This is a genomic window from Blastococcus sp. SYSU DS1021, from assembly GCF_054050995.1.
In genome coordinates this window covers 1-56,451 of sequence record NZ_JBJHAL010000029.1, presented here as the reverse complement: position 1 = coordinate 56,451, position 56,451 = coordinate 1, and the positions used below count along the sequence as shown (strand labels likewise).

The following is a 56,451-nucleotide window of genomic DNA, read 5'->3' as shown; positions in this document are numbered from 1 at the left end:
TCCGTCTCGAAGGCGAGCTGCGCCCGCTCGCCCATCTCCCACCGGTCGTCGGTGGTGTGCGGCAGCTCGTCGAAGGTGTAGGTCTTGCCGTGCACCGTGAAGGTGGTCCGCGACGGCGGGACGGGCCGGCCGTCGAGCACCAGGTCGACGGCCTCCACCATGGACAGGGCCAGGCCGCGGTAGTACGGCATCCGGACCTCGACGACCCCGCCGGTGCGGCCGTCGTCCAGGGGACGGAAGTTCTCCTCGCAGACGATGTACTGGTCGAACATCAGGAGTCCTCTCCGAGCAGGCGGGCGAACATGGCGTGCTGGCGACGGACCTGCTCGATGCTGTCGACGGGGAAGGCGTCCTGGATGTGCCGGTTGCCCTCGTACTCGCTGGACAGGTAGCCGTCGAAGCCGCCCTCGACGAGCACCGGGACGATCCGGTCGTAGGGGATCGAGTACTCGACCCCCTCGTCGGTCATCTCGTAGAACTTCGCCTGGATGTGCCCGATGAGGGGCATGTGCTCGAGCATCGACTTCGGCTCGGTCCAGATGTAGTGCGTCGCCTGCCGGGCGAGCCCGAAGTCGACCGAGCCGCCGCCGCGGTAGTTGACGATGTCCATCAGCGCATGGGTGTCGCCGTGGTCGTCGTAGGTCGCCACGATCAGGTCGACCAGCTCCGGCTTGGCGCCGTCACGCAGCGCCCGCTCGCTGACCACCCGGGGGAAGCGCTCGACGAACGTGCCCATGTCCGGCATGAGGCCGAGCGCCGGCGAACCGGTGCGGTGCATGACCTCGAGGTGCTGGCGGATCCACGGGTGCTCGTAGTGGAACGGCGCGTGCACCTCCAGCAGCAGCCGGACGCCGGCGTCCTCGGCGTAGGGCGCCGCGGCCTCCATCACCTCGGGCGGGGTGTTGATGATCGCGCGGACCACCCGGGCACCCAACCGGACGGCGATGTCGATGTCGCGGTGGAAGGAGGCGACCTGCTCGTCCAGGGTCAGCCAGCGGTCGGGGTACCGCTTGGTGTCGAGGAAGAGGTCGGTGGCGACCGGCGTCGTCCCGTACTTCTCCATCCAGCTGGACCACGAGTCGACGAACTCGTCGGTGACGTGCGGGTAGCCCGGGATCATCTGCTCGGGGATGATCTCGATCCCCCGGGCACCGAAGGCAGCCGCCTCACGGATGCAGTCCTCGACGGACAGGGCGCGCAGGAAGTACTCCTCCTGGAAGGAGTAGAGGCTGACGCCCCGCTTGATGCTGTGGGCCGGTGGTGTCACGGGGTCCTCTCTCAGACGGTCACCGCGGCAAGCCGCGGTGAGGCCGGGGCGATGGCCTGTCCCGTGGACAGGTCGAAGAAGTGCAGGGCGGCCGGCGGGACGGCGAACTCGGCACGGGTGCGCTCGCGCACGGCGGACGTCCCGGGCAGCCGCGCCTGGAGCACCGATCCGCCGGCGTGGTTGCGGAGGTCGCCCGAGGCGCCGGGGTCCATGTCCTCGGCGATCTCCATGATCGCTTCGGTGATCACGGGGGCGGCGTCGAGCCGCAGGCGGACCAGCTTCTCCGGCGGCAGGTTCTCCACGAGTTCGACGTCGGCGACGAGCCGCAGCGCGTCGGGAGCCGCGCTGGCGGGATCCCGCAGCGCCTCCGGACGCAGGCCCAGGGCGACCGGGGTGGCGTCGGTGCCGGCGAGCTGGGGGTAGGCGTTCAGGAGACCGGCGGGGAGCGGCAGCCGCTGCGAGCCGAGGACGAGCTCGTGGCCGGCCGCGGTGCGGAGCACCATCGCGCTCATGACGTTCATCGGCGGAGAGCCGATGAACTCGGCGACGAACAGGTTGGCCGGTGAGTCGTAGAGCTCGTCGGGCGTGCCGAGCTGCTGGAGCAGCCCCTTGCGGAGCACGGCGATCCGGTCGCCCATCGTCATGGCCTCGACCTGGTCGTGGGTGACGTAGAGCGTGGTGACGCCGTACTGACGCTGCAGGCCGCGGATCTCCGCGCGCATCTGGCCGCGCAGCTTGGCGTCCAGGTTCGACAGCGGCTCGTCCATCAAGAAGGCCTGCGGCTGGCGCACGATCGCGCGTCCCATCGCGACGCGCTGCCGCTGACCGCCCGAGAGCGCCTTGGGCTTGCGGTGCAGCAGGTCGGTCAGCCCGAGCGCCTCCGCGGCCCGCTCGACGCGCGCCTTCGCCTCGGCCTTGCCCACCCCCGAGCACTGCAGCGGGAAGGCGATGTTCTCGCGCACGGTCATGTGCGGATAGAGGGCATAGCTCTGGAAGACCATGGCGATGTCACGCTGGGATGGGTGGACGTCGTTGACGACCCGGTCACCGATCAGGAGCTGGCCGTCGGAAATCTCCTCGAGGCCTGCGGCCATGCGCAGCGCCGTCGTCTTGCCGCAGCCCGAGGGCCCGACGAGGACGAGGAACTCGCCGTCGGCGATGGCGATGTCGAGCTCCGAGACCGCCTGTGTCCCGTCCGGGTACCGCTTGGTGACGTGGTCGAACGTGATCGATGCCATGACTGCTCCTCAGTCGGTGGTGGTTCGGGACGGGCCTGCTGACTGCGTGCGGAAGTCGACCCAGCCGGGCAGCTCCCAGGGCCGGACCAGCGCGGCGCGGAGCGCTGCGGCCAGGTCGGCGGTGTCGGGCAGCGGGGAACCGCGGCCGTCCGGACGGGTGTAAACCCGGCAGGTCAGCGCCGGTGGCGCCGCAGTCGGGAACAGGTCCTGCCCCCCCACCACGAACGTCGGGGAGCCGGGGAACCGCAGCCGCTGCGCCTCTTCCCGGTCACGGACCTCGCGCTCGACCACGGTCACCTCGTCCCGTCCCAGCTCGGCGAGGGTGTCCCGCAGCACCTGGGCGGCCCGCACGCGCGTGGGGCAGCCGGCCCACCAGCGCAACTCCACCCGCCACTTGATCGAGCACCCGGCCGGAGAGGTGACCGGCCTGGCCACCGCGCGCGCGGCGAGCATGTCCTCGAGCGCTTCGCAAACCCAGCCGGCGCGCTGGGCAGGATCGTCGTGGTCGCCGTCCGGCGCGCCGTGGTACCGCACGATGCCGCGCCGGTCGATCACGAAGACCTCCGGGGTGGCCGTCGCGCCGTAGGCGCGGGCGGCGACCTGCTCGACGTCCCGCAGGAACGGCCCGGCCACCTCACCAGCATCGGCCCGCCGCCGCATCGCCTCCGCGGAGTCCTCGGGGTGGTCGGACTCGTCGTTGCTGATGATCTGCAGGACGGCGACGTCCCGCGTGCCGTAGTCCCGGACGACGTCCTGGATGCGGTCGTGCCAGGCCCGCGCGTAGGGGCAGCCGTTGGCCGTGAAGACGACGACCGTCGCGGCATGGTTCGCGGGGTCGAGCCGGACGGTGGCGCCGTCCGTGCCGGGCAGCGCGATCGGTGGAGCGGTGTCTCCGACGGTGAGCCGGCTCATCGGACGGTCCCTTCGATCTGGGCGGTTGCGCGCTGCACGAGCGGCACGCCGGGGGCCTGCTGGATGTAGGGGATCCGCACGGCGAGGGCGAGCCCGACCTGGTGAGTCGCTCCAGGGACACCCGGCGCGTCGAGCGCCACGTCGAGCGCGTCGCGCAGGTCCCACCAGGCGGCGGACCCGCCGGCGTCGGCCACCGGGCCGGTGAAACCGCCGGTCGAGATGGAACGCAGTGGCACCTGGGCACCGTCGACGGCGACCTCGATCGTCTCCAGGCAGGAGAGGGCCAGCGACCGGTACCAGGGCAGGCGGACGGCGAGGTGCAGGCGGCCGTCGCGGGCCGAGACCGCATCGGAGCGCAGGGTGCCCTCGGTCATCGTCATGCGGTCACCGCCGTCCGGGCACCGGTCAGCTCGGCCAGGAGCGCGACGTGCGCCGCCGAGGCGGCCAGCGCATCGGCCTCGCCCTGCTCGAGCAGCTCGTGGCCACCCCACTCGCTGAGGACGGCGCCCTGGTAGCCGGCCGCGGACAGCGCTCGCAACCACGCTTCGTGCGGGTCACGGACGGCCTCGACGTCCGGGTCCCAGAACTTGGCGTGCGCGTGCCGAACGAGCGGCAGGAGTTCCGACCACTCCCCCGGAGCCGTCCGGCCGCATCGGCCGAGCACCCCGGCGATCAGCGGGGTCAGCTCGGCTTCGCGCGGGTGGCCCGCGATCACAGCCAGCGCGGCTGCGATGCGCGGGCCGATCGGTCCGTCCTGCTCCCAGGCCTCGTCGACCGCGGCGACGCCCTGTGCCGCGAGACCCAGCCTGCGCAGCGCCGTGCCGAGCGCTGCGGGCAACGCGGGCGTGGAGAGGCTGGAGTCGATCGTCAACCCGAGGCAGGGACTGCCGGTCCGCTGCTGCAGTTCCGCGAGCTCCACCACGGCGGGGCTGTCGGGTGAGGTGGCGCCCTGCACCTCGAAGGTGAGGACGACCCCCAGCCGCTCCGCCTCCGCCGAGACCCGTTGCAGCAGCGACGGCGCCATCCCGAGCGTCGCGCGCACCATCGGGAAACCGAGCCGTGCGGCGGCCGCCAGTTGGTGGGCGATGTCGTCGAAGGCCTGCTCCACCGTCATCGGCCGCCCCGGGTACCGGAACAGGTCGGTGTAGACGCCGAGCGCGACCGGCACCAGGCCCAGCCGTCCGACGGCGTCGCGGAAGGCACGCTCGTCCTCCGCGGTGACCGCCGGGAAGCCGCGCCAGGCCTGGTGGCCGATGAGCTCGACCGCCGGGCCGCACCCAGCGGCGGCCACCCGCTCCAGCAGTTCGACCACGTCGGCGCCCGCCCGCCACTGCGGCGTCAGCGAGAACAGGGTCATCCCGAGCTGCGGCCTGTCAGGCGCCGACCTCGATCCAGCCACCGGTCCGAGCCGACTCGACGCGGGGGAGGACGCCACCACCCCGGCGGATGGCTCGGCCGTGCACGTGCCGGTGAACCCGCCGCTGGCGGTGCCGGCACGGAGGTTGTCGGCCATGGGAACTCCTCGCGAGGCAGGTGGACGCGGCCACGGGCTGGTGTGGGGACCGCCGGTGGACGAGCGCGACCGGACGGCTGGGGCGGTGCAGGGTGCGGCGCACGCGCGGGAAAGTTGGCGCGGCGGGACCGAGGGACTACTTGATCCCGCCGGCGAAGCCCTGGATGAACCTCTTCTGCGCGAAGAGGTAGAAGGCCAGGATGGGCACCATCGAGATGATCACGATGGCGAAGATCTTGTTCCAGGCGGAGACCAGCGAGCCGACGTAGTAGTACATCGACACCGGCAGCGTCTGGTTGTCCGAGCCGCCGAGGAAGATCAGCGCGGTGAAGAAGTCGTTCCAGACGATGAGGCCGGTGAGGATCGCGACCGTTCCGGTGGCCGGCGCCATCAGCGGCAGCACGACGCGCAAGAACACCCGGCTGGGCCCGGCCCCGTCCAGCGCCGCGGCTTCCTCGTAGTCGCGCGGCAGATTCCGGAAGAACCCGGCGTAGAGGAAGACCGCCAGCGGCATCAGGGTCCCGATGTAGAGCAGCACCATCCCCCACACCGAACCCACCAGGCCGAGCTGCCGGGCGCCGATGTAGAGCGGCACGAGGCCCAGCTGGGTGGGCAGCAGGATGGCGATGAGGAACAGGTAGAAGCTGATGCTGCCCCAGCGGGCGGTGCTGCGGGCCAGCACGTAGGCGGCGAGCGATCCGAAGGCGACCAACCCGGCGATGCTGCCGAGCGTGATCAGGACGCTGTGCAGCAGCGCCATCAGGATGTTGTTGTCCCCGCCGCCGGTGAGCACCTCGGAGAAGTTCTCGAGAGTCGGCCGAGCGGGCGGCTCCGACGTCCCCGTGGTCTGCAGTTCCTCGTCGGGCTTGAGCGCGGTGATGACGAGGAAGTAGAACGGGAGCAGGGTCAGCAGTGCGACGACCCAGACGAACCCTTCGCGCAGGGCCGTCATCTTCGTGTAGCGGAACATGATCCGGGCCCCTTAGGAACGGTCCTTGGTGGCCGCCTGCTGGAGGACGGCGAAGACGAGCATGATCAGGGTCAGCAGGAGGGCCAGGGCAGCGCCGAAACCAAAGTTGCTCAGCGCGAAGGTCTCCTTGTAGACCTGCGTGGCCAGCGTCTCGGTGGCGCCCGCGGGACCCCCACCGGTCAGTGCCATGACCTGGTCGAACACGCGCAGGCCCTGGATGAGCATGAGCGTCGAGGCGATCGCCACGGATGGCCGGATCGACGGCAGGGTGATGTGCCGGAAGCGTCGCCAGGTGCTGGCGCCGTCCAGCGCGGCCGCCTCCTCGATCTCGGCGGGGACGGTGGCCAGGCCGGCGAGGTAGATGACCATGACCATGCCGGTGGTCTGCCAGGCCATGACCACCAGCACCGCCCACAGCGCCAGGGTCGGGTCCGCCAGCCAGAGGCGCGGCTCCATCCCGACCCAGCCCAGCACGCCGTTGAGCGGGCCGTTGTAGTCGAAGATGAACTTCCAGACGTAGGACACCGCCAGCGGGCTGAGCACGACCGGCATGAAGAAGAGCACCCGCAGCAGGTAGCGCGTCCTGAGGGTGCGGTTGAGGGCGAGCGCCAGGAGCAGGCCCACGACGTTCGTGGCGATCAGGAACCCGAACGCCAGGAACAGCGTGTTCTGAATCGACCCGATCATGGACGGGTCGGCGAAGATGCGCCGGAAGTTGTCCAGCCCGATGAAGTCGAAGTCGCCGACCCCGGTCCAGTCGGTGAAGGCGTAGAAGGCACCGCCCGCGGTGGCCGCGTAGTGGATGAGCACCACCATGAGGACGGCGGGGAGCGCCCACCACCACCGGCCGTGGGAGATGAGCGGGCGGGCGCGCCGGGAGCGGGACGATCCCCCGCCCCCGGCGCCTGCCGCCGCGCCCCGGACGACGGGACTGGTGTCCTGCGGAGTGCCCATGGTTGCAGTCATCACTTGTCCTCGACTCGATCCGGAAGCGCAGCTGGTGAGCTCTTACTGGTCGTAGGCCTGGTCCATGGCCTCGAGCACCGACTGGACGTCGCTCTGACCGGTCAGCAATCCCTGGGCTCCGGTGGCGAGGGCGTCGTAGACGCTGGGGTTCGGCCAGCCCTGGTTCGGCAGGGGCGCGTAGCTGCCCGACTCGAGCAGCTCCCGCACCGGCTCGTACGCCGGGTTGAGGTCCTCGCCGGGCCCGGTGATCGGGACACCGCCCTGGATCTCGGTGACGCGCTCGGCGTTCTCCGGGGCTGCCATCCACTCGAGGAAGTCCATGGCTGCCTGCTTCTCGGACTCGTCGGCTGCAGCGTTGACGCTCAGCACGTAGTTGGGGCTGGCGAGCAGGTACGGCTCACCGTCGGCCGGCGGGAAGGCCCGGGTGTCGAGCTCGAGGCCGGGCGTGGCAGTGGAGAGCTCGCTGGCGGCGGTACCGGGCAGGAAGGCGCTCAACGCCGTGCCCTGCGTGATGCCCTGGGTGATGGCGTCGAAGCCGGCACCGGGTGCGCCGGGCTGGAAGCAGCCGGCCTCGTTGAGGTCGACGACCGTCTGCAGCGTCTCCTGCCAGCCCTCGCTCTCGGCGAAGGAGGTCTCCCCGGCGGCCCGCTGGTCGTTCCAGTCAGGGCTCTCCGCGTACACGCGCGTCGCCGAGATGGCCATGGACATCAGGCCGGGGTTCGGCGGCACCGCCCCCGCGATCACCGCCATGGACCTGCCCTCGTCGGCCAGCGTCTGGCAGGCCTCCAGGTAGGCGTCGAAGTCCTCGGGGAACTCGACCCCCGCCTCCTCGGCGGCGCCGGCGTTCCAGGTCACGGCGACCGGGATGAGGCTGGTCGGCTGCGCGTAGATCTCTCCGTCGATCCCGAACTGGGACTCGCTCCCCTCCGGAACGAGCGCGGCGGATTCCTCGCCGAGCGGCTCCAGGTAGCCGGCCTCGGCCAACGGGATCACCGAACTCGACTGGCCTGAGCCGGGGGCGAACATCATGAGCGTCGGTGCGTTCCCACCCTGCAGCTGGGTCCGGATCGTCAGCCCGTAGCTGTCCGGCGGCAGCGGCTGGGTCTCGATCTCGACGCCCGTCTCCTCGGAGTACTCCTCGGCGAGGAGGAGCCACGGGTTCTCGGCGCCACCGCTGGCGTTCTCGAACGCGAACGTGAAGCTGTCGGCGGTACCGCCCGAGCCGGCTGCACCGCCGTCCTCATCGCCGCCGCCGCACGCCGCGAGGGTGAGGACGCTGAGCGTGGGCACGGCGACGAGGGCGCCGAGACGGCGAATCGGACCATGGCCTTGCTGGTTCATGTAGGAGCCTTTCGTGACGCGTCCGGCGGCAGCGCCGGCTCGACGACGGGAAGCCTCGATCGCGGCGCCCGACGGGGGCGGCTGCGCTGTCGGCGTGATGCCAACCACATGCTTCTGTCTATCGCCGGAGGAAGTCAACGGCCCGGGGACCTAAGAGTCCTGATGCGCTCCATCAGCGCTGTCTATGACGCAGGACACGTCCCGGCGCGCCCGGAGCCCCGGTCAGGCTCCGGCGCCGGCCAAGGCGGTTGCGAGCTCCGGATAGGCCGAGGGGCTGTGGAACGGCAGCCACAACGGCAGACGGTGCGGCGCGAAGATCGCATCGAGTGCCAGGTGGACGGCACCGGCCAGCCCGGCGTCCTTGCCCAGACTCGAGTGCTCGATGCGCAGGGTCCGGGTGGCGAGCGGGAGCGACCGGCGATACACCGACTCGCGGATGACCGCGAGGACGTGGTCCCCTGCCTGGACGACGCCGCCGCCCAGGACCACCATCGCGGGGTTGTAGAAGCTGACCAGAGTCGCGAGCGCGCTGCCGACCAGCCGCCCGGCCCTGGCCAGCATCGCCCGCGCCGCCGGGTCCCCCCGGTCCGCGGCCGCCGTGACGTCGGCGGCGCTGACCACCCCTGTTACCGCCAGGATCTCGGCCAGCACCGGGCTCCCGCCGGTCTCCGCCAGGCGCCGGCCGTCGCGTGCCAGTGCCGCACCACCGGCCGCTGCCTCCAGGCAGCCAAGGTTGCCGCACCGGCACACGACGTCCCCGGCCTCGGGTACCACCACGTGCCCGATGTCGCCGGCGCACCCGTTGACGCCGCGGTGCAGGCGGCCGCCCGACACGAGACCTGCACCGATTCCCGTGCCGATCTTCACGTACAGGAGGTCCCCCGCCGCCGCGGCCATCGGGTTGGTGCGCAGCTCTCCCAGTGCCAGCAGGTTCACGTCGTTGTCCACCCACACGGGCGCCGCGAACCGTGCGCCGAGCCGGTCCGGGATGGAGTAGCCGTCCCAGCCGGGCATGATCGGGGGCGCGACGGGCAGCCCCGTGCTGACGTCGACCGGACCGGGAACTCCTACCGCGACGCCCCAAAGCGGACGCGGGGCCGGCTGCGCGCGCAGCAGTTCCTCGACCACCTGCTCGACGCGGGACAGTACGAACTCCGGCCCGTCCGCGACGTCGATGCGCTCCTCGACCTTGCTCAGCACCGTGCCGGCGAGGTCGGCGAGGCCGACGACCATGCCGGTCGCCCCGATGTCGACGCCGGCGACGACGCCGGCCTCCGCGCGGAGGCGCAACCGCCTCGGTGCCCGACCCCCGGTCGACGCGGCCAGCCCGTCGGACACGACCAGACCGGTGTCCTGCAGCTCGGCGACGCGCTGCGCGACGACGCTGCGGCCCAGCCCCACCGCCCGCATCAGCTGCGGCTGGGTGATCCCGCCGCTGGCGCGGATGGCCTCGAGGACGGTGGCCAGGCCATCCATGCGTTCAGCGGGCATCGCGCCGCTCCGCGGCGGGCACGGGGCGAAGTGTCACGTTCCGAGACTAAAGGCTTTCACCGGAAACCGACAGAAGTGGCGCACCATCCCGGCGGAGGACCGTCGAGACGTCAGGCGGAGAGGCCGGCTTCACCGTCTGTCCCCGCCCGTGCGGCCAGCAGCGCGGGCAGGTGCTCCCGGGAGAAGACCTGGTCGAGGGCGAACTGCACCGCTCCGGTGACGCCTGCGATCTCCTCGTCCACGGCAGACAGGTCGACCCGCAGGTCGCGCGTCGCTGCGGGGAGCGCATGCCGGTAGATCGCCTCCCGGATCGCGGCGAGCACGTGGGCGCGGGCCCGTGCGATGCCGCCGCCCACCACGACCAGCTCGGGGTTGTAGGCGCTGACCAGGGTAGCGAGGACACGTCCGATGACCGTGGCCGCTCGGTTTAGCAGCGCCCGGGCCGCCGGATCCCCCTGCTCCGCGGCACGCGTGATGTCGAGCGGGCGGAGTACCCGGGTCTCGGTCAAGATCGCCGCCAGCGCCGGGCTCTGACCCGTCTCGGCGAGCAGCCGGGCGTCGCGGGAGAGCGCAGCCCCACCGACGACGGCCTCGAGGCAGCCGACGTTGCCGCACCGGCACAGCGCCTCCCCGGCCTCAGGAACGGGAACGTGCCCGATTGCGCCGGCCAGCCCTCGCGCGCCCCGGTACAGCCGGCCGTCGACCACCACGGCGGCGCCGATGCCGGTGCCTCCACCCAGGTAGAGCATGTGCGGCGACCGGGCCGCCACGGGATTGACCCGGCGCTCGCCGAGGGCGAGCAGGTTGACCCGGTCGTCCATCCACACCGGGGCCGACCAGGTCGACGTGAGCCGCCGGCGCACGGCAATGCCGTCCCAGGCCGGCATGGTGGGCAGCGCGACGGGCGTTCCGCCGTCGAAGGCCACCGGCTCCGGCATGCCCAGCGCCACGGACCAGACCTTCCCCTGCGCGCCCGCCTCGCCGATCACCGCCCCGGCGATCGCCTCAACGGTCGGAAGGACGGCCTCCCACCCGCGGGTGACGTCGATGTGCTCCTGAGCCGTGGCGCGGATGACCCCGGCGAGATCGGCGACCCCCACGACGAGTTCGTTGGACGCGATGTCGACGCCGAGGACGAACCCGGCCTCCGCGCGGAGCCGCAGCCGGCGCGGCGCACGCCCACCGGTGGACGGGCCGAGCCCGTCGGACGCGACCAGACCCGCAGCCTCCAACTCGGCCACCCGCTCGGCGACCACGCTGCGACCGAGCCCCACCTGCTCGACCAGCGCCGGCTGGGTCGTGCCGGCCGCGGCGCGGAGGGCGTCGAGCACCGCAGCCAGCCCGGTGAAGCGTTCACTCGGCATGGACAGACCTCACTCGACGATCATCCCGGCCGGCGCGCCCGGAGCAACTCCGCGATGGCCGTCCCGAAGCGAGGAGCGTCACCGAGCGCGGGCTGCTAGAGCGGGTGGTCCCAGTCGGGGTGCGTCGCGAAGCCGGCCACGACGCGCTGGTCCAGCCGGAGAGGTCCTCGGCCAAGCAGTCCATCTCCACACCCATCCGACCGGGATCGACGAGCAGCACGCCGCCGGTCCCCGCACGACCACCGTTGTCCTGTAGCAACTCGCTCCGGTGGATCAGCACGTCCTCCGAGACCTCCATCAGCACAGGGGCTCCTTCCGCTCGCGTGCGCGGCAACCGGGGTCGGCACGCGCACCGGCGCATCACCTTTCCAGCGTCCGACGGCGGTGGGGAGTCGGTAGCTGCACGGCACCGAAACCCAGGCCGATGCGGTCCAGGTGGAAGACGTCCTTCGCGAAGAGGCTTCTCACCGGCGGCTGCCGCACACCTCGCGGAAGCTAGTCGCATTTTCCAGCGGTAGGGCGGGGCATGAGTGCCACACGGTGGTGTCCATCCACCTCGGGGAAGCCGTCAGGGGCCGATTCGGACGCTTCGAAACCGCCTCTGACCTTCTCTGTTGTGCTGACATAATCTGAACCTCCTGCGACCCCTGGCCCCTGGGGCCTGCGGGGGGGCGTCAGTGGCCGCGCTTGACGGCACCTCCGTAGTCAACGCGTCACCCTGTCCGCCGACGTCCAAGCCGCGTTACTGAACCGATCGAAGGGGCGCCTCACTGCGACACGAGGAGGCTTCACCGCGTCACCGTCGGCCGACAAATGCGTGATCAAGCACGGGCAGCCGTATCCATCTGCGCCAGTCGGTATTGCGCATATAGCCCCGAAGATGAATGGCATGCAAACCACCGACCGCCGCGACTGGGATCAAATAGCACACGAGCGAACCGTCGATGATGAAGAAGTCGTCGATCTCGTCAGGGTCGTACGTTCTTCGTTCCCGGCGAGAGGTTGAGAGATAGACCTTCCAGGTGCCCCCGGCCCGCGCCGTAGTGGTCTTCACCTGGACACGGCGGATCCCCTCATCGGTGCGGACCAGCAGGTCGTAACGGCTGGCTTCGAGCGGCCAGGAGACTTCGTGACCGCACAGGGTGAACCAGGACGCAGCGAGGAGCGAGCCAGCGCGACCGAGATGGGCGATGTCCGGACGGATGCTGCGTTCCTCCGAAGTCGGCTGCCCCGTCAGGTGCTCGCAACTCGCCTTCAGCCGAGCCGCGTGCCCCTTCAACGCTGCGATACCGGAGACGTTGTCAACTTCCAAGTGTTCGGCCACCTCCGACCACGTGCTGGCGGCGTCTATAGCCGCGCGGAGTTCGCCTTCGGTCCACCGTCGCTGCCCCGTGAAGTGGCTGTAATCGGCGCCGAGACGATCGGCGTGCGAACGAACGGAGCGCATGGCTCCAGCAGATGTCGCGACCAGGCCAAGCTGCCGCAGCAATCCTCGCCAAGAGTTCGAGTTGGCGATCGCGTGACGAAGCTGTTCGTCGGAGTAGGACCGGTTGTGCGCCACGCCCGGACCATACGGTTGATCACTGACACTGCTGTTGCTGTACCGCGCCCGCCTCACCGATGCCTGGGCGAGGAACGTGTCGGTCCCGGGAACGCCCGGGAAGGCGGTGAAGGTCGTCCCCGACGATGGAGCGATCAGCTCACCAGCGGTCGATCACTGTCGATACAGGTCGCCAGACCCCCAGCGGCCCATGAGCAACGCCGGCCGCACCGCTCGCGCCTGGAGCGTCTCGGCTGTCACCCCGCCCGAGGTCACGCCGTGGCGGACGGCCGGCGGGGCGCACCCACCCCAATCCGCACCGACCGCGTCGACCAGCTACCGCCGCCGTAAGCGGAGCCACACGACTTGCCGGTCTACAGCCTCGGCGCCCCAAGCAGCGGACTGTCCGCGAGCCAACCATCGACTCGAGTCGGGACTACCAGCCCACCGGCCGCCCACCCGGCCCAGCCCCGCGGAAGCACTAGCCCGGACCCAAGAATCGTGGGTCCGGGCTATGCCGATGTCCGGAGACATCACACTGTCGGGCTGACAGGATTTGAACCTGCGACCCCCTGACCCCCAGTCAGGTGCGCTACCAAGCTGCGCTACAGCCCGCGTGCCGCCCGCCTCCCGGGAGGTCCCGGGCCGCGCGACGACCGCCCGAGAAGGTTACCGCACACCCCTCCGGCGACCTGACGGTGGTCAGCCGCGCTTGCCGTCCTTGTCCCGGCCCTCGCGCACCTTGACCGAGATCTCGATGGGCGTGCCGTGGAAGCCGAACTGCTCACGCAGCTTGCGCTCCAGGAACCGGCGGTAGCCGGCCTCCAGGAAGCCGGTGGAGAAGACGACGAACCGCGGGGGCCGGATGTCGGCCTGCGTGACGTACTTGATCTTGGGCGCCCGGCCGCCGCGCGCCGGCGGCGGGGTCTCCTGCACCAGCGCCCGCACGAAAGTGTTGAGCTCGGCCGTGGGCACCCGGGTCTCCCAGGAGGCCAGGGCGGCCCGCAGGTGGTCGGCGAGCTTGCTGACGCCGCGGCCGGTGGCTGCGGAGATGTTGACCCGCGTGGCCCACTTGACCCGGGCGAGCTCGCGCTCGATCTCGCGCTCCAGCTGGTAGTGCCGGTCCTCGTCGAGGGTGTCCCACTTGTTGATCGCGATGACCAGCGCCCGGCCGGCCTCGACGACCTGGCTGATCACCCGCTGGTCCTGCTCGCTGATCACCTCGTCGGCGGCGAGCAGCACGACGGCGACCTCGGCCGCCTGGATCGCCGCCTCGGTGCGGAGGCTGGCGTAGTACTCCATGCCGCTGGCGGTGTTGACCTTCCGGCGCAGCCCCGCGGTGTCGACGAACCGCCACTCCTCGCCACCGAGCGTGACGATCGAGTCGACCGGGTCGACCGTGGTCCCGGCGACGGAGTCGACGACCGAGCGCTCCTCCTTGGCCAGTCGGTTGATCAGGCTGGACTTGCCGACGTTGGGCCGGCCGACCAGCGCCACGCGGCGCGGCCCGCCCTCCTCGTCCTGCTCGCGCGGCGCCTCGGGCAGCGCGTCGAGGATCAGGTCGAGCAGGTCGCCGCTGGCCCGGCCGTGCAGCGCGCTGACCGCCTGCGGCTCCCCCACGCCCAGGCTCCACAGCTCGGCGGCGTTGGCCTCGCTGCGCTCGTCGTCGACCTTGTTCGCCACCAGGATCACCGGGCGGTCGCTGCGCCGGAGCACGCGGGCGGCCGCCAGGTCGGTCTCGGTGGCGCCCACCTGGCTGTCGACCACGAGGACGATGACGTCGGCGGTCCTCATGGCGTACTCGGCCTGCCGGGTGATCGAGGCCCCCAGGCCGGCGGCCTTCGGATCCCAGCCACCGGTGTCCACCACGGTGAACCGCTTGCCGTTCCACAGCGCCTCGTAGGCGATGCGGTCCCGGGTCACGCCCGGGGTGTCCTGCACGACGGCGGCGCGCCGGCCGAGGACCCGGTTGACCAGCGTCGACTTGCCCACGTTGGGCCGGCCGACGATGGCCACCACCGGGAGCGGCGCGCCCTGCTGCTCGGTCACGACCGCTGCCCCACGGCGACAGCGGACTCGGCCAGCGCCACGATGCGGTCGACGACCTGGGCCTGGGAGAGCTCGCTGCTGTCGACGACGACGGCGTCGGCCGCCGGGCGCAGCGGGCTGTCGGCCCGGCTGCTGTCGTACTCGTCGCGGCGGCGCAGGTCGGCGGCGAGCGCCGCGATCTCCGCCGGGTCGGTGACGCCCAGCTGCCCCGCGCGCCGCTGCGCGCGCACCTCGGGTGCGGCCGTCAGGTAGATCTTCAGCGTGGCGTCGGGCAGGACGACGGTGCCGATGTCGCGGCCCTCGACCACCACGGCGTCGGCCCCGGCCACCAGTGCCCGCTGCTGGTCGACCAGCTGCCGGCGGACGGCGGGCACGGCGGAGACCGCCGACACCGTCCGGGTCACCTCGGCGCCGCGGATGCGCGCGGCGACGTCGGCACCGCCGACCTCGACCCGCTCCGTCCCGGCTTCGGTGCCGACGACGATCCGCGCCTCGGCGACGGTGCGGGCCACGGCCTCGGCGTCGTCGGGATCGATCCCGGCGTCGAGCACGGCGACGGTGGCCGCGCGGTACATCGCGCCGGTGTCGAGGTAGGCAGCGCCCAGCCGGGCGGCGACGCCACGGGCGACGCTGGACTTGCCGGTCCCCGACGGGCCGTCGAGGGTCACCGACCCGCGGAAGGGGGTCTGGGGGGTGGTCATGTGCTCCTGCTCGGTCATGGGGCCTGCTCGTGCATGGGATCGCGGTCGCCGGGCCCGCTCACTGCGCGATGTCCCGCCGCAGCGCCACGGCGCCGCGCAGGTAGACGTGCTGGATCTCCGCCCGCGGCTTCGGCGTCTCGACGTGCGCCATGAGACGGAGCACGCGTGGCAGGGCGTGGGGCACGGCGATCTCGGTGGCGCACATGAGCGGCACGCCCCCCATGCCGAGCTCGCGGGCAGCCAGCGCCGGGAACTCCGAGACGAGGTCGGGGGTGGCGGTGAACAGGATGCTGATCACGTCTTCGTGCTCGAGCTCGTTGCGGTCGAGGACGGCGGCCACCAGCTCGCGGGTCGCCTCGAGCACCTGCTCCCGGTCGTCGGCCTCGACCTGGGTCGCGCCCCGGATGGCTCGGACGGCCATGCACTCTCCTCGCTCGCGTTCCCCCGCCTCCCGGGGACCCCACGAGTCTAGGGAGCGCCCGCCACCCCTTCTCCCCCGCGCGCGGCGGGCCCGGCCCGACGACCCGCGTCCGGGCCGCCGGGCCGGGGGTCTCAGCCGCCCAGCCGGGCGCCGGTGCTCCTGTCGAACAGGTGCACGTGGCCGGGGCGGGGGCGCACGTGCAGCAGCTCGCCCTTCCGCGGCGGGGTGCGCCCGTCGACGCGGGCGCAGAGCAGCTGCTCCTCGTCCCCGGCGGTCGTCCGGCCGTAGACGTAGGCGTCGGCGCCGAGCTCCTCGACGACGTCGACCTCGACCGCGAGCCCGGACCGGGCCACCTCCAGGTCCTCCGGCCGGACCCCCAGGGTCACCACCGCGTCCGATGTCCCGCCGAGCACCTCCCGGCCCACCGGGTGAACCTCGTCGCCGAAGGACACACCACCGTCGACCACCGGCAGCGTGAACAGGTTCATCGCGGGCGAGCCGATGAACCCGGCCACGAAGACGTTGGCCGGCCGGTCGTAGAGGTCGCGCGGCCGGCCCACCTGCATGAGCAGCCCGTCCTTGAGCACCGCCACCCGGTCGCCCATCGTCATCGCCTCGGTCTGGTCGTGGGTGACGTAGACGGTGGTGATGCCCAGCCGCCGCTGCAGAGCGGCGATCTGGGTGCGGGTCTGCACGCGCAGCTTCGCGTCGAGATTGGACAGCGGCTCGTCCATGAGGAACACCTGCGGCTGCCGGACGATCGCCCGCCCCATCGCCACCCGCTGCCGCTGCCCGCCCGACAGCGCCTTGGGCCGGCGGTCGAGGTACGGCTCCAGGTCCAGCAGCTTCGCCGCCTCCCGCACCCGTTCGGCGATCTCGGCCTTCCCCTGGCCCGCCATCTTGAGCGCGAAGCCCATGTTGTCCGCGACCGTCATGTGCGGGTACAGCGCGTAGTTCTGGAACACCATCGCGATGTCGCGGTCCTTGGGCGGCACGTCGGTGACGTCGCGGTCGCCGATGAGGATCCGGCCGTCGGTGACGTCCTCGAGACCGGCGAGCATCCGCAGCGACGTCGACTTGCCGCAGCCCGACGGGCCGACCAGGACCAGGAACTCGCCGTCCTCGATCTGCAGCTCCAGGCCGTCCACCGCGGGTCGTTCGGCGCCGCCGTAGACGCAGCTGGTGTGCTCGTAGGTGACCGAGGCCATGGGTTTCCTCTCGCGAGCGGCGGCCGGGCTACTTGCCCGCGCCGGCGGTCAGGCCGCTCAGCAGGTAGCGGCGGCCGACCAGGTACAGGACGAAGATGGGGACGACCGACAGCGTCACCGCTGCCAGGAGAGCGGGGACGTTGGTGCCGAACTGGCCCTGGTAGTCCCACAGGCCCAGGGTCAGCACCCGCGTGCTCACCGACTGGGTGAGGACGAGAGGGAAGAGGAAGCCGTTCCACGCGGTGAGCGAGGTGAACACGGCCACCGTGGTGATCGCCGGCTTGGCCAGCGGGAGGACGAGGTGGCGCAGCGCCTGGAACGGCCCGGCGCCGTCGAGGGTCTGCGCCTCGTACAGCTCCTTGGGGATGTCGCGCAGGCTGTTGGTCATCACCAGCAGGGCCACCGGCATCGCGAAGGCCGCCGTCGGCAGGATGACCGCGAGCAGGGTGTCGTACAGGCGCAGCTGGGTGATCATCAGGTACACGGGGATGATCGCGGCCTGCGCGGGGATCGCCAGCCCGACGAGCATGAGCGAGAAGCCCCGCTGCACCACGCGCCCGGCGTTGCGGGCCACGGCGTAGCCGGCCGGGAGCGTCAGCCCGACGACGATGGCGATGGTGGCCACCGTGACGACCACCGTGTTCAGCAGGTACGTCGGGAAGTCTCCGGAGAGGACGGTCTGGTAGTTCTCCAGCGTCGGGGCCGGTGGCAGGGCCAGCGGGTTGTCCGACAGGTAGTCCGACCGGGTCCGGAAGCTGGCGGCGACCAGGAAGTAGAGCGGGACGGCGACGAGCGCCAGCCAGACGGTCGCGAGCAGCCCGGCGAGGACGTTGGGGCGGCCGTGGGCCCGCCGCCGGTTCCGGATCCGCCGCCGCTGGCGCTCGGGCACCTCCGGCACCGGTGCGATCGGCGAGGGCGGCGCCTCCGCTGTCCGCACGCCCACCGCACCCGAGCGGCCGCCCGTCATGTCGTCGCCGCCCAGCGGCGCCCGGTCGCTCACATGCCCTCCTGCTGGCTCTGCATCTTGCGGAAGCCGGTCGCCGTGGTGACGGCGAGCGACAGGCCCGCGCCCAGGACCAGCAGCAGCACCGCGATGGCGCTGGCGTAGCCGAACTCGAACCCGCTGAACCCGGTGATGTACATGTGCAGCGGCAGGATGCGCGTCGCCGTCCCGGGCCCGCCGCCGGTGAGGATCAGGATGGTGTCGAACGTGGTCACCGAGCCGACGAGCATGAGGACCGTCGAGGTGACGACGGTGTACTTCAGCAGCGGCAGGGTGATGGTGAAGAACTGCCGGTAGCGACCCGCGCCGTCGAGGGTGGCGGCCTCGTAGAGGCTCTGCGGCACCTGGCGGGCGGCGGCTTGGTACAGCAGCGTGTGGAACGGGATGTACTGCCAGCTGATCACCCAGACCACGGTGTAGACGACGAGGTCGGTGTCGCCCAGGAAGTTGAACCGGTCCAGCAGCGGCAGCCCCTGGGTGACGCCGAAGTTCGGGTCCAGGACCGCGGCCCACAGCAGGGCGATCGCCGCCGTGGACAGCAGCAGCGGCAGGAAGAAGATCGAGCTCAGGACGGCCCGGTTGCGCTGGCGCCCGGCCGCCCAGACCCCGATCAGCATCGCGATCGGGGTCTGGACGACCCAGGTCAGCACCATGAACAGCAGCGTCAGCCGCAGCGAGGCCCACGCCCGGCCGTCCTCGACCAGGCGCGTCCAGTTCTGCGTCCCGGAGAGCTCGGGGAACCCGAAGCCGTTCCAGGACGTGAAGCTGAGGTAGACGACCAGGACCATGGGCAGCACGGCGAACGCCCCGAAGAACGTGACCGCCGGTGCGAGGTACCAGCCCGAGGGCCGGTCCTGCCGGGTGATCGCCATCCGTGGTGCCCCTGTCCTGGTGCGCTGTGCCGTGTCGTGCATGGTGCGGTGCCGGGCCGAGGCCGGGTCAGACGCCCGACATCGCGTCGACGAAGCCCTGCGGCGTCTGGTTGCCGAGGAAGAACTGCTCCAGCTGGGTCAGCATCTCGGTGGCCTCGTCGGCCGGCAGGTCCTGGTCCCAGGACAGCTGGAAGTTGTCCGCCTCGGCCGTCGCGTCGTAGATGAACGTCGCGTAGTCGCCGTTCTCGGTCTCCGCCAGCTGGTCGCGGATGCCCTGCACCGGCGGCACGTCACCGGCCTCGATGAGGTCGGTGATGTACTCGTCCGAGGTGAGCTCCGTCCGCAGGTACTCGCGGGCGGCCTCCTTGTGCTCCGAGGAGCTGGTCAGCGAGTAGAAGTTCGACACGTTGCCCACCAGGTTCGACGGGTCACCGGCACCGCCCTCGATCGCCGGGAAGGTGGCCCACCCCAGGTCACCGGCCTCGACGAACTCGGGGCTGTCGTTGAGCTGGTTGGTGTACTCCCACGAGCCCATGAGGTGGAAGCCGGCGTCGCCCTGGGCCAGGATCGTGGACGCGCCACCCACGTCGTAGCCGACCGAGGCGAAGTCCTCGCCGAAGGCGCCGCGGTCGATGAGCTCGCGCAGCATCGTGAGCGATTCGAGGACGGCCGGGTGCTCCCAGGCGCCCTCCTCGCCGTCCCGGATGGCCTGGAAGACCTCCGGGCCGCCGACGCGGTCGAGGATGTACTCGATCCACATGAGCTCGGTCCACGCCTGGGTTCCGGCCAGGGCGATGGGCGTGACGCCCGCGGCCTTGAGCGTGTCCACGGCGGCGAGCAGCTCGTCCCAGGTCTGGGGCACCTGGACACCGGCGGACTCGAGCACGGCGTTGTTGTAGAAGAGCATCACCGGCTGCATGCCGCGCATCGGCAGGCCGTAGTTCTTCCCGTCGAGCTCGGCACCGGCGAGCACGCTGGGCAGGAAGGCGTCCCGCAGCTCGGGGTCGTCGTCCAGCAGCCCGGTGAGGTCCTCGACCTGGCCGGCGTCGACGTACTCCTTCAGGTTGCCGCCGCCCCAGTTGAAGAAGAGGTCCGGGGCGTTGGGCGAGCCGAGGGCGACCCGCAGCCGCTGCTTGTAGGGGTCGTTGCCGAACGTGGCGAGCTCCAGCTCGCCGGCGTCGGAGTTCTCGTTGAAGCGTTCGATCGACGCTTCCTCGATCGGGTTGAGGGCCGCGTCCTCGAGGGCCCACACCTGGCCGGTGCCGCCCTCGCCACCCCCTCCACCGGGACCGGAGGAGCCGCAGGCCGCGACCAGCGTGCCTGCCAGGACCAGAGCGCCGGCCTGAGTGGCCACGCGGGTCAGACGCCGGAGGGACATCCCACCGCCACCTTCCTGTTTCGTCGTTGAAAACCGAAAGTTTCGAGCAGTTGCGAGAATGTAAGCCGCGTCACGAAGGGTGTCAACGGGGCCGTCACCGCGGCGTTATGAACCCTCGCCAGCAGCCCCGGTGGCGCCGCGGAGGACGACGGGCTAGCGTCCGAGCCACCCGCGCGGGCTACCGCCGCTCCGAAACTTTCGATACCATCGCCGCTCCTGTCACAGTGATGCGCACCACTGGGCGGGTACCGCCGGCGCAGGTCCGGCGGGTTCGGCCCCCGGCGCTCACCCTCAGGAGGACGGCAGTGGCGACACCTCAGCTCGGCCGGCCGACGCTGGCCAGCATCGCGGCCGCGGCGGGCGTCTCGCTGCCCACGGTCTCCAAGGTGGTGAACGGCCGCCAGGACGTCTCCCCCGCCACCCGGGCGCACGTCCTCGCCCTGCTCGAGGAGCACAACTACGTCCCCGTGGCCCGCAGGTCCGCGAGCCCGGCCCGCCCGCTGGTGGACGTCGTGTTCACCGCGCTGGACAGCCCCTGGGCGGTGGAGATCCTGCGCGGGATCACCGAGAGCGGGCTGGACGTGGTGGTGGGCACCCTCGCCCGCGACCCCGGCGCCGACTGGGTGCAGGCCCTGATCAACGGGGGGCGGCAGGGCGCGCTCGTCGTCACCTCCCGGCTCACCGCCGCCGACCAGCGGCGGCTGGGCGGCTCGCACCTGCCCGTCGTCGTCATCGACCCGGTCGACATGCCGGGCCAGGACGTGCCCAGCGTCGGCGCGACCAACTGGGCCGGCGGGCTGGCCGCCACCGAGCACCTGGTGGAGCTCGGCCACCGGCGGATCGCGGTGATCGGTGGGCCGGAGGCGTTCCTGTGCAGCCGCGCCCGCATCGACGGCTACCGGGCGGCGCTGGAGCGCGCCGGCATCGGCGTCGACCCGGACCTGGTGCGGCACGGCAACTTCCACCACGAGGGCGGCTACGAGCAGGCCCGTCTGCTGCTCGAGCTGCCCGACCCGCCGACGGCGATCTTCGCCGGCAGCGACGAGCAGGCCTTCGGCGTCCTGGAAGCCGCCCGCCAGGCCGGCCTCTCGGTGCCGGCCGACCTCTCGGTCGTCGGCTTCGACGACCTGCCCATGGCGCGCTGGTCCTCGCCCCCGCTGACGACCGTGCGCCAGCCGCTGGCCGACATGGGCCGGATGGCCGGCCGCATGCTGCACGACCTCATCACCGGGGGGCAGCTGGACACCCAGCGCATGGAGCTGGCCACCCACCTGGTCCCCCGCGCCTCCACCGCAGCGCGCCCGCGCTGACCACTCACCGCACCCCTGGAGCCACCTCCTTGACCCAGCCCCCGGCCGCCGACGTCCCGGAGCCCACCCCGCTCCCCGGCCCCCCGCCCGCCGACTGGACCGACCCCGGCCGCCCCCTGCCCGAGCGGGTCCGCGCCCTCATGGCGGTCATGACGCTGGAGGAGAAGGTCGCCCAGCTCTACGGCGTCTGGACGGCGATCGGCGACGGCGAGGACGTCGCACCCAACCAGCACGAGTTCAGCGAGCCGCTGCCGCCGTGGGAGGAGCTGACCAAGGCCGGCCTCGGCCAGCTCACGCGGATGTTCGGCACCGGCCCGGTCGAACCGCTCACCGCGGCGCGCGTGCTGGCCCAGACCCAGCGGGACCTGATCGCGAACTCCCGGCTCGGCATCCCGGCCGTGGCCCACGAGGAGTGCCTCGCCGGGTTCACCGCCTGGCAGGCCACGGTCTTCCCGGTGCCCCTGGCCTGGGGCGCCGCATTCGACCCCGACTCGGTGGCCCGGATGGCCGCCGCCATCGGGGCGCAGATGCGCTCGGTCGGCGTCCACCAGGGCCTCTCCCCCGTCCTCGACGTCAGCTTCGACCACCGCTGGGGACGCACCGAGGAGACCATCGGCGAGGACCCCTACCTGGTCGCCGTCCTGGGCAGCGCGTACACACGCGGCCTGGAGAGCACCGGCATCGTCGCGACGCTCAAGCACTTCGCCGGGTACTCGGCCTCGGGCGCCGGTCGCAACCACGCCCCCGTCCACCTGGGTCCCCGGGAGTTCGCCGACGTCGTGCTGCCGCCGTTCGAGACGGCCCTGCGCGAGGGTGGCGCCCGCTCGGTGATGCACTCCTACGCCGCCGTCGACGGCGTTCCACCGGCCGCCGACGAAGCGCTGCTCACCGGCCTGCTGCGCGACACGCTCGGCTTCGACGGCGTCGTCGTCGCCGACTACTTCGGCGTCTCCTTCCTGGAGGCGACCCAGGGCGTCGCCGGTTCCCCCGGCGAGGCGGCCGCGCTGGCCCTGGCCGCCGGCGTGGACGTCGAGCTGCCGACCGTGCGCTGCTACGGCGAGCCGCTGCTCGAGCTGGTGCGCACCGGTGCGGTGCCCGAGTCGCTGGTCGACCGGGCGGTCGAGCGGGTGCTGCGGCAGAAGGGCGAGCTCGGGCTGCTCGACGCCGGCTGGGACCCCGAGCCGGCGGTGCTCCGGGACGGCGGCACGCTGGACCTCGACCCGCCGGAGATGCGGGCGCTGGCGCGCACCATGGCCGAGCGCTCGGTGGTGCTGCTGGACAACACCGCCGGCGTGCTGCCGCTCCGGGCTCCGTCGTCGGTCGCCGTCGTCGGGCCCTGCGCCGACGAGGTGCTGTCGCTGATGGGGTGCTACGCCTTCCCCAACCACGTCGGGGTGCAGCACCCCGAGGTGCCGCTGGGCATCGAGCTGCCCACCCTGCTGGACGCGGTCCGAACCGAGTACCCCGAGGCCACGGTCACCACGGCGGCGGGCTGCCCGGTGCAGGAGCCCGACCGCAGCGGCATCGCCGAGGCCGTCGGCGTCGCCACCGCCGCCGACGTCTGCATCGCCGTCGTCGGCGACGTCTCCGGCCTGTTCGGCCGGGGCACCTCGGGTGAGGGCTGCGACGCCGAGGACCTGCGGCTCCCCGGCGCCCAGGCGGAGCTGCTCGACGCGCTGCTGTCGACCGGCACCCCGGTGGTCGTGGTGCTGCTGAGCGGGCGGCCCTACGCGCTGGGCGAGGTGGCCGGCCGGGCCGCCGCGGTCGTGCAGGCCTTCTTCCCCGGCGAGGAGGGGGCGGGTGCGGTCACCGGCGTGCTGAGCGGCCGGGTCAACCCGTCCGGCAAGCTGCCGGTCCAGGTGGCGCGGACGCCGGGCGGTTCGCCGGCCACGTACCTGAGCCCGGCGCTGGCGCGCAGCAGCGGCATCAGCTCCGCCGACCCCACCCCGCTCTTCCCGTTCGGTTTCGGCCTGTCGTACACCAGCTTCGCCCTGGGCGACCTGCGGCTGGACGACGTCGCCGTCGGCGACTCCCCGGCGGAGGTGGCCACCGACGGCTCGGTGCGCCTGTCGTGCACCGTCACCAACACCGGGGACCGGGACGGCGCCGAGGTGGTGCAGCTCTACCTCTCGGACCCGGTGGCGAGCGTGGTGCAGCCGGTGCGCCGCCTGGTCGGCTTCGCCCGCGTGGAGCTCGCGGCCGGCACGTCGGCGCGGGTGGTGTTCACGGTGCACACCGACCGGGCGTCGTTCACCGGGCGCGACCTGCGCCGCATCGTGGAGCCGGGCGAGCTGGTGCTCGCGGTGGGCACCTCCAGCGAGGACCTGCCGCTGTGCGCCCGGGTGCGGCTCACCGGTCCGGTGCGCGAGGTCGGGCCCGACCGGGTCCTCACCACGCCGGTGCAGGTCGGCACTCCCTGACGACGCCGGTCCCCGGCCCCGCGCGGTGCGGGAGCCGGGGGCCGGTCACGCCGGCTGCCGCAACCGTGCGCGGGCGGCCCCGATCAGTGCGCCGGCCGCCCGGTCCAGCGGTGCGGAGTGCAGCCGCCACTGCTGCCAGTGCAGGGCCACGTCGACGGCGCCCGCCAGGTCGAACGACCCGACCGCTCGCTCCCCTGCGGGCCGGGTGGCCGCCAGCTGGAGCTCCGGCAGCATGCCCCAGCCGAAGCCCAGGGTCACGGCGGTGAGGTAGTCCGCCGACGAGGGCACGTAGTGGACCGGCACGTCCGCCGTCGACGGCAGGTGGCGGCGCAGGTAGACGTGCTGGAGGTCGTCCCGGCGGTCGAACACGACCACCGGCGCCCGCGCCAGGGCCGCGGGGCGGGGGCCGTCGGGGAACCAGCGGTCGAGGAAGGCCGGCGCCGCGCACGGCAGGTACCGCATGGTTCCGAGCGGCGTCACCCGGCAGCCGGCCACCGGCTCGGCGTCGGAGGTGACCGCGGCCATCACCGTGCCGGCCCGCAGCAGCGTGCTGGTGTGCGTCTGGTCGGCGCTGTGCAGGTCGAGGCGCAGGTCAGCGGCGAGCGGGGCGAGCGCCGGCAGCGCCCAGGTGGCCAGCGAGTCGGCGTTCACCGCGAGCGGCACCACGGGCGGCCCGGACCCGGACGGGTCGAGCTGCCGGCCGGTGTCGGCGACGAGCAGGCCGACCTGGCGGGCGAGGCGCAGCACCGGCTCGCCGGCGGTCGTGACGGTCGCCGGCCGCCCGCGCCGCACCAGCACCCGGCCGGTGGCCTCCTCCAGCGCCCGCAGGCGCTGGGACACCGCGGACGGCGTGACGTGCAGCCGCCGTGCCGCCGCCTCCAGGGTGCCCTCGTCGACCACCGCCACCAGGGTGCGCAGCTGGGCCAGATCGATCTCCACGGACAGCAATGCTAATGCGGCTGAAGGATCTTTAGCTGGACTGCAGGCGATCGGCGCTCCTAGCGTGGCGTCCGTGACGACGGGACTGCTGGCCGCGCTGGCCGGGCTGGGGCTGGGCCTCTCGCTGATCGTCGCGATCGGGGCGCAGAACGCCTTCGTCCTCCGGCAGGGGCTGCGCGTCGAGCACGTCGGCGCGGTCGTCGTGCTCTGCGCGGTGTCCGACGCCGTGCTCATCCTCGCCGGGGTCGCCGGCAACTCGTGGCTCAGCGCCCGCCTCCCCGACGCGATCACCGTCATCCGGCTCGCCGGCGCCGCCTTCCTGCTGGGCTATGCCGCGCTCGCCGCCCGGCGTGCTGTGCGTCCGTCGTCGATCGCCGTCGAGACCGGGGGCCTCCGGACCGGTCTGGCGGCCACCGTGGCCACCTGCCTGGCGCTGACCTGGCTGAACCCGCACGTCTACCTGGACACGGTGCTGCTGCTGGGGTCGGTGGCCGACAGCCACGGTGGGCGGAGGTGGTGGTTCGCCGCGGGCGCCGCCGTCGGCAGCGTGCTCTGGTTCAGCGCCCTCGGGTACGGCGCCCGGCTGCTGCGGCCGCTGTTCGCGCGGCCGGCCGCCTGGCGGGTGCTCGACGCCGGCATCGCCGTCGTGATGGCGACCCTCGGCCTCGGTCTGCTGGCCACGGCGCTGTGAGCCGCCGCGGCGCGGTCAGAGCCCGACGAGCTCCTCGAGCGCACCGACCTCCGCGCGGGAGAGCTTCCGGATCGACCCGCTGCGCATCCGCTGGAGCTGGACCGGCCCGACGGCGGTGCGGGTCAGCCGCGAGACCGGAAGGCCGACGGCGGCGAGCAGCCGGCGGACGATGTGCTTGCGCCCCTCGTGCAGCACCACCTCGACCACGGACTGGCCCGCGTGGGTGTCGACGACCCGGAACGAGTCGACCGTGACCGGCCCGTCCTCCAGGTCGATCCCGGCGCGCAGCCGGCGGTGCAGGTCCCGCGGCACCGAGCCCGAGACCTGCGCCAGGTAGGTCTTGCGCACGCCGTACGACGGGTGCGCGAGCCGGTGGGCCAGCTCCCCGTCGTTGGTGACCAGCAGCAGGCCCTCGGTGTCCTGGTCGAGGCGGCCCACGTGCACCAGACCGGGAGCCAGGTCGCCCACCATGTCGCCGATCGTGGGGCGGGCGCGATCGTCGCTCATCGCGGTGATGACCCCGGCGGGCTTGTTGATCGCGTACGTGACGCGGTCGTCGCGGATCTCCAGGCGCGCGCCGTCCACGGCGATCTTGTCCTCGAGCGGGTCGACCCGCATGCCCTGCACGCGCACCTGCCGGCCGTTCACGCTGATCCGGCCGGCGTCGATCATCTCCTCGACCACCCGGCGCGACGCGACCCCGGCGCGGGCCAGCACCTTCTGCAGCCGCTCCCCCTGCCGCTCCCCCGGCTCCTCCGGCTCGGGGCGGTCACCGGGGTGCGCCGGGGCCAGCTCCATGTCCTCCGACCAGCCCTCGCCGGCCGCGGTCGTGCTCTCGTCGTTCGGGGTCGCGTCGCTCATCGCCGTCCAGTCTCCCACCCGCCCCCGGGCCGCCTCGCCGCGCTCCGCCCGGCGTGCGCCACCTCACCGTGACACCCCGATCGGGGTACTGGTGGCCGCGGGCCGCCCGACCCAGGATGCGCACATGAGCAGCACGCGCAAGGTCGGCCTGGTCGTGGCCGCGACGGCGACGGCGGGGTGGGCGCTGTTCGCGGTCGCCATCGCGACCGGGGACCCCGACGACGGGGCGAACATCGGCGCCGGCCTCGCGGGCCTGCTGGCCCTCGCCCTGTCGGGGATCGCGCTGGTCGTCCTCCTCGCGTCCCTGCGGGCACCGGGCGACGGATCGGGCAGCCGGCGCGATGCGCGGATCGGGGCGCCGCTGGCGGTGGTCTCCCTGCTGCTCCTCGCCGCGTTCTGGTTCGGCAGCGGCTCGGTGCCGTCCGTGGCGTCCGAGGACGCCCTGCGCATCGTGCTCGGCGCCGGGATCGTCACCTTCCTGGCCTCGGTCGCCTGCTTCGTGCCCCCGCGCCCTCCCCGGGCCTGACCGGGGTCCAGGCGCGGCACCGGTCGACCGGATCAGGCGTCGAGGTGCTCGTCGAGCACCGTGGCGGTCTCCGGCAGCAGCGGCGCGAGCTCGGGCAGCTCGGCCAGGCTCGCCAGCCCGAGCCGTTCCAGGAACAGCGGAGTCGTCGCGTACAGCCCCCCACCGCTGTCGGGATCGGTGCCCACCTCGTACACCAGCCCGCGCCCGATGAGGGTGCGCATCACGCCGTCGACACCGACGCCGCGGATCGCCGACACCCGGGCCCGGGTCACCGGCTGCCGGTAGGCGATCACGGCGAGGGTCTCCAGCGCGGCCTGGGTGAGCCGACTGCGCTGCCCCTCGCCGAGGTACCGCTCGACGACGGCGGCGTGCTCCTCGCGGGTGTAGAGCCGCCACCCCTCCCCCACCCGGCGCAGGCTGATGCCGGCCGAGCGGTCGTCGTAGGCCGCCGCCAGCTCCGTCAGCCCCTGGCGGACCTGCTCGACCGGGCAGCGCAGCGCCGCGGCCAGCGTCTCGTCGTCGACGGGGTCGTCGACGACGAACAGCAGTGCCTCCAGCCCGCCGCGCAGCTCGACCGGGTCCAGCAGCACCACCGCTTCCGGCTCCGGCTCCGGTTCGGGCGCGGGCGCGGGCGTTGCCGCGGGCGGGGACGCCGCCTCCTCGGCGGGCACCGCCGGCACCGGCAGCTCCTCCACCGGGCGCTCGGCGACGCGGGCGGCGAGCTCGGCCGCGACGGCGTCCCAGGCGGCCGGGTCGGCATCCCCGCGCTCGGCCGCCTGCTCGCGGGTGGCGGCCAGCTCGGCAGCGAGCGACTCCCAGGAGATGGGGGCGGGGTCTGGGTCGGTGCGGTCGTCGGTCACCGGTACTCCTCGTCGGCGTCGGGGGCCGGGGCGCCGGCCGGATCGGGCACGCCCTCGCCGGTCCAGCGCACGTGCAGCTCGCCCAGCGGCGTGAGCTGCTCGAACACCACCCGCTGCTGGCGGTACAGCTCGAGCAGTGCGAGGAAGCGGGCCACCACCTCCAGGGTGTGCCCGCAGTCGGCGGTGAGCGCCCGGAAGCTCGACGTCCCCGCGCGCACGAGCTGGTTGCGCACCAGCAGCAGCTGCTCGGAGACGCTGACCGGGGGCGCGTGCAGGTGCGCGACGCTGACCGTCTCGGGCACCTTGGGGGCGAGAGCCCGGGCGGCCAGCGCGGCGAACTGCGCCGGCGTGATGTCCAGCAGCACCTCGGGGACGAGCTCGGCGAACCGCGGCTCCAGCGCCGCCTCGCGCGGGTGGCGGCGGGCGGCGTCGGCCTCGCGCTCGCGCAGGAACGCGGCCGCCTGCTTGTAGGCCTTGTACTGCAGCAGCCGGGCGAACAGCAGGTCCCGCGCCTCCAGCAGCTCGAGGTCCTCCTCGTCGTCGACGTCGGCAGCAGGCAGCAGGCGGGCGGCCTTCAGGTCGAGCAGCGTGGAGGCGACGACGAGGAACTCGCTGGCCTGGTCCAGGTCCAGCTCGTCGCCGAGCGCGCGCAGGTGGGCGATGAACTCGTCGGTGACCCGCGACAGCGCGATCTCGGTGACGTCGAGCTTGTGCTTGCCGATCAGCTGCAGCAGCAGGTCGAACGGGCCCTCGAAGTTGGTCAGCCGGACCGTGAAGCGCGCCGGAGCGGCCCCGTCGGCCTGATCGGCCGGCGGAACCGCTCCGGTGCTGTCGCTCACGAGCACCCACCGTAGGCGGCCCTCCCGCAGGGGACCCGCCGCGAGCATGCGAGAGGCGGGAGTCAGGAGGGTCCTCTCACTTCTCTTTCAGCCGACGGACGAGGATCGCGTCGTCCCCGCGCTCGGCCAGGTCGGCCAGCAGCACCGACACCGCCTCGCGGACGATGCGGCCGCGGTCCGCGGCGAGGCCGTGGTGGGCGCGCAGCGTCAGCCGCGCGGACTCCAGGGCCAGCAGCTCGTCGGCGGAGATGTAGACGGTGATCTTCTCGTCGTGCTTGGTGCGCTCGGCCCGCCCGCGGGCGGGCCGCCCGCGGGTGGCGATCTTCGGCTGCAGCACCGGAGCCGGGGCCGGCTCGGCCGGCGCGGCGCGGAAGGCGGCCAGGTCGTCGCCGGGCTGCGCACCGCCCGGGACGAGGGTCAGCGCCGCGGCCGCCTCGGCGGGCGACTCCCCGACCCGGCGGGCGGCGCTGCGCAGCGCCGGGGAGCTGGCCGGGGTCGGCAGGCTGGGGAGTTCGGTGACCTCGGACGCCGTCGCTGCGGCGTCCGTCCGGCGGAACAGCTCCGACGCACCGGGCAGAACGGGCCGCCGAGTCACAGGGCCAGCACCTCCTTGGCGAGGTCGCGGTACGCCGCAGCGCCCGTCGACGTGGGTGCCCACGTGGTGATCGGCTGGCCGGCGACCGTGGTCTCCGGGAACCGCACCGTGCGCTGGATGACGGTCTGGAACACGGTGTCGCCGAACGCCTCGACGACCCGGCTGAACACCTCCCGGCAGTGCACGGTCCGGGAGTCGTACATGGTGGCGAGGATGCCGTTGATCTCCAGCGACGGGTTGAGCCGCTCCTTGACCTTGTCGATCGTGTCGACCAGCAGCGCCACCCCGCGCAGGGAGAAGAACTCGCACTCCAGCGGGATCACCACGCCCTGGGCGGCGGTGAGCGCGTTCACCGTCAGCAGGCCGAGCGAGGGCTGGCAGTCGATGAGGATGTAGTCGTACTCGTCGACCACGTCGGCGAGCACGCGCAGCAGGGTCTGCTCCCGCGCCACCTCGCTGACCAGCTGCACCTCCGCGGCGGAGAGGTCGATGTTGCTCGGCACCAGGTCCAGGCCCGGGATGTCCGTGGGCACCCGCACGTCCCGGAGGCTCGTGCGCCGCTCCATCAGCACGTTGTAGATGGTCCGGTCCAGGTTCTGCGCCGGCACGCCCAGCCCCACCGACAGCGCCCCCTGCGGGTCGAGGTCGATGAGCAGCACCTTGCGGCCGAACTCCACCAGCGCCGCACCCAGGTTGATGGTGGACGTCGTCTTGCCGACGCCACCCTTCTGGTTGCACATCGCGATGACGCGGGCGGGGCCGTGCTGGGTCAGCGGCTTGGGGTCCGGCAGGGGGCGCTGACGCGCCCTGGCCGGGTCCAGCCGCAGCGCGGCCGCCCCCATCTCGGGGTCGGTGTCGTGCGGGCGCGCGACGGCAGAGGCCGCGTCCGCTCGGATCGCCATGGGTAGTCGCCTCCAGCTCGAGCCCGTCCGGACGTTCCGGGTGCGGTCAGCCGTCCTGACCGCTCGGGTGAGGAAGACGCTAGGGAGCTGGAGAAAGGTTCCCAAGGCGGCACGCCGTCGACGTGTCGACATGGCGACGAATGCCAACGCATGTGACTGCTCAAGCCGAGCAGACTGTGGATTCTGCTGAATCCGAGCGTTCCCTGCTGTCAGGTGAGCGCACGGGGGTGGCTGGTCGCGTAGACCTCGCGCAGTCGGTCGACGGTCACCAGCGTGTAGACCTGCGTGGTCGTCACCGAGGCGTGGCCCAGCAGCTCCTGGACCACGCGGACGTCGGCGCCGCCGTCGAGCAGGTGGGTCGCGAAGCAGTGCCGCAGCGTGTGCGGTGAGATCTCGCCCTCCAGGCCCGCCCGCTCGGCGGCCGTCCGCAGGATCGACCAGGCGCTCTGCCGGGACAGCGGGCCGCCGCGCACGTTGAGGAACAGCGCGCCGCCGCGCACTCCGGCCCGGCCGTTCGCGGCGAGCGCCGGGCGGGCCCGCACCAGGTACTCCTCCACGGCCCGCAGGGCGTAGCTGCCGACCGGTACCACGCGCTCCTTGCCGCCCTTGCCGGCCAGCCGGACGGCGCTCTGCCCACGGTCGAGGTCGTCCACCGCCAGACCGACGGCCTCGGAGATGCGGGCGCCGGTGCCGTAGAGCAGTTCCAGCAGCGCGCGGTCGCGCAACCCGCGCGGCCCCTCCAGGGCTCCGGCCGCCTCGATCAGCGCGACCACCGACTCCACGGGCACCGCCTTGGGCAGCCGACGGGCCGGCGTGGGCGGGCGCACCTCGTGGGCGACGTCGTCGGGCACCAGCCCGTCGAGGAGCGCGAACCTGTGCAGTCCGCGCACGGCCACGACCGCGCGGGCGGCGGAGGTCGCCGACAGGGGCGGGTGGTCGTCGTCGCCCCGGCGCAGTGCGGTCAGGAAGCCGGCGACGTCGGACTCGGCGACCTCCCGCAGGCCGCGCACGCCCACCGCCGCCAGGTACTCGCTGTAGCGGCGCAGATCGCGGCGGTAGGAGGCGATGGTGTTGGCCGCCAGCCCCCGTTCCACGGTCAGGTGGTCCAGGTAGCCGGTGACGACGCGTTCGACGTCCGGTCCCGCGGACAGCGTGCTGGTCAGGGGAGCACCTCCTGGAGCGGGACGGCGGCCATGCCGTGGGCCTCGGCCACCTCGGGCAGCACCACGCTGCCACCGACCACGTTCACCCCGTGGGCCAGGGCCGGGTCGCGCCGGACCGCGGCGGACGTCCCCTCGGCCGCGAGCGCCATGACGTAGGGCAGCGTCACGTTGGTCAGCGCGTGCGTGGAGGTGTTCGGCACCGCCCCCGGCATGTTCGCCACGCAGTAGAAGATCGACTCGTGCACGCGGAAGGTCGGGTCGTCGTGCGTGGTCGGCCGGGTGGCCTCGAAGCAGCCCCCCTGGTCGACGGCGATGTCCACCAGCACCGACCCGGACCTCATCCGCGCCACCAGGTCGTTGCTCACCAGGGTGGGGGCCTTCGCGCCGGGGACCAGCACCGCGCCGATCACCAGGTCGGCGTCGAGCACGGCGCGCTCCAGCTCGTAGGCGTTGGAGGCGACGGTCTGCAGGTGCCCCTGGTAGATCCGGTCGGCGGCGCGCAGCTTGTCGATGTCGCGGTCGAGGACGACGACCTCGGCCTGCATGCCGAGGGCGATCGCCGCCGCGTTCATCCCCGAGACGCCGGCACCGATCACCACGACCTTGGCGGCGTAGACCCCGGACACACCGCCGAGCAGCACCCCGCGGCCGCCGTGCGCCCGCTCGAGGCAGTGGGCCCCCACCTGGGGCGCCATCCGCCCGGCGACCTCCGACATGGGGGCCAGAAGGGGCAGGGTGCCGTCGGCCTTCTGCACGGTCTCGTAGGCGATCGCCGTGGTCCCGGAGGCGACGAGCGCCTCGGTGCACTCCCGGGAAGCGGCGAGGTGGAGGTAGGTGAAGAGCGTCTGCCCGGCCCGCAGCCGGCCGTACTCCTCGGCGACCGGCTCCTTCACCTTGAGCAGCAGCTCGGCGTCGGCCCAGACGTCGTCGGCGGAGGCCACCAGCCGTGCGCCCGCGGCGGTGAAGTCCTCGTCCGGGATGGACGACCCCTCCCCCGCTCCCCGCTCGACCAGCACCGTGTGCCCGGCCCGCGTCAGCTCGGTGACACCGGCCGGGGTGAGCGCCACCCGGTACTCCCGGTTCTTGACCTCTCGGGGAACTCCGACCCGCATCGCTGGCTCTCCTGGTCCCGGCGGGGCGCTCCCCGAGGGTGACGGGGCACCCCACCGCATCGTGGGCCGCCCGGTCGGGGCGGGCCTCGCCGCGGAGTGTAGGCATGCCGACCGGCTCGGTACCGGGGCGGAAGCCGATTCGTGACCGCGCGCGGCCGGGCGGCCGGGCTGCCGCGAACACCCGGCCGGCCGACGATGACGGGGCCACCCGCCCTCCCGGAGGACCGCCCCATGCGCTTCTACGCCCAGTACCCCGCCCTGCGGGCACGTCAGCTGGCCGCCGACCTCGGCTTCCTGGCGTGGTCGGTGGTCTGGGTGCTCGTGGCACGGGCCGCGCACGGCGCCGTCCTGGTGCTGGCCGAGCCGGGACGGGCGGTCGAGGACCTCGGCCGGTCGGTCGCCGGCTCCATGGGCTCGGCCGCGGCGGCGGCCGAGGACGTGCCCGTGGTGGGCGACGAGCTGGCCGCGCCGTTCGGCGCGCTCGCCGGCGCCGGGGGCTCGGTGCTGGGGGCCGGGCAGTCGGCGCAGGACGCCGTCGGCACGCTGGCGACGATCCTCGCCGTCGTCCTCGTGCTGCTCCCCGTGGGCTGGCTGCTGCTGCGCTGGCTGCCCTGGCGGCTGCGGTACGCCCGCGAGGCGGGTGCGACCCGCACCCTGCTGGCGGGCACACCGGATCTCCACGTCCTCGCCGCCCGGGCCCTGGCGAACGCGCCGCTCCCCCGGCTCGCCGCGCTGCCTGCCGGCACGGGTGCGGCCTGGCACGCCGGGGACCCTGCCGCGGTGCGCGCCCTGGCCGCCGTGGAGCTCGCTCGGCTCGGCCTCCGGCTGCCGGGCTGACCGGCGCGACCCGGCACCGGCCGCGGAACCCGTCACGCCGGGGAGCGGCCCTCGACCACGTCGAGGTAGTGCTGGTTGGCCATGACCCCGAGCACGTTGCCGAAGGGGTCGACCACCGATGCGGTGACGTAGCCGGGGCCCCGCTCGACCGGCTCCTGGTGCACCGTCGCGCCCAGCGACAGCAACCGCTCGAACGCGGCCCGGGGACGGCCGGGCGCGGGTCCGCCTGGCCGCCCCGGACGCCGTTGGACATCGCCCGCACGCTCGCCGGCTGGGGCGCCGACGTCGAGGCGATCGAGCCGGCGCCGGTCCGGGCCGAGCTGGCGCGGATCGGCGCCGAGCTCACCGGCCGCTACGCCGGCGCGCCGTGATCGGCGGCCGCCTCAGCCGGCGTCGACCGGGCGGAGCCGCGGGCCCGCCGCCCGCACCTGGGCAGCGGCCAGCAGCCCCACGACGGCGGCGACGTTGCGGATGTCGCCGTCGAACACCCGCTGGACCGCGTCGGCGAGCGGTACCCGCTCCACGGTCATGTCCAGCTCCTCGTGCTCCACGGTGAAGCCCTCGGGGCGGTCGACCTCGGTGAGCCCCTCGGCCAGGTAGACCAGCACCTGCTCGTCGCAGAAGCCGGGCGAGCTGTAGTGGGTGGTCAGCAGCGACCACCGCGCGGCCGAGAGCCGGACCTCCTCGGCCAGCTCCCGCTTCGCCGTCTCCAGCGGTGGCTCACCCTCCGCGTCGCGGAGCCCCGCCGGCAGCTCCCACAGGTAGCCGCCCACCGGGTGCCGGTACTGCCGCAGGAGGACCACCTCGTCGGTCTCGGTGAGCGCCACGACCGCCACCGCCCCCGGGTGGCGGACCACCTCCCGGACGCTGTCCCCGCCGCCGGGCATCGCCACGGTGTCCTTGACCAGGCGGATGACCCGCCCCTCGTACACCGGCTCGGTGGCCAGCACGCGGTACTCGTGGGCGTCCGGCTCGCCCTTGCCCATCAGATGCCGACCTTCTCCGCCTCGTCCACCGGCACCGGCAGCCGCGCCGACTCCTGGTAGTCGACGGCTGCCTGCACGAACGCCGCGAACAGCGGGTGCGGCCGGGTGGGGCGGCTCTTGAGCTCCGGGTGGGCCTGGGTGCCGACGAAGAAGGGGTGGACGTCGGCGGGGAGCTCGGCGAACTCCACCAGCGTCCCGTCCGGCGAGGTGCCGGAGAAGACCAGGCCGGTCTCGCTGAGCCGGTCCCGGTAGGCGTTGGCCACCTCGTAGCGGTGGCGGTGCCGCTCGGTGATCTCCGTCGACCCGTAGGCGGCGGCCACGACCGAGCCCTTCTGCAGCACGGCCGGGTAGCTGCCCAGCCGCATCGTGCCGCCCATGTCCCCGCGCCCGGCGACGACGTCGAGCTGGGTGGCCATCGTGGAGATGACCGGGTCGGGGGTGCTCGGGTCGAACTCGGTGGAGTTCGCGCCGGTGATCCCGGCCAGGTTCCGGGCGGTCTCGATGACCATGCACTGCAGGCCCAGGCACAGCCCCAGGGTCGGGATGCCGTTGACCCGGGCGTGCCGGATCGCGCCGAGCTTGCCCTCGATGCCGCGCACCCCGAACCCGCCGGGGATGCACACGCCGTCGACGCCGGCCAGCGCCTTCTCCGCGCCCTCCTCGGTCTCGCAGTCGTCGGAGGCGACCCAGCGGATCTGCACCCGGCTGCGGTGCGCGAAGCCACCGGCGCGCAGCGCCTCGGTGACCGAGAGGTAGGCGTCGGGCAGGTCGATGTACTTGCCGACGAGCGCGATCGTCACGGTCTGCTTCGGGGCGTGGACGCGGTCGAGCAGGTCGCCCCAGACCGTCCAGTCCACGTCGCGGAACGGCAGGCCCAGCCGGCGGACGACGTAGGCGTCGAGCCCCTCCCGGTGCAGCACCTTGGGGATGTCGTAGATCGACGGCGCGTCGGGGCAGGAGATGACCCCCTCGGCGTCGGTGTCGCACATCAGGCTGATCTTGCGCTTGAGGCCCTCGTTGATCTCGCGGTCCGAGCGGCAGACCAGGGCGTCGGGCTGGATGCCGATGCTGCGCAGCGCGGCGACCGAGTGCTGCGTCGGCTTGGTCTTCAGCTCGCCCGAGGGCGCGATGTAGGGCACCAGCGAGATGTGCAGGAAGAAGCAGTTGTCGCGGCCGATCTCGTGCCGCACCTGGCGGGCGGCCTCGAGGAAGGGGAGCGACTCGATGTCGCCGACCGTGCCGCCGATCTCGGTGATCACGACGTCGACGCGCTCCGCGCCGTCGGCACCGGCGAGGATGCGCGCCTTGATCTCGTTGGTGATGTGCGGGATGACCTGCACCGTGTCACCGAGGTACTCGCCGCGGCGCTCCTTGGCGATGACGTCGGAGTACACCTGCCCGGTGGTCACGTTCGCCCGGCCCGAGAGGTCGATGTCGAGGAAGCGCTCGTAGTGGCCGACGTCGAGGTCGGTCTCCGCACCGTCCTCGGTGACGAACACCTCGCCGTGCTGGAACGGGTTCATCGTGCCCGGGTCCACGTTGAGGTACGGATCGAGCTTCTGCATCGTGACCCGGAGGCCGCGGCTGGCCAGCAGGGTGCCGAGCGAGCTGGCGGTCAGGCCCTTGCCGAGCGAGGAGACGACCCCGCCGGTGACGAAGACGAACTTCGTCGGCTGGTTGTTGCGGAGCAGGACGTTGCTGCCCGAGTGATCACGTGTTCCCGACGGTCGATCCACGGGAGACGACCGTAACACGGTCGGAGCCCTCGGCCGGGCCGGAGTGCGCAGCGCCACCCGCGGACCCACCCGTCTCGCGCCGGCCGTCCTGCGGGCCCGCGACCAGCCACACCAGCAGCGGTACCAGCAGGGCCGCGGCGGTGGCGGGCAGCGCGACGCCGGAGTCGTTGACCGCCGCTCCGATGGTGAGGCTCAGCGCCACGGACAGGAGCGCGGCGCGCAGCACGGCGGCGTCCCCGGGTGGCAGGCCGGCCGGGCCCCGCGGCGGGCGGCCGGGCACGGTCGGCGCGCTGCGCAGCGGGCCACCGGGCCGGAGCAGCCAGACGGCGGCGACAAGCGCGACCGGCAGCATCCACGCCAGCGGGCTGCCCAGCAGGATGCCGATGTTGGCCTGGGCCTTGCGGCTCACCACCGTCCACGCCTCACCGTTGAGCACCTGCTCGACGAAGCGGCCCAGGTGGCTGCGCTCCGTCGGCGGCCCCGTCCAGTCGAGCACCGCCACCGTGCTCACCGCCACCACGGCGGCGGCGAGGATCACGCCCAGCCGGACGATCGTGACCCGCACGCCGGTCAGCAGCATGGCCAGGAGCAGGAAGCCGGGCAGGGCCGCCAGGACGCCTCCGAAGTCCCGCCCGAGGCCGGGTGCCCCGATCACGGCGACGACGAGCAGCCCGGCCCCCACCACCACGGCGGCCGTGCGTCTGCGCCGCCGCCGGGGGCTCGACCGGCGTGCGACCGCCGCGGCCAGCGCCGCGGTGACCGTCAGCGCGCTCACCGACAGCAGCCCGAAGCTGAGGTTGCCGTAGCCGGTGAACCGCCCGGCCACGATCGCGTCGTAGCCCAGCGGGCCGTTGAGCTCCATCGTCGAGCCGGTGAGCACGTCGCCGACGAGGGTGACCAGGGTCAGCGCGAGGACCGCCAGCGCCGGCCCCAGCCGGCGGCGGCGCCACGGGCCCAGGACGGCGAGCGCCAGCACTGCCAGGTCGGCGACGACCACCGCGGTCACCAGCGCCGGCAACGGCTCCCCGGCCCGTTCCCACGGCACCAGACCCGCGAGGTAGGTGGCCACCGGCAGCCCGGCGGCGGCCAGGCAGAGCAGGCGCAGCGCCCGGCGGACCGGCGGCCAGGCCCCGGGGCGGGCACCCCGCCGCCCGGTGCCGACGACCAGCACGCCCAGCCCGACGACGACAGCGCCGAGGAGCACGAAGGTCCAGAAGAAGACACCGGTGTTGCGGTGGTGGGTGAGCGCGGCGGTGTTGACCCGCTCGAGCTCGGCCACGGCCTCGGGCAGCGGCGGTCGCTGCCCGGTGCTCCGCCACGGCTGCCCGTTCATCGACGACGGCGGGTCCAGCCCGAGCGCTCGGAGGGCGGTGGGTGCCACGTCGATCAGCTGGACGAACGGCGTCCGGCCGGTGCTCGCCGAGGTCAGCCAGCCCGCGTCGAAGCCGGGTCCCGAGGCCATGCCGACGTGCAGCTGGGGCCGGCCGTCGTTGACCTCGGAGATGCCGGCGAGCAGCAGCAGGGTGTCGCCCGGGAGCGCGTCGACCGCGCCGCGCAGCCGCCCCAGCGCGTCGTCGATCCGGCCCAGGGCGGCCGCCCGCGGCTCGGGCCGGGTGCCGTCGTCGGTGGGCTCGGCACCGGGGGCGCCGGCGTCGGTGAGCTGGTCCAGGGAGACCAGGGTCAGCGGGCAGGAGTCCAGCACCTCGGCCAGCTCGGCGGGGTTCGCCACCAGGGTGGGCACCGTGGTGAGGGGCACCCCGTCCGCGGCGACGGCCAGCGCGGCGGCCCGGCCCGACACCGCGGCGCACCCGACGACCTCCCCCAGCGCGCCGGGCTGCGCGCCGAACCGGACGGTGCCCTCGTCCTCGGCGATCCGGGCGACGGTGGCCTGCGGATCGCCCAGCGCCACCGCGGCCACCCGCTCCTGGAGGCCGCACCGCGTGAGCGAGGTGTCCAGCCGGGGCTCCTCGGGGGCCTCCTCCTCGGGGCCGGCTTCCTCCCGGTCCCCGTCGGGCGCCTCCGGATCGGGCAGCGTGGGCAGCGGCACCGGTGGCAGCCCCTCGTCGGTGCCGGGGAAGCGCGCCCGGTTCCCCGCGCCGAGCGTGGCCCAGCCGTCGAGCAGGCAGGTGGTGGAGCGGGCGGCCCGCACCGACGTCGCTCCGATCGCCGACCCCTCCGCCAGCGCCCACAGCTGCGGCGTCGCCGTGGCGTCGACATCGGCCCACGTGAGCCCGGGCACCCCCACCACCACGACGCGGTCGGCGGCGTAGTCCTGCTGGTCGGCCACCGCACCCGCCCCGGTCGGCAGCCCGACCAGCAGCAGCAGGACCAGCGCCACGAGCGCCGCCGTCCTGCGTGCCACCCGCGTAGCCGGCCCGGTCATGTGCCCGGCCGGGCCGGGGACGTCCCGAGCAGGTCCCGGTAGATGCCGACCAGCTGCGCGGCCGTCCCCTCCTCGTCGGGCCAGGTGGCCGCCTGCCGCAGCCCCGCCTCGGCGAGGTCGGCGGCGTGCGCGCTGTCGCAGAGCACCCGCACCACGGCCTCGGCCAGGGCCTCGGCGTCTCCTGGCGGGACGAGCTCGGCGGCGTCCCCGAGCAGCTCCGGCAGCCCGCCGGTGCGACTGGCCACCAGGGGCACCCCCGCCCGCAGCGCCTCCTGGGCGGTGAGCGAACGCGCCTCCCAGCGCGAGGGCAGGACGCAGAGGTCGGCGGCACCGAGCAGGTCCGCGACGTCGTCCCGGCGACCCAGCAGCGTGACCGGCAACCTCTCGGCCCGGATGCGACCGGCGAGCTCGTCGTGCAGCGGCCCGTCGCCGGCGACGACGACCGACGGCGCGGGTCGCACGCGCTGGTCGGCCGACCAGCGGGCCACGGCGTCGAGCAGGACGTCGTAGCCCTTCTGCGGGTGCAGCCGGCCCACGGCGACCACGAGCGCGCGGTCGTCGTCCAGCCCCAGCTCCTGCCGCACCTCCGCCGGGGTGCGCGTGGCCGCGGGCAGCGGTGGCGCGGAGACCGGCGCCAGCCGCACGTCGCGCGCCCCCCGCCGACGGGCGTTCTCCGCCAGGTCGGCCGAGGCGGCGAGGACGACGTCGGCGGCCCGGACGGTGGCCCGCTCCGCGCGTGCCAGCACCCGGCGCCGCAGGCCACCGCCCTCGGGGAGGGCGTTGTGCAGGGTGAGGACCAGCGGGGGCGAGCCGTCGGCCAGCCGGCGCGCGGCCGCGGCGACCAGGCCGGCGCGCAACCCGTGCGCGTGCACGAGATCGGTGCCGGTCAGCGCCGTGCGGAGCGCCCGCACCGCCCGGGCGTCGGCGGCGGGGGCCAGCCCGGCGGAGATCTCGACGGGCGTGAAGTCCGCGCCGCGGCCGGAGAAGTCGAACAGCGCGTCGGTGGCTGCCGGGCCGCACACACCCACGTCGGCACCCGCGGCGAGCAGCGGGTGCAGCAGCGAGCGCACGTGGGTGCCCACCCCGCCGGTGCTGGTGGCGAGCACCTCGGTGACGCGGCGGCCGCGCAGGGGCGCCTCAGGCACCGCGCACCTCCTGCCCGCCCGTCGACCGCAACTCCCGGAACGCCCCCACCAGCTGCGCGCGGGCCGTGCCCATCATGACCGCCAGCGCGACGGCGAGCACCACGCACCCGGCGAGGACGCCGACCCCGAGCGTCACGAGCAGGCCGCCCCCCGGCACCGGGTCCGCGCCCAGCGCCCGGGTGACCCACAGCCCCGCGGCGCCGCCCACGACGGCCGCCAGGACGGCCACGGGGCCGGTGCGGCCCAACCCTCCCAGCGCGGGCCGGCCCGCCACCCGGGCGACCACGAGCAGCAGCCCGGCCCCGGCGACGGTGACCCCCGCGGTGTGGCCGAGCCCGAGGGCCAGCGCCCGGTCGCCGGCGGGCAGGACCCGGGCCAGGACGACGTCGGCGACGACGGCGAGCAGCCACCCGCCCAGGACGCAGGCCGTCGGCGCCTTCCACAGGCCGCGGGCGTACAGCGCCCGGGTGAGCACCGCCACGAGGCCGTAGCCGAGCAACCCCGGGGCGAAGGCCATGACGGTGTCGCGCAGCGCCGCGACGTCGCGGTCGCCCTGGGCAGCGAGGAAGACCCGCGCCACGGGGCCGGCGGTCGCGACCAGCACCGCGGCGGCGACGGCGGAGGCGGCGACCGCGAGCACGGTGACCGGCGCCAGCGCACGGCGGTACGCGGCCTCGTCGCCGCTCTCGGCGCTCTCGGCCAGCCCGGGGTAGGCCGACGTCGCCAGCGGGACGGCGAGGGCCGCCCAGGGCAGCAGGAAGACCGTGAGGCCGGCGGCGTACACGACGAGCGTGCCTGCGGGGGCGCCGTCGTTGGCCAGCCGGATCGCGACGGCGGCCAGCAGCTGCTGCCCGGCGAGGGTCAGCACGCCGGCGGCGGCCAGCCGGCGGACCCGCGGGGCGGCGCCGACCGGGAAGCGCAACGCCGGCCGCAGCCCCAGGCGCAGTCCGCGCACCGGCGCCAGGAGGCTGAGGCTGAGGGCGACCACGCCGAGCGTCGTGCCGACGCCGAGCACCAGCTCGGCCGGCGTGGAGAGCCCGGAGACGTCCCGGCCGCCCCCGATCGCGGCGAAGACCAGGTAGGTCGTGGCCACCACCACGCTGGACAGCAGCGGGGCGAGCGCCGGCCAGGCGAAGCGCCGGTGTGCCTGGAGCACGCCCGTCAGGACGATGCCGATCCCGTAGAGGACGACCTGCGGCGCGAAGACGAGCAGGAACCGGCTGGCCAGCTGTACCTCCGCCGCGTCGCCGCCGCCGAGCAGCAGCTCGGCGATCGGCTCGGCGAACACGGCGACCAGGAGCGACAGCGGGACCAGCAGCAGCAGCGTCCAGCCCAGCAGCGCCGAGGCGGTGCGGCGCACCTGCTCCCGGTCGCCGGCGGCGATGCCACCGGCGAGCATCGGCACGACGAGGCTGGCCAGCGCGCCGCCGGCGACGACCTCGAACACGATGTTCGGGACGTTGTTGGCCGCCAGGTAGGCGTCACCGGTGGTGCCGACCCCCACCGTGTTGGTGAAGACGAGCGTGCGGCCGAACCCGGCCAGCCGGGCCAGGAGCGTCAGCGCCGCGATCAGCGCGGCGGCGCCGGCCACCCCGCGCGCCACCTGCCGGGTGCTCACGAGGATCGGCGACCGAGGCGGTCCAGATCGCGGAGCCCGGGGGTGGCCTCGATGACGCGGGTGAAACTGATCCGCTCGCTGGCCAGGGTGAGCGCGGTGATGGCCGCCAGCGCGCCCGTCCGGGCGCCGCGGGAGGGCATCCGGGCCAGCCGCAGGCCGAGGAGGGCGCCCACGGAGTTCGCGCCGCAGTCGCCGAGCATGATCCGCTCGCCGAGGTCGTCCGGCAGCACGGCGAGGCTCGCCCCGAAGGGACCGGCCACCAGGTTCCCCGCCGGGCCACCCAGACCGGCGGCCGCGGCGATCGCCGCCACCTTCGCCGCGCGCCCGGGTCGCAGGTCCAGCAGGTTGAGCAGGTTCGCGGTGCCGGCGACCAGGCCGGTGGTGAGCACGCCGTCGACCACGGCACCGGCGCCCCGGCCGGGCCCGCGGGTCAGGATCGCGGCCACGGCGGCCGCGGCGCCGATACCGGCCACCTTGACCGCCCCGGCCGAGACGCGGCCCTCCCGGAGCGCCCGCAGGTGCCCGGCCAGCCCCTTGTCACGGGCCTGCTCGGGCCGGGCGCCGGCGAGGTCGTCGTACCCGCCGACGAGGCCGGAGACGGCGCCGACCACCACCGCTGCGGCCCGGGTCCCGGGCGGGGCGCCGAGCGCCGCCGACGCCGTCGCCGAGACGGCGAGCGCCGGCCCGCCGAGCAGGGACACCGGCCGGCCGGCGTAGTTCGTCCGCCGCCAGGCCGCACCGGCCGGCGACGCCGTCAGCGCCGTCGATGCGGCCAGGGCGACGCGCGCCGCTCCCGCACCGGCGAGCGCGAGGGCCGCGGCTCGCCGTCCGCTCACTGCGCGGCCGCGGGCACCGGCGGCACCGGCTGGGCGTCGTCCGCCGTCCCGTACTTACCCGACGTGCCCTGCGACTCCTGACCGAGGGCGAGGACGGTGCTGATCCTGCCCACCTCCGTGCCCACGTTGTCCACCGTGGAGACGGCCGCGGCGAGCGCGGGGTCCGCGCGCAGCACGCCGACGAGCCCCTCGGGGCGCGCCGTCGCCGCCGTGCCGGCGACGACTGCGCCACGGCCCTGCTCGTCGAGCGCGGTGACCAGCTCGACGAGCATGGTGGTGCGCTGATCGGCGTCCGCACCCTCGAACAGGCCACCGGTGAGGACGACGGCGTGGTCGGCCGGCGAGACGGAGGCCGACTCGGCGGTGAGCACCTCCAGCGAGCTGAGCCCGGCCAGCACCGAGGACACCGCCGCGGTGTCCGGCACCGGACCGCCCTCGGGGATCATGAGCACCTGGGACAGCAGGGAGGCCACCAGGACCCCGGCATCGCCGCTCTCGGGCAGCTGGAGGCCGGCGGGGAGCCCCGCGCCGGTCACGTAGCTCTGCAGCGCGGTCGCGGTGGCCGGGTCGCTGTACTGCGGCTGCAGGCGCACGACGCCGCTGACCGAGCCCCCGGCGTCGCCGATCAGCGCGGTGACCTCCTCGACCGTCTCCGGGGCGACGTCCTCGTCGGTGAGCACCAGCAGCACGCTGCGCTCGGTGAGCGTGCCGTCGACCAGGACCGGGCCCACCGCCTCCTCGAACTCCTGGCTGGTGCTCAGCTGCGCCTGGAGGTCGCGGGTCTGGTCCTCGAGCGCCCGCTTGTCCTGCTCGAGCTGGGAGACCTGGTTCTCGATGTCGGCCAGGATCGGCTCGTTGAGCGCCGTGGTGCCGATGACGATCCCGAGCGCGACCGCGAGGAACACGGCGATCAGCGACACCAGGTGGTAGCGGAAGTCGATCACGAGAAGAGGTTCTCCAGCCAGAACATGAAGCTGTTCCATTGGTCGAGCAGCAGGTCGAGGTACAGCCGCCCCGCGGCGGAGACGGCGAGGGCCGACCCGATGGCGATGAAGGCGGCGAGCACCAGGACGACGAGCGCGGTGGTCGAGATGCGGCTGCGGTAGAGCCGGCTGACGCCCTTGGCGTCGACCAGCTTGCCGCCCAGCCGCAGGCGGGTGAGGAACGTCGACGCCATGCCCCCGCGGCCCTTGTCGAGGAACTCGACGAGGGTGGCGTGGGTGCCGACCGCGACGATCAGCGTGGCGCCCTTCTCGTCGGCCAGCAGCATCGCGATGTCCTCGCTCGTGGCGGCGGCCGGGAAGGTGATCGCCTCCACGCCGAGGTCCTGGACGCGGGCGAGGCCGGGAGCCCGCCCGTCGGCGTAGGCGTGCACGACGACCTCGGCACCGGAGCGCAGGACGTCGTCGCTGACCGAGTCCATGTCACCGATGATCATGTCGGGCGAGTAGCCGGCGTCGACGAGGGCGTCCGCGCCGCCGTCCACCCCGATGAGGACCGGGCGGTAGTCGCGGATGTAGGCGCGGAGCGCGTGCAGGTCCTCCTTGTAGTCGTAGCCGCGGACGACCACGAGCACGTGCCGGCCCTCGATGGAGGTGGTGACGTCGGGGACGCCGACCCCGTCGAGCAGGAGCGCGCGCTCCCGCTTCATGTACTCCATCGTGTTGGCGGCGAACGCCTCGAGCTGCACCGACAGCCCGGCCTTCGCATCGGCCATCGCGGCGGCGACCGACTCGGCGTCGTGCTCGGTCCCCTCGGCGAGCACCGTGCCCTCGGCGTCGAGCAGCCGGCCGCCGTCGAGGCGGACCTCGGTGCCCTCCTTGACCTTCGCGAAGACGTCCTTGCCGACGTCGTCGAGCAGCGGGATCCCGGCGTTGATGAGGATCTCCGGCCCCAGGTTCGGATAGCGACCGGAGATGCTGGGCGCGGCGTTGACCACCGCGGCGACCTTGCAGCCCACCAGCGCGTCGGCGCTGACCCGGTCGATGTCGACGTGGTCGATGACCGCGATGTCGCCGGGGCGCAACCGCTTCGTCAGGTTCTTCGTGCGGCGGTCCAGGCGGACGGTGCCGGCGACGCCGGACCCGGTTTCCTGTGCCCGGCCGCGGCGAACGGTGCCGATGCGCATGACATCGCATGCTGCCACGCCCGGCACGCCGGCCGATCCACCGACGCGCCTCGGCAACGCCCTGGTCACTCAGCGTGTCCGACACCACCTTCGGCCGACACGCCGGGTTCGTCCCGCGGGCTACTTCCGCGGAACCGTTACCGAGTCGTGACTAGCGTTGCCCGTGTGACTGGTGTTGCCGCAGCCCTGACGACCGACGCGTCCCTCCCGCAGGTCGAGGAGGCCGCCCCGGCCCCTGCCGGCACCGCGGTGATCAGGGCCGTTCCGGCTCCGGAGCCGGTCGCGGCCCCGGCTGCGCCCCCCGTGCCGCCGGCCGCGCCGGTGGTGGACGAGGACGTCGCGGACCAGGACGGCGTGGACCAGGCCGTCGCGGGCCAGGACGGCGCGGACCGGCCGCGAGGCCGCCGGAAGCTGCGGGGCCAGGGCATCCGGGAGCACCGCCGGCAGCAGACCCGCGAACGGATCGTCGACGCCGCCACGGAGCTGTTCGAGGCGCGGGGCTTCGACGCGGTGAGCGTCGTGGAGATCGCCCAGCGCGCCGGCGTGGTGGAGAAGACCGTCTTCAACCACTTCCCCGTCAAGGAGGGGCTGGTCTTCGACGCCGATCCGCCGATGCGCGCCGCGCTGCTCGCCGCGGTGCGCCGGCGGCCGGCGGGTGAGTCGGTGGCCGCGGCGGCGGGGAGCTTCGTGGTCGCCGCGGTGAGCCTGCTCGGCACGCCCGAGGCCGCCGAGGGCGTGGCCCGGATGGCGCGGGTCATCCGGGGCAGCCGGACGCTCCAGGTGCGGGAACGGGAGATCCTCGGCGAGCTCACCACCTCGCTGGCCGACCTGATCGCCGAGGAGACGGCGGCCCGGCCGGGCCAGCTCGAACCGTGGCTCGCCGCGCACGCCGTCCTCGGGCTCTACGCCTCCCTGCTGGAACTCGCCCGCGACCGCGTCCTGGCCGGGGTGAGCGGGCCGGAGCTCGCCGCGGAGCTGCGCCGCCAGGGACGCCGGGGCCTGGCCCTGCTGCAGTTCGGGCTCGCCGGGTACGCCAAGCGCAGGTGACCGACCTGTCGAGCGGGGCCCGGAGGGCCTCCCGAGGGAGGTCGGGGAGCCGCCCCGCGAGGCGGCCCGCCGAGGGGCGGCCGGAGGCCTCCCCGAGAAGGGCCGGCAACGGCTCAGCGCAGGCGGGGAACGGCTCCTGGCCGCGGTGTGATCCGGAGGATCACAGACTGATCTGCAGAGAACGGAGCAGCTGGTCGCCGCGGTTGCCGGGGAGACCCGGATCGCGGGTGAACAGCGCGACCGCCACCATGTAGCCGTCCTCGCCGGCCCAGGCGTGGCCCGCGTCGCACAGCCGGCGGATGTGCTCGCGCACCTTGGGCTCGCTGCTGTACGGGCCGAAGTCCAGGCCCGTGGCCAGGAAGTTGACGACCCGGTACCCGAGCTCCTCCGCGGTGCGCACGGTCGTCTCCGGATCCGAGTAGCTGGCGACCGCGGAGATCACGTTCGTGTAGCCGGCCTTGAGCAGCTGCAGCACCAGGTCGTTCCCGCGGACACCGCCCCAGAGCTCGGGCATGACGATGTCCCGGTCCGGCGCGGGGATGTAGGGCGGGTTGGAGATCACCGTCCGGGCCTGGTGGCCGCCCGCGGAGTCGGCCTGGTCGAAGAAGTCGCCGAGCTCGACGGTGTAGCGGTCGGCGACGCCGCGCTCGGCGATGTTGGCGCGGGCCTGCTCCACCGACGGGGCGCTGATGTCGTAGCTGCGCACGCGCAGCTCGGGCAGGGAGCGCACCACGTCGGAGATGGCGGTGGCGTCGCCGGTGCCCAGTTCGTCGACCCCCTCCTCGACCCAGCCCAGCTGGTCCCGGTACTGGTCGAGCAGCATGCACACCGAGAAGCCGTAGTGCGCGGACTCGTCGGTGGAGGAGAAGCAGGTCACCGACGCCCCTTACCCCGGTGCATTGCGGGCCACTCACCCGCTCCGGGGAATGCCGGTCAGCGGGCAGCCGCCGCCACGGCGAGCAGTTCCCGCGCGTGCGCCTGGCCGGTGTCGCTGTCGGCGAGGCCGGAGAGCATGCGAGCCAGCTCGCGCACGCGGTCCTCGCCGTCGACCGAGCGGATGTCGGTGGCGGTGACCCCGGCACCGGTGTCGGGTGCCTTGTCGACGACCAGGTGGGTGTCGGCGAAGGCAGCGACCTGTGCCAGGTGCGTGACGACCACGACCTGGTGGTCCCGGGCCAGGCGGGCAAGCCGCCGGCCGATCTCCCCGGCGGCCTGGCCGCCCACCCCGGCGTCGACCTCGTCGAAGACCATGACCGGCACCGGGTCGGCGCCGGCGAAGACGACCTCGATGGCCAGCATCACGCGGGAGAGCTCCCCGCCGGAGGCGCCCTTGTGCACGGGCCGGGGCGGCGCGCCGGGGTGCGCGGCCAGCAGCAGCGCCACCTCGTCGACGCCCTCGGGCCCGGGGTCGTCGGGGTGGCTGTCGATGCTGAAAGAGACCTGGGCGCTCTTCATCGCCAGCCCGGCCAGCTCGCGGCCGACCTCGGCGGCGAACCCCTCCGCGGCGGCCCGCCGCCCCGCGGAGATCGCGGCGCCCAGGCGGTCGACCTCCGCGCGGGCGGCGTCCCGTTCGGCCTCGAGCGCCTCCAGCGCCTCGTCGGAGACGTCCAGCTCGGCCAGGCGGTGCTGCGCGTCCTCGGCCCAGGTGAGCACCCCGGAGACGCCCGCCCCGGGTTCGGCGTACTTGCGGACCAGCGCCGTCAGGGCGGCTCGGCGGTCGAGCACCTCGGCCAGCCGGGCGGGATCGGCGTCCAGGTCGGCCACGTAGCCGGCGAGCTGGCCGGCGACGTCGGAGACGACGGCCACGGCGTCGGCGAGGTCCTGGGCGAGCATGACCAGCGTCGGGTCGTCGGAGCCGGCCAGCGCGCGCTCGGCGATGGCCAGCGACGCGGTGGCGTCCTGCGGCAGCTCGCCGCCGACGAGGTCGCCGGTGACGTCGCCGATGAGCGCCATGCGCGCCTCGTCGGCGGCGGCTCGCAGCGCATCGGCGTCGCTGAGCCGCTTGGCCTGGGTGTCGAGCGCCTCGTCCTCGCCGGGTTCGGGGGCGACCGCGGCAATCTCCTCCAGGCCGTGACGGAGGACGTCGGCGGCCTGCGCCAGCTCACGGGCCTGCCCCCGCCGGCGGTCGAGGTCCGCGGCCAGGTCCCGCCAGCGCTGGTAGGCCTCGCGGTATCGCTCCAGCAGCGCCAGGTGGTCGGCGCCGGCGTAGCGGTCGAGCGCGCGGCGCTGCTCGGCCGGGCGGGACAGCCGCAGCTGGTCGGTCTGCCCGTGCACCGCGAGCAGGCTCTCGGCGAGCTCCGCGACGACCCCGACCGGAACGCTCCGGCCGCCCAGGTACGCGCGGGACCGGCCCTCGGCGCTGACGGTGCGGGCGAGGATGAGGCTGCCGTCGTCGTCGGGGTCGGCACCGGCGTCGGCCGCCCGCGCCCACGCGGGCGACTCCGGCGGCAGCTCCAGGCGGCCCTCCACGCCGGCGCGACCGTTCGCCCGGACCCGGCCGGGGTCGGCCCGCCCGCCGAACAGCAGGGTCAGGCCGGTCACCACCATGGTCTTGCCGGCGCCGGTCTCCCCCGTCACGACGGTGAGACCACGGCCCAGCTCCAGGGTGACGTCGTCGATCGCGCCGAGTCCCCGGATGCGCAGCTCCGAGAGCCGCCCGGTCGCGGTGCCCGCCGGGGCCGGTCGTTCAGACGCCGTCGTGCGTGCCGCCACCGCTCACCTCCCGCGCCGGGAGGTCGGAGCCGTCGACGACATCACGGGCGAGGACGTTGCGGCTGGTGAACAGCTCGTGACCCGGACCGGGGTGCCGGGCGTCACGGAAGCCGCGGACCGGCAGTCCGAACTTCGCCACCAGCCGGTCGCCGAACGTCGCGGCGTGCACGCGGGCGATGCGTACCGGCCGGCTCGCCCGGCGGACGTCGACGTGGCCACCGTCGGGGACCTCGACGGTGCGCCGCCCGTCGGCCGAGACGCGCGCGCGGTTGCCGTCTGCGGGGACGGCGACGGTCACCACCGAGTTCGGCGAGGTGACCAGTGGCCGCGCGAACAGCGCGTGGGCGTTGGAGGGCACCAGCAGCAGCGCCTCGACGTCGGGCCAGACCACCGGCCCCCCGGCGGAGAAGGCGTAGGCGGTGGACCCGGTCGGGGTGGCGCACAGGACGCCGTCGCACCCGAAACTGGTCAGCGGCCGCCCGTCGATGGCGAGGACGACGTCGAGCACCCGCGAGCGCTCGGCCTTCTCCACGGAGATCTCGTTCAGCGCCCACGTGCCGCCGACGACCATGCCGTCGCGGTCGCGGACGTCGACCTGGATCGCGAGCCGCTCCTCGACCGAGTACTCGCAGTCCTCGATGGCGGTCAGGGTCTCCTCGACCGCCTCGGGCTCGGTCTCGGCGAGGAAGCCCACCCGGCCGAGGTTGACCCCCATCAGCGCGGCGTCGGTGTACCGGGCCAGCTCGGCGGCGCGCAGAAAGGTGCCGTCGCCACCGAACACCATGACGATCTCGGCGTCCTTCGCGGCGGCCTCGTCGCAGGGAACCACCTCGGCGCCGGGGATCTCCAGGTCGGGCGCCTCCTCCTCGAGCACCTTGACGCCGATGCCGCCGCGGAGCAGCCGCGCCGCGGACGTGCGGGCCAGCTCGACGATGTCCTGCCGCCCGGTGTGCACCGTGAGCAGGACCCACCGGGCCTCCTGCCCGTCGCGCGGTGCCGTGCTCGGCTTGCTCACTGCGGTCCCTCCTGGACTGCTCGACGGACGGTGTCCTCCTCGGTCGGCCCGGCGTCGGACCGCAGCCAGAGGAAGAACTCCACGTTCCCAGCGGGCCCCGGCAGGGGGCTGGCCACCACACCGGCGGTTCCCCAGCCCAGTGCGTGCGCCGCTCGGCCGACCTCCAGGACGGCCTGCACCCGGTGCTCGGGATCGCGCACGACCCCGCCGGCACCGAGCCGCTCCCTGCCCACCTCGAACTGCGGCTTCACCATGGGCAGGAGGTCGGCGCCCGGCCGGGTGCACGCGGTGAGCGCGGGCAGCACCAGGCGCAGCGAGATGAAGGACAGGTCGGCGACCACGAGGTCGACCGGTCCGCCGATCGCCTCGGGGGTGAGCGTGCGCACGTTGGTGCGCTCGTGCACCCGCACCCGGTCGTCCGTGCGCAGCGACCAGGCCAGCTCCCCGTACCCGACGTCGACGGCGACGACCTCCGACGCGCCCCGGTCCAGGAGCACCTCGGTGAAGCCGCCGGTGGACGCGCCGGCGTCCAGGGCGCGCCGCCCCTCGACCGGAACGGGGAACGCCTCCAGCGCCCCGAGCAGCTTGTGCGCGCCGCGGGACACCCAGGTGGGCTCGTCGGGGTCGGTCCGCACGACGACGGGGGTGCCCGCCTCGACGCCGGTCGCCGGCTTGGTGGCCGCCTGGCCGGCGACGGCGACCCGCCCCTCGGCGATGAGGCTCACGGCGTGCTCGCGCGACCGGGCGAGGCCGCGGCGCACGAGCTCGGCGTCCAGCCGGGCGCGACGGGCCATCAGCGCGGATCGATCGTGCCGAGTTCGCGCTGCAGGCGCGCGTGCTCGGCCTCGAAGACGGCCACGTGCTCGGACACGGGCAGCTCCTCCAGACCGCCCAGCCGGTGGCCCGCGCCCGCCCCTGCCGGGGGCGTTTCCCCGCCCGTCGCCGGGACCTCGGTGGCCGGGGACTGGGACACCACGGACTCGGTCGCCGGCGTCGGCCGCGGCCCGGTCGTGGGCCCACCGGGAGCGGCGACCGGCGCAGCCCCCGGGCGGGGGGGCCCGGGCACCGGACGCGGTGCGGTCGGCTCGGTCACGGAGCACCTCTCGGGGAATCGGGTCGAGGAGGGAAGGGCGCGCGCTCGCGCACGAGCCGGCGTCCTGCTGCGGAGGTTACCGGCCGGCAACGACGCGGACCGGCCCGACGGAGCAGCGCGATAGCGTCGGGCGACCGCACCCACCACCGATCCCAGGGGAGATCCCGCCGCGTGGCCACGATGGACCAGTGCATGACCGCCCTCACGGGCATCCTCGGCGACCTGGCCGCGAACCCCGCGGCGGCCGGGCTCGACCGGAGCCTGTCCTGCCGGCTCCCCGACCTCGAGCAGGTGGTCCTCGGTCGGCTGAGCTCCGGTTCGGTGCGGGACCTGCACGCGGTGCCCGACGGTCCCGGCGTCCCGAAGGCCGACATCCGGCTGACCATGACCAGCGACGACCTGGTGGCCCTCACCGACGGACGGCTGTCGTTCGGGCCGGCGTGGGCCAGCGGCCGGGTCAAGCTGGAGGCGGGCCTGCGCGACCTCCTGCGGTTGCGCAAGCTGGTCTGAGAGCGGGCGGCTCAGCGGGAGCCGGCCGACGGCAGGTGCCAGGTCCGCGCGACCTCGGTCGCTGCCGGGCCGTGCGCCAGGACGCGCACCGGCGCGGCCGCGGTGGAGTGGGCGGCCCAGTGCGCGACGCAGAGCGCGCGCAACCCGTCGAGGTCGTCGGAGGCCGCCGCACCCCGCTGCGGGGGTCCGGCGTCCGGTCCGCGGAGCTCCAGCGCGTCGCCGCCCTCGGCCCGCTGGACCGTCCAGCCGCCGCACCGCCACGTACGGCCCTCGACCGTCACCGCGGGGTGGGCGTGCAGCATCCCGGCGGCGTCGGCAGCGAGCAGATCGGGCCGGTGGTCCGGGCCGGCGGCGAGCAGCGTGGCCGGATCGGTGACCCCCGAGAAGACCAGCAGGCTGGCCGCGCCGGCGCGGCGAGCGCCCTCGATGTCGGTGTCCAGCCGATCGCCCACCACCAGCGGGCGCTCGGCGGCGGTGCGGCGGACGCACTCGGCGTGCATGGCAGGGTCGGGCTTCCCGGTGACCAGGGGCTCGCATCCGGTCACCTGCCGGACGACCGCCACCATCGCCCCGTTGCCCGGTAACGGGCCGCGCGGCGAGGGGATGGACGCGTCGGCATTGGTCGCGATGTGCCGGGCGCCGTTGCGGACGGCGACCACGGCCTCGGCGAGCTGCGCCCAGCCCACCTCGCGCCCGTACCCCTGGACGACGGCCTCCGGATGGTCGTCCGCGCTGGCGACCACCGTGAGCCCGGCGGCCTCCAGGGCAGCCGCGACGCCGGGGCCGCCGACCGGCAGGACCCGCGCCGCGGGGTCGAGGAGACCGGCGACGACGGTGGCCGCCGCCTGGGAACTGGTGATGACGTCGGACGCGCCGGCCGGCACCCCCAGCTCGGTCAGGTGGGCGGCCACCTGCTCCGGCGTGCGGGCGGCGTTGTTCGTGACGAAGCCCAGCCGCATGCCGGCGGCGCGGGCACCGGCCAGGGCGGCGGGCACGCCCGGCACGGCGTCGGGGCCGACGTAGACCACCCCGTCCAGGTCGAGCAGGGCCACGTCGTACAGCCGGGCCGGGGGCTCGGCGCAGCCCGCGGCGAGCGCCGGGATCGGCGACCCGGTGGCCTGGTCGCTCATGCGGTCCCCCTCATCCGGCGCGCCCGCACCTCGCGCAGGGCCCGGGCGTAGTGGGCGAGGTCGGGGCGCATGGCCACGGCGAGTGCGAGCTGTTCCGCGGCGAGGGCGAGGTCGCCGGCGCGGCTGGCGGCCAGCCCGAGGCCGAACCGTGCGTAGTCGTCGGCGGGGTCGGAGGCGATGAGGCTGGTGAAGGTGTCGATCGCCTCGGGGTACCGGTGGGCGTCGTACTGGGCCCGCGCCAGGGCCTCGCGCACGCTGCGCGAGCCCGGCTCTGCCTCGGCCGCGCGGGCCAGGAGGGTGGCGGCGGCGTCGGGATGCCGGTCGGCGAGCAGCTCCAGCCCGCGGTGGTACCAGTCGTAGACACCGCCGGCGGGTGCCTGGCGCGCCCCGCCCCGGTCCTCCGGTGCACCGGGCTCCGCCACCGCTGCCTCCTTCCTGGACCGCTGCCCGGTCCTCGCTGCTCTCCCCGGCCGGTCGGGAGCGACCGACGGCGGCCGTCGCTGCCGCTCCTACGATCTGTGTCGTGCTCTCGTCGTCGGTGGGACCCCGAACACCCGGGTCGGTCCCGGGCCTGGAGGTCCGGCCGTTCCGGGCGCTGACCTACCGGGACCGCGATCCCGGGCACCTCGCCCGTGTCAGCTCGCCAGCCTACGACCTGGTGACCCCGGCCGGCCGGGATCGGCTGGTCCACGCCGACCCGCACAACATCGTGCGGCTGATCCTGCCGGGGCTCGACGGTGGGCCGGGCGTCCCGGACAGCTGCGCCGGTCTCGCCGCCGCCACGCTGCAGGCGTGGCTGGACGAGGGCGTGCTCGTGCGCGACCAGGCTGCCGCTCTGTGGCTGTACGAGCTGCGACCGTCCGACGGCGCCCCGGCCACCGTCGGGTGGCTGGGCGCAGTGGTCCTGCCGCCGGAGGGGTCGACAGCGGTGCTCCCCCACGAGGACACCTACCCCGCGGCGGTGGAGGGACGGCGCGCCCTGCTCGCCGCGACCCGCACGGACCTCGAACCCATCGTGCTGGCGCACGATCCCGATCCGGCGGTGTCCGGCGTGAGCGACACGGTGCGGCGGACGCCGCCGACCCTGGAGCTGCGTGACGGCGACGGCGTGCTGCACCGGCTGTGGCGCGTGACCGACGCGGCGACGCTGGAGGCTGCCACGAGTGCCCTGGCCCGTACCCGGGCGGTGATCGCGGACGGGCACCACCGGTTCGCGGCGGCCCGCGCCCACGCCCGCACCCAGGGCGGTGGACCGGGGTCGGGCGCGGTTCTCGCCCTCGTCACGCCCATGGGACCGGGCGGTCTCCGGGTCGACCCGATCCACCGCGTGGTGCCCGGCCTGCCGTTCGATGCGGCTGTGGACGCGGCGGCTCGCGGGTTCGTCACGGCGGAGCTGCCGGTCATCGGGGCGGGCGCCGGCGCGGTCGTCGCGGCGGCGCGCACCTGGCTGGGGGATCCCGCCGAGCGGGGGCTGCTGCTGACCGACGGCGCCCGGCTGGTGCGGCTGACCGGCGCCGACCCGGTGGTCCGGGCCGCCGTTCCGCCGGAGGCCCCACCGGCCTGGCGCGACCTCGACGTGGTGCTGGCACACCACGGGCTCGTCCAGCTGCTGTGGGCCCGGCCGGACACGGTGGACGCCGTCGTCATCGCCCACACCCTCGAGGAGGCGGTCGCGGCCGCGCTCGAACAGGACGGGGTCGCCGTGCTGCTGCGCGCCCCGTCTCCCACCGACGTCGCCGCGGTCGCGCGCGCGGGCGCCCGCATGCCGCGGAAGTCCACCCTCTTCGTGCCGAAGCCGCGCACGGGCCTGGTGCTGCGGCCCCTCACGGACTGACCGGCGGGCCACGCTGGTCAGGCGGTCTCCCCCGCCGCTCGCCCGGCCGACCGCGGGACCTTCCGTCCGCGCCGGCAGTTGACCTCGCAGACCGACGCGGTACCTGACCCGGTGCGCCAGAAGCGCCGCTGGAGCGCTCCCTCGACCTCCACGACGTCACCGGGCTGCCAGGCGGCGATGCGCCGCTGCAGCGCCCGGTCGTACGTGATGCAGGTGAGGACGTCCACCGACCGACCTCGCACCGTGGGCACCGGTCTGCGCACCACCAGACGGAAGCTGAGCAGCGCGTCGCCGCTCGGCAGGGTGCGCAGTTCTGCGGGGGCGGACAACCGCCCCCGCAGGACCACGTCGTTGCGATCGATCACAGCCACGCTCATGCCCGCAGCCTGGTCGGTCGTGCCGCCCTCGTCCGCCGTACGACCCGATCTGTGGAGTCACGCGCGGGTGTGGACGGCGGTTCGTCCCCGACTCGGGGTCAGGACTCCTGGTCGTCGCTCCCGGATCCCGCTCGCTCGTCAGCGGAGGGGGCGTCGCCGTCGGTCTCACCCAGCAGCTCGGCGACCTCCGCCTCGACCTCCTCGGCGAAGCTCATCGCCTGCGGGCGGTTACCGTCGTCCGGGGTACCGGCGGTCGGGCTCGCGTCCTCCGGAGCGATGAACTGCAACGCGATGTCTCTCGGGGCCACTGCTCCCGGGACTACGTCCTCCGCAGCGACGTCCTCCGCAGCGACGTCCTCCGCAGCGACGTCCTCCGCAGCGACGTCCTCCGGAGCCTCTGTTCCCGGAACCACCTCCTCCGGAGCGATCTCCCCCGGAACCACGTCCGCCCGAACGACGTCCTCTCCGGACATGTCTGCCTCGTCGACCTCGCTGAACTCGACGCCGAAATCCTCACCCGCCAGCTCGGGATCGATTGCCGCGACGGCCTCGAGCCACTGATCGGAACGCTCGTCCTCGCCCTGGGCTCGCAGGAGCTCGGCGTAGGCAGCGGCCAGCCGCAGCCGGCCCGGATCGCCGGCGAACACAGCCGACGGCTCGGGGCGACCACCGAGAGCCGCCTCGAGGACCAGGCGGGCCGCAGCCTCCTCGCCGAGATCCTGTCGTGCGCCTGCTTCGACCAGTCGCAGCTCCACGGTCTCCTCGGCGTCGACGCCTTCGGCGAGCGCCTCGTTCACCAGGCGGATGGCCACCTCGGGACGGCCGAGCGCACGCTCACAATCGGCCAGCACTGCGCGATAGCCCTGATCCCCGCTCATGCGGCGGTAGGCACGGATCTCCCGAGCCGCCTCGGCGTAGTCGCCGGCGTGGTAGGCCGCAACCCCCACGGCCTCGCGGACGACGGCCAGCCGGGAAGCCCGATCACGAGCAGCGCGTGCATGGGCGAGCGCGGTCTCCGGGTCCTCGTCGACCAGGGACCCGGCCGCGACCAGGTGCCCCCCGACCTTGGCGGAGTTGCGCGGGTCGAGCCCCTTCAGGGCAGCGCGGATCGCAGGATCCAGCTCCCGGGGATCTGCCCATTCGGGGATCTCCGGACCGACCGGCACCGGGGGGCGCCGGTCCTGCGCGTCCCGGGACGGACGGCCGCCGGAGGGACCACCCTCCGGGCGTCGGTCGCGCCAGTTGACCTGCGGCGTTTCCCCCGACGGTCGGCGGTCCTGCCAATCACCACGCGGCCGGTCACCCTGCGGTCGAGCCGGGCGGTCGCCCTGGGGACGGCGGTCCTGCCAGTCACCACGGGGACGGTCCCCCTGAGAGCGAGCCGGCCTGTCCCCCTGCGGCCGAGCCGGGCGGTCGCCCTGGGGGCGCCGGTCCTGCCAGTCACCACGCGGGCGGTCACCCTGGGGACGGCGGTCCTGCCAGTCACCACGCGGGCGGTCACCCTGGGGACGGCGGTCCTGCCAGTCACCACGGGGACGCTCGCCCTGCGGCCGAGCCGGGCGGTCGCCCTGGGGACGGCGGTCCTGCCAGTCACCACGGGGACGGTCCCCCTGAGAGCGAGCCGGCCTGTCCCCCTGCGGCCGAGCCGGGCGGTCGCCCTGGGGGCGCCGGTCCTGCCAGTCACCACGCGGGCGGTCACCCTGGGGACGACGGTCCTGCCAGTCACCACGCGGGCGGTCACTCTGGGGACGGCGGTCCTGCCAGTCACCACGGGGACGCTCGCCCTGCGGCCGAGCCGGGCGGTCGCCCTGGGGACGGCGGTCCTGCCAGTCACCACGGGGACGCTCGCCCTGCGGTCGAGCCGGGCGGTCACCCTGGGGACGACGGTCCTGCCAGTCACCACGCGGGCGGTCGCCCTGCGGTCGAGCCGGGCGGTCGCCCTGGGGACGACGGTCCTGCCAGTCACCACGCGGGCGGTCGCCCTGCGGTCGAGCCGGGCGGTCGCCCTGGGGACGACGGTCCTGCCAGTCACCACGGGGACGCTCGCCCTGCGGCCGCCCGGGCCGGTCACCCTGCGGTCGCCCCGAGCGGTCGCCCTGGGAACGGCGGTCCTGCCAGTCACCACGCGGGCGGTCGCCCTGCGGTCGACCCGGGCGGTCACCCTGGGGACGACGGTCCTGCCAATCACCACGGGGACGATCCCCCTGAGAGCGAGCCGGCCTGTCGCCCTGCGGCCGAGCCGGTCGATCGCCTCGGGCACCACCGCGCGCGCCAGCACCGCCCTCCGGCCGACGATCGTTCTGTGACCGGGGGCCGCGGCCACCCTGTCGCCCGTCGCCGGACCCGCCGGAACCACGTCGCGGAGCAGTCATGCCTTTTCAGTACCTCTTTGCTAGACGCCGCACACGACCAGCACGGCCGGCGGCGGACATGGAAAAGCGAACGGGGGCCAGAGCGCTCGCTCTGACCCCCGTTCGGTGAAGTATGTCCGGCGGCGTCCTACTCTCCCACCCCGTCTCCAGGGCAGTACCATCGGCGCTGAGAGGCTTAGCTTCCGGGTTCGGAATGTTGCCGGGCGTTTCCCTCTCGCCATGGCCGCCGTAACTCTGTGA

At 74.1% G+C, this 56,451-nt stretch carries 55 protein-coding genes, 1 tRNA gene and 1 rRNA gene (1 of these 57 only partly in view); 9 read left to right on the top strand and 48 right to left on the bottom strand.

Annotation, left to right across the window (positions count from 1 at the left end; translation table 11 throughout):
- The 20 genes from ACI8AP_RS18295 to ACI8AP_RS18200 all read right to left on the bottom strand — a co-directional run.
- On the bottom strand, positions 1–272 hold the 5' portion of the coding sequence (locus ACI8AP_RS18295; RefSeq protein ID WP_456590791.1) for a C-glycoside deglycosidase beta subunit domain-containing protein. The gene continues 115 nt to the left of window position 1, outside the view; only the first 272 of its 387 coding nucleotides appear in the window; it begins with the start codon at positions 270–272; its stop codon lies off the left edge, out of view.
- Complete coding sequence (locus ACI8AP_RS18290) at positions 272–1,267, bottom strand: sugar phosphate isomerase/epimerase family protein (protein ID WP_456590790.1); 996 nt, start codon at positions 1,265–1,267, stop codon at positions 272–274. The genes ACI8AP_RS18295 and ACI8AP_RS18290 overlap by 1 nt, the downstream gene beginning before the upstream one ends.
- Positions 1,268–1,278: 11 nt before the next feature.
- The gene (locus ACI8AP_RS18285) at positions 1,279–2,505 is read right to left on the bottom strand and encodes an ABC transporter ATP-binding protein (protein WP_456590789.1); all 1,227 of its coding nucleotides are present in this window, start codon (positions 2,503–2,505) and stop codon (positions 1,279–1,281) included.
- A 9-nt stretch (positions 2,506–2,514) separates the two neighbouring features.
- Positions 2,515–3,417, bottom strand: a complete 903-nt coding sequence (locus tag ACI8AP_RS18280) for a thioredoxin family protein (RefSeq protein WP_456590788.1) — start codon at positions 3,415–3,417, stop codon at positions 2,515–2,517.
- A complete protein-coding gene (locus tag ACI8AP_RS18275; protein ID WP_456590787.1) occupies positions 3,414–3,797 on the bottom strand; it encodes a C-glycoside deglycosidase beta subunit domain-containing protein in 384 nt (127 codons plus the stop codon). Before ACI8AP_RS18275 ends, ACI8AP_RS18280 begins: the two co-directional genes overlap by 4 nt.
- Positions 3,794–4,774, bottom strand: a complete 981-nt coding sequence (locus tag ACI8AP_RS18270) for a sugar phosphate isomerase/epimerase family protein (RefSeq protein ID WP_456590786.1) — start codon at positions 4,772–4,774, stop codon at positions 3,794–3,796. The genes ACI8AP_RS18275 and ACI8AP_RS18270 overlap by 4 nt, the downstream gene beginning before the upstream one ends.
- Before the next feature lie 292 nt (positions 4,775–5,066).
- Complete coding sequence (locus ACI8AP_RS18265; protein ID WP_456590785.1) at positions 5,067–5,900, bottom strand: carbohydrate ABC transporter permease; 834 nt, start codon at positions 5,898–5,900, stop codon at positions 5,067–5,069.
- A gap of 12 nt (positions 5,901–5,912) precedes the next feature.
- The gene (locus tag ACI8AP_RS18260) at positions 5,913–6,866 is read right to left on the bottom strand and encodes a carbohydrate ABC transporter permease (protein ID WP_456590784.1); all 954 of its coding nucleotides are present in this window, start codon (positions 6,864–6,866) and stop codon (positions 5,913–5,915) included.
- A gap of 42 nt (positions 6,867–6,908) precedes the next feature.
- On the bottom strand, positions 6,909–8,156 hold the full coding sequence (locus ACI8AP_RS18255; protein ID WP_456590783.1) for an ABC transporter substrate-binding protein: 1,248 nt from the start codon (positions 8,154–8,156) through the stop codon (positions 6,909–6,911).
- Positions 8,157–8,429: 273 nt separating this feature from the next.
- Complete coding sequence (locus tag ACI8AP_RS18250) at positions 8,430–9,698, bottom strand: ROK family transcriptional regulator (RefSeq protein ID WP_456590782.1); 1,269 nt, start codon at positions 9,696–9,698, stop codon at positions 8,430–8,432.
- Positions 9,699–9,808: 110 nt separating this feature from the next.
- The gene (locus ACI8AP_RS18245; protein WP_456590781.1) at positions 9,809–11,062 is read right to left on the bottom strand and encodes an ROK family transcriptional regulator; all 1,254 of its coding nucleotides are present in this window, start codon (positions 11,060–11,062) and stop codon (positions 9,809–9,811) included.
- Positions 11,063–11,858: 796 nt separating this feature from the next.
- Complete coding sequence (locus tag ACI8AP_RS18240; protein WP_456590780.1) at positions 11,859–12,623, bottom strand: group I intron-associated PD-(D/E)XK endonuclease; 765 nt, start codon at positions 12,621–12,623, stop codon at positions 11,859–11,861.
- A gap of 520 nt (positions 12,624–13,143) precedes the next feature.
- Positions 13,144–13,217 (bottom strand) — tRNA-Pro (locus ACI8AP_RS18235).
- Between the two features lie 87 nt (positions 13,218–13,304).
- Positions 13,305–14,651 carry a ribosome biogenesis GTPase Der gene (der, locus tag ACI8AP_RS18230; RefSeq protein ID WP_456590779.1) on the bottom strand — a complete coding sequence of 449 codons (1,347 nt, stop codon included), beginning with the start codon at positions 14,649–14,651 and terminating at the stop codon, positions 13,305–13,307.
- On the bottom strand, positions 14,648–15,370 hold the full coding sequence (gene cmk, locus ACI8AP_RS18225; protein WP_456590778.1) for a (d)CMP kinase: 723 nt from the start codon (positions 15,368–15,370) through the stop codon (positions 14,648–14,650). Before cmk ends, der begins: the two co-directional genes overlap by 4 nt.
- Before the next feature lie 40 nt (positions 15,371–15,410).
- Positions 15,411–15,773: a chorismate mutase gene (aroH, locus tag ACI8AP_RS18220; RefSeq protein ID WP_456590777.1), complete on the bottom strand. Its 363-nt coding sequence runs from the start codon at positions 15,771–15,773 to the stop codon at positions 15,411–15,413.
- 131 nt (positions 15,774–15,904) lie between these two features.
- Positions 15,905–16,981: an ABC transporter ATP-binding protein gene (locus ACI8AP_RS18215; protein ID WP_456590776.1), complete on the bottom strand. Its 1,077-nt coding sequence runs from the start codon at positions 16,979–16,981 to the stop codon at positions 15,905–15,907.
- 28 nt (positions 16,982–17,009) lie between these two features.
- Positions 17,010–17,981, bottom strand: a complete 972-nt coding sequence (locus ACI8AP_RS18210; protein ID WP_456590775.1) for a carbohydrate ABC transporter permease — start codon at positions 17,979–17,981, stop codon at positions 17,010–17,012.
- A complete protein-coding gene (locus ACI8AP_RS18205) occupies positions 17,978–18,856 on the bottom strand; it encodes a carbohydrate ABC transporter permease (protein WP_456590774.1) in 879 nt (292 codons plus the stop codon). Before ACI8AP_RS18205 ends, ACI8AP_RS18210 begins: the two co-directional genes overlap by 4 nt.
- A gap of 67 nt (positions 18,857–18,923) precedes the next feature.
- A complete protein-coding gene (locus ACI8AP_RS18200; RefSeq protein WP_456590773.1) occupies positions 18,924–20,234 on the bottom strand; it encodes an ABC transporter substrate-binding protein in 1,311 nt (436 codons plus the stop codon).
- 305 nt (positions 20,235–20,539) lie between these two features.
- Here ACI8AP_RS18200 and ACI8AP_RS18195 point away from each other — a divergent pair, with 305 nt between their 5' ends.
- Together ACI8AP_RS18195 and ACI8AP_RS18190 are read left to right on the top strand one after the other, a co-directional pair.
- Positions 20,540–21,544: a LacI family DNA-binding transcriptional regulator gene (locus tag ACI8AP_RS18195; protein WP_456590772.1), complete on the top strand. Its 1,005-nt coding sequence runs from the start codon at positions 20,540–20,542 to the stop codon at positions 21,542–21,544.
- A gap of 29 nt (positions 21,545–21,573) precedes the next feature.
- Positions 21,574–23,964 carry a beta-xylosidase/alpha-l-arabinosidase gene (locus tag ACI8AP_RS18190; RefSeq protein WP_456590771.1) on the top strand — a complete coding sequence of 797 codons (2,391 nt, stop codon included), beginning with the start codon at positions 21,574–21,576 and terminating at the stop codon, positions 23,962–23,964.
- Between the two features lie 45 nt (positions 23,965–24,009).
- Here the strand turns inward: ACI8AP_RS18190 and ACI8AP_RS18185 are convergent, their stop codons facing one another.
- Positions 24,010–24,903, bottom strand: a complete 894-nt coding sequence (locus tag ACI8AP_RS18185; protein ID WP_456590770.1) for a LysR family transcriptional regulator ArgP — start codon at positions 24,901–24,903, stop codon at positions 24,010–24,012.
- A gap of 73 nt (positions 24,904–24,976) precedes the next feature.
- Between ACI8AP_RS18185 and ACI8AP_RS18180 the strand changes: the two genes are divergently transcribed.
- Entirely contained in the window at positions 24,977–25,594 is a 618-nt protein-coding gene (locus ACI8AP_RS18180; RefSeq protein ID WP_456590769.1) for a LysE/ArgO family amino acid transporter, read from the top strand.
- 15 nt (positions 25,595–25,609) lie between these two features.
- Here ACI8AP_RS18180 and ACI8AP_RS18175 read toward each other — a convergent pair whose 3' ends face one another.
- A complete protein-coding gene (locus tag ACI8AP_RS18175) occupies positions 25,610–26,455 on the bottom strand; it encodes a pseudouridine synthase (protein ID WP_456590768.1) in 846 nt (281 codons plus the stop codon).
- 124 nt (positions 26,456–26,579) lie between these two features.
- Here ACI8AP_RS18175 and ACI8AP_RS18170 point away from each other — a divergent pair, with 124 nt between their 5' ends.
- Entirely contained in the window at positions 26,580–26,981 is a 402-nt protein-coding gene (locus tag ACI8AP_RS18170) for a hypothetical protein (RefSeq protein ID WP_456590767.1), read from the top strand.
- A gap of 32 nt (positions 26,982–27,013) precedes the next feature.
- On the opposite strand, the gene scpB is transcribed toward ACI8AP_RS18170, so the two are convergent.
- From scpB to ald, 6 genes are all read right to left on the bottom strand, one after another.
- Entirely contained in the window at positions 27,014–27,841 is an 828-nt protein-coding gene (gene scpB / locus ACI8AP_RS18165) for an SMC-Scp complex subunit ScpB (RefSeq protein WP_456590766.1), read from the bottom strand.
- Complete coding sequence (locus tag ACI8AP_RS18160) at positions 27,838–28,680, bottom strand: segregation and condensation protein A (protein WP_456590765.1); 843 nt, start codon at positions 28,678–28,680, stop codon at positions 27,838–27,840. The genes scpB and ACI8AP_RS18160 overlap by 4 nt, the downstream gene beginning before the upstream one ends.
- Before the next feature lie 76 nt (positions 28,681–28,756).
- Positions 28,757–29,275 (bottom strand): hypothetical protein, encoded by a 519-nt coding sequence (locus tag ACI8AP_RS18155; RefSeq protein ID WP_456590764.1) that lies wholly within the window; start codon positions 29,273–29,275, stop codon positions 28,757–28,759.
- Positions 29,272–30,177, bottom strand: coding sequence for a ParA family protein (locus tag ACI8AP_RS18150; RefSeq protein ID WP_456590763.1), 906 nt, complete (start codon positions 30,175–30,177; stop codon positions 29,272–29,274). The genes ACI8AP_RS18155 and ACI8AP_RS18150 overlap by 4 nt, the downstream gene beginning before the upstream one ends.
- Positions 30,178–30,386: 209 nt before the next feature.
- Positions 30,387–31,328, bottom strand: coding sequence for a site-specific tyrosine recombinase XerD (locus ACI8AP_RS18145; protein ID WP_456590793.1), 942 nt, complete (start codon positions 31,326–31,328; stop codon positions 30,387–30,389).
- A gap of 8 nt (positions 31,329–31,336) precedes the next feature.
- Entirely contained in the window at positions 31,337–32,452 is a 1,116-nt protein-coding gene (gene ald / locus ACI8AP_RS18140; protein ID WP_456590762.1) for an alanine dehydrogenase, read from the bottom strand.
- A gap of 231 nt (positions 32,453–32,683) precedes the next feature.
- Between ald and ACI8AP_RS18135 the strand changes: the two genes are divergently transcribed.
- The gene (locus ACI8AP_RS18135; protein WP_456590761.1) at positions 32,684–33,289 is read left to right on the top strand and encodes a hypothetical protein; all 606 of its coding nucleotides are present in this window, start codon (positions 32,684–32,686) and stop codon (positions 33,287–33,289) included.
- A gap of 32 nt (positions 33,290–33,321) precedes the next feature.
- On the opposite strand, the gene ACI8AP_RS18130 is transcribed toward ACI8AP_RS18135, so the two are convergent.
- Entirely contained in the window at positions 33,322–33,474 is a 153-nt protein-coding gene (locus ACI8AP_RS18130; protein WP_456590760.1) for a VOC family protein, read from the bottom strand.
- A gap of 60 nt (positions 33,475–33,534) precedes the next feature.
- Between ACI8AP_RS18130 and ACI8AP_RS18125 the strand changes: the two genes are divergently transcribed.
- Complete coding sequence (locus tag ACI8AP_RS18125) at positions 33,535–33,660, top strand: WCX domain-containing protein (RefSeq protein ID WP_456590759.1); 126 nt, start codon at positions 33,535–33,537, stop codon at positions 33,658–33,660.
- Between the two features lie 12 nt (positions 33,661–33,672).
- On the opposite strand, the gene ACI8AP_RS18120 is transcribed toward ACI8AP_RS18125, so the two are convergent.
- Genes ACI8AP_RS18120 through steA form a run of 8 tightly spaced genes read right to left on the bottom strand, consistent with a single transcriptional unit; the run spans position 33,673 to position 44,121 of the window.
- Complete coding sequence (locus ACI8AP_RS18120; protein WP_456590758.1) at positions 33,673–34,275, bottom strand: NUDIX domain-containing protein; 603 nt, start codon at positions 34,273–34,275, stop codon at positions 33,673–33,675.
- Positions 34,275–36,011 carry a CTP synthase gene (locus tag ACI8AP_RS18115; protein ID WP_456590757.1) on the bottom strand — a complete coding sequence of 579 codons (1,737 nt, stop codon included), beginning with the start codon at positions 36,009–36,011 and terminating at the stop codon, positions 34,275–34,277. The genes ACI8AP_RS18120 and ACI8AP_RS18115 overlap by 1 nt, the downstream gene beginning before the upstream one ends.
- Positions 35,986–38,373 (bottom strand): hypothetical protein, encoded by a 2,388-nt coding sequence (locus ACI8AP_RS18110; RefSeq protein ID WP_456590756.1) that lies wholly within the window; start codon positions 38,371–38,373, stop codon positions 35,986–35,988. The genes ACI8AP_RS18115 and ACI8AP_RS18110 overlap by 26 nt, the downstream gene beginning before the upstream one ends.
- A 17-nt stretch (positions 38,374–38,390) precedes the next feature.
- Entirely contained in the window at positions 38,391–39,539 is a 1,149-nt protein-coding gene (locus ACI8AP_RS18105; protein ID WP_456590755.1) for a glycosyltransferase family 4 protein, read from the bottom strand.
- The gene (gene murJ, locus ACI8AP_RS18100) at positions 39,532–41,157 is read right to left on the bottom strand and encodes a murein biosynthesis integral membrane protein MurJ (RefSeq protein ID WP_456590754.1); all 1,626 of its coding nucleotides are present in this window, start codon (positions 41,155–41,157) and stop codon (positions 39,532–39,534) included. Before murJ ends, ACI8AP_RS18105 begins: the two co-directional genes overlap by 8 nt.
- Positions 41,154–41,993, bottom strand: coding sequence for a hypothetical protein (locus tag ACI8AP_RS18095; RefSeq protein WP_456590753.1), 840 nt, complete (start codon positions 41,991–41,993; stop codon positions 41,154–41,156). Before ACI8AP_RS18095 ends, murJ begins: the two co-directional genes overlap by 4 nt.
- On the bottom strand, positions 41,990–42,937 hold the full coding sequence (locus ACI8AP_RS18090) for a copper transporter (protein ID WP_456590752.1): 948 nt from the start codon (positions 42,935–42,937) through the stop codon (positions 41,990–41,992). Before ACI8AP_RS18090 ends, ACI8AP_RS18095 begins: the two co-directional genes overlap by 4 nt.
- Complete coding sequence (gene steA, locus ACI8AP_RS18085; protein WP_456590751.1) at positions 42,934–44,121, bottom strand: putative cytokinetic ring protein SteA; 1,188 nt, start codon at positions 44,119–44,121, stop codon at positions 42,934–42,936. The genes ACI8AP_RS18090 and steA overlap by 4 nt, the downstream gene beginning before the upstream one ends.
- 165 nt (positions 44,122–44,286) lie before the next feature.
- Between steA and ACI8AP_RS18080 the strand changes: the two genes are divergently transcribed.
- Entirely contained in the window at positions 44,287–45,168 is an 882-nt protein-coding gene (locus tag ACI8AP_RS18080; RefSeq protein ID WP_456590750.1) for a TetR/AcrR family transcriptional regulator, read from the top strand.
- A 160-nt stretch (positions 45,169–45,328) separates the two neighbouring features.
- Here ACI8AP_RS18080 and ACI8AP_RS18075 read toward each other — a convergent pair whose 3' ends face one another.
- The 5 genes from ACI8AP_RS18075 to ACI8AP_RS18055 are packed head-to-tail and all read right to left on the bottom strand — an operon-like array spanning position 45,329 to position 49,868.
- Positions 45,329–46,045 (bottom strand): methylase, encoded by a 717-nt coding sequence (locus ACI8AP_RS18075; protein WP_456590749.1) that lies wholly within the window; start codon positions 46,043–46,045, stop codon positions 45,329–45,331.
- A gap of 56 nt (positions 46,046–46,101) precedes the next feature.
- Positions 46,102–47,880: a DNA repair protein RecN gene (gene recN / locus ACI8AP_RS18070; protein WP_456590748.1), complete on the bottom strand. Its 1,779-nt coding sequence runs from the start codon at positions 47,878–47,880 to the stop codon at positions 46,102–46,104.
- Positions 47,855–48,895, bottom strand: a complete 1,041-nt coding sequence (locus ACI8AP_RS18065; RefSeq protein ID WP_456590747.1) for an NAD kinase — start codon at positions 48,893–48,895, stop codon at positions 47,855–47,857. The genes recN and ACI8AP_RS18065 overlap by 26 nt, the downstream gene beginning before the upstream one ends.
- Positions 48,892–49,689: a TlyA family RNA methyltransferase gene (locus ACI8AP_RS18060; protein WP_456590746.1), complete on the bottom strand. Its 798-nt coding sequence runs from the start codon at positions 49,687–49,689 to the stop codon at positions 48,892–48,894. The genes ACI8AP_RS18065 and ACI8AP_RS18060 overlap by 4 nt, the downstream gene beginning before the upstream one ends.
- Positions 49,689–49,868, bottom strand: coding sequence for a hypothetical protein (locus ACI8AP_RS18055; protein WP_456590745.1), 180 nt, complete (start codon positions 49,866–49,868; stop codon positions 49,689–49,691). Before ACI8AP_RS18055 ends, ACI8AP_RS18060 begins: the two co-directional genes overlap by 1 nt.
- 312 nt (positions 49,869–50,180) lie before the next feature.
- Here ACI8AP_RS18055 and ACI8AP_RS18050 point away from each other — a divergent pair, with 312 nt between their 5' ends.
- On the top strand, positions 50,181–50,498 hold the full coding sequence (locus ACI8AP_RS18050; RefSeq protein ID WP_456590744.1) for a sterol-binding protein: 318 nt from the start codon (positions 50,181–50,183) through the stop codon (positions 50,496–50,498).
- An 11-nt stretch (positions 50,499–50,509) separates the two neighbouring features.
- Here ACI8AP_RS18050 and ACI8AP_RS18045 read toward each other — a convergent pair whose 3' ends face one another.
- Positions 50,510–51,628, bottom strand: coding sequence for an HAD-IIA family hydrolase (locus ACI8AP_RS18045; RefSeq protein WP_456590743.1), 1,119 nt, complete (start codon positions 51,626–51,628; stop codon positions 50,510–50,512).
- On the bottom strand, positions 51,625–52,050 hold the full coding sequence (locus ACI8AP_RS18040) for a tetratricopeptide repeat protein (protein ID WP_456590742.1): 426 nt from the start codon (positions 52,048–52,050) through the stop codon (positions 51,625–51,627). The genes ACI8AP_RS18045 and ACI8AP_RS18040 overlap by 4 nt, the downstream gene beginning before the upstream one ends.
- 101 nt (positions 52,051–52,151) lie before the next feature.
- On the opposite strand from ACI8AP_RS18040, the gene ACI8AP_RS18035 reads away from it, so the two are divergent.
- Positions 52,152–53,462: a DUF1015 domain-containing protein gene (locus tag ACI8AP_RS18035; RefSeq protein ID WP_456590741.1), complete on the top strand. Its 1,311-nt coding sequence runs from the start codon at positions 52,152–52,154 to the stop codon at positions 53,460–53,462.
- A gap of 17 nt (positions 53,463–53,479) precedes the next feature.
- Here the strand turns inward: ACI8AP_RS18035 and ACI8AP_RS18030 are convergent, their stop codons facing one another.
- The 4 genes from ACI8AP_RS18030 to rrf form a co-directional block, all read right to left on the bottom strand.
- Positions 53,480–53,839, bottom strand: coding sequence for a single-stranded DNA-binding protein (locus ACI8AP_RS18030; protein WP_456590740.1), 360 nt, complete (start codon positions 53,837–53,839; stop codon positions 53,480–53,482).
- A 98-nt stretch (positions 53,840–53,937) separates the two neighbouring features.
- Positions 53,938–55,005 carry a hypothetical protein gene (locus ACI8AP_RS18025; RefSeq protein ID WP_456590739.1) on the bottom strand — a complete coding sequence of 356 codons (1,068 nt, stop codon included), beginning with the start codon at positions 55,003–55,005 and terminating at the stop codon, positions 53,938–53,940.
- Positions 54,933–56,117 (bottom strand): hypothetical protein, encoded by a 1,185-nt coding sequence (locus tag ACI8AP_RS18020; protein ID WP_456590738.1) that lies wholly within the window; start codon positions 56,115–56,117, stop codon positions 54,933–54,935. The genes ACI8AP_RS18025 and ACI8AP_RS18020 overlap by 73 nt, the downstream gene beginning before the upstream one ends.
- A 208-nt stretch (positions 56,118–56,325) precedes the next feature.
- A 5S ribosomal RNA gene (rrf, locus tag ACI8AP_RS18015) occupies positions 56,326–56,442 on the bottom strand.
- Between the last annotated feature and the right edge of the window lie 9 nt (positions 56,443–56,451).

Coding starts and splice junctions, on each gene's coding strand:
- ACI8AP_RS18285 (WP_456590789.1), bottom strand. CDS start 2,505: ATGGCATCGATCACGTTCGACCACGTCACCAAGCGGTACCCGGACGGG.
- ACI8AP_RS18280 (WP_456590788.1), bottom strand. CDS start 3,417: ATGAGCCGGCTCACCGTCGGAGACACCGCTCCACCGATCGCGCTGCCC.
- ACI8AP_RS18275 (WP_456590787.1), bottom strand. CDS start 3,797: ATGACGATGACCGAGGGCACCCTGCGCTCCGATGCGGTCTCGGCCCGC.
- ACI8AP_RS18270 (WP_456590786.1), bottom strand. CDS start 4,774: ATGACCCTGTTCTCGCTGACGCCGCAGTGGCGGGCGGGCGCCGACGTG.
- ACI8AP_RS18265 (WP_456590785.1), bottom strand. CDS start 5,900: ATGTTCCGCTACACGAAGATGACGGCCCTGCGCGAAGGGTTCGTCTGG.
- ACI8AP_RS18260 (WP_456590784.1), bottom strand. CDS start 6,866: ATGACTGCAACCATGGGCACTCCGCAGGACACCAGTCCCGTCGTCCGG.
- ACI8AP_RS18250 (WP_456590782.1), bottom strand. CDS start 9,698: ATGCCCGCTGAACGCATGGATGGCCTGGCCACCGTCCTCGAGGCCATC.
- ACI8AP_RS18245 (WP_456590781.1), bottom strand. CDS start 11,062: ATGCCGAGTGAACGCTTCACCGGGCTGGCTGCGGTGCTCGACGCCCTC.
- cmk (WP_456590778.1), bottom strand. CDS start 15,370: ATGACCGAGCAGGAGCACATGACCACCCCCCAGACCCCCTTCCGCGGG.
- aroH (WP_456590777.1), bottom strand. CDS start 15,773: ATGGCCGTCCGAGCCATCCGGGGCGCGACCCAGGTCGAGGCCGACGAC.
- ACI8AP_RS18215 (WP_456590776.1), bottom strand. CDS start 16,981: ATGGCCTCGGTCACCTACGAGCACACCAGCTGCGTCTACGGCGGCGCC.
- ACI8AP_RS18205 (WP_456590774.1), bottom strand. CDS start 18,856: ATGGCGATCACCCGGCAGGACCGGCCCTCGGGCTGGTACCTCGCACCG.
- ACI8AP_RS18200 (WP_456590773.1), bottom strand. CDS start 20,234: ATGTCCCTCCGGCGTCTGACCCGCGTGGCCACTCAGGCCGGCGCTCTG.
- ACI8AP_RS18175 (WP_456590768.1), bottom strand. CDS start 26,455: ATGAGCGACGCGACCCCGAACGACGAGAGCACGACCGCGGCCGGCGAG.
- ACI8AP_RS18170 (WP_456590767.1), top strand. CDS start 26,580: ATGAGCAGCACGCGCAAGGTCGGCCTGGTCGTGGCCGCGACGGCGACG.
- ACI8AP_RS18150 (WP_456590763.1), bottom strand. CDS start 30,177: ATGGCGATCCGAGCGGACGCGGCCTCTGCCGTCGCGCGCCCGCACGAC.
- ald (WP_456590762.1), bottom strand. CDS start 32,452: ATGCGGGTCGGAGTTCCCCGAGAGGTCAAGAACCGGGAGTACCGGGTG.
- ACI8AP_RS18135 (WP_456590761.1), top strand. CDS start 32,684: ATGCGCTTCTACGCCCAGTACCCCGCCCTGCGGGCACGTCAGCTGGCC.
- ACI8AP_RS18120 (WP_456590758.1), bottom strand. CDS start 34,275: ATGGGCAAGGGCGAGCCGGACGCCCACGAGTACCGCGTGCTGGCCACC.
- steA (WP_456590751.1), bottom strand. CDS start 44,121: ATGCGCATCGGCACCGTTCGCCGCGGCCGGGCACAGGAAACCGGGTCC.
- ACI8AP_RS18060 (WP_456590746.1), bottom strand. CDS start 49,689: ATGGCCCGTCGCGCCCGGCTGGACGCCGAGCTCGTGCGCCGCGGCCTC.
- ACI8AP_RS18050 (WP_456590744.1), top strand. CDS start 50,181: ATGACCGCCCTCACGGGCATCCTCGGCGACCTGGCCGCGAACCCCGCG.
- ACI8AP_RS18045 (WP_456590743.1), bottom strand. CDS start 51,628: ATGAGCGACCAGGCCACCGGGTCGCCGATCCCGGCGCTCGCCGCGGGC.
- ACI8AP_RS18030 (WP_456590740.1), bottom strand. CDS start 53,839: ATGAGCGTGGCTGTGATCGATCGCAACGACGTGGTCCTGCGGGGGCGG.